The 57,671-nt window shown below is 30.2% G+C and carries 49 protein-coding genes, 1 riboswitch and 1 other annotated feature (2 of these 51 running past the window's edge); of the genes, 39 read left to right on the top strand and 10 right to left on the bottom strand.

From position 1 onward, the window contains the following. From CM240_RS13115 to CM240_RS17860, 12 genes are all read left to right on the top strand, one after another. On the top strand, positions 1–1,109 hold the 3' portion of the coding sequence (locus CM240_RS13115) for a competence/damage-inducible protein A (RefSeq protein ID WP_044039566.1). 124 nt of this gene lie to the left of the window's left edge; 1,109 of the gene's 1,233 nt are visible here — the last part of the coding sequence; its start codon lies beyond the left edge, outside the window; the stop codon is at positions 1,107–1,109. Between the two features lie 202 nt (positions 1,110–1,311). Further along, positions 1,312–1,785: a MarR family winged helix-turn-helix transcriptional regulator gene (locus tag CM240_RS13110; protein WP_044039565.1), complete on the top strand. Its 474-nt coding sequence runs from the start codon at positions 1,312–1,314 to the stop codon at positions 1,783–1,785. A 4-nt stretch (positions 1,786–1,789) separates the two neighbouring features. Next, positions 1,790–2,761 (top strand): beta-ketoacyl-ACP synthase III, encoded by a 972-nt coding sequence (locus tag CM240_RS13105; RefSeq protein WP_044039564.1) that lies wholly within the window; start codon positions 1,790–1,792, stop codon positions 2,759–2,761. A 13-nt stretch (positions 2,762–2,774) separates the two neighbouring features. Then, positions 2,775–3,710 (top strand): enoyl-[acyl-carrier-protein] reductase FabK, encoded by a 936-nt coding sequence (gene fabK, locus CM240_RS13100; RefSeq protein ID WP_044039563.1) that lies wholly within the window; start codon positions 2,775–2,777, stop codon positions 3,708–3,710. A 2-nt stretch (positions 3,711–3,712) separates the two neighbouring features. Next, positions 3,713–4,642, top strand: coding sequence for an ACP S-malonyltransferase (gene fabD, locus CM240_RS13095; protein WP_044039562.1), 930 nt, complete (start codon positions 3,713–3,715; stop codon positions 4,640–4,642). Positions 4,643–4,652: 10 nt separating this feature from the next. Then, positions 4,653–5,396, top strand: a complete 744-nt coding sequence (gene fabG, locus CM240_RS13090; RefSeq protein WP_044039561.1) for a 3-oxoacyl-[acyl-carrier-protein] reductase — start codon at positions 4,653–4,655, stop codon at positions 5,394–5,396. Between the two features lie 19 nt (positions 5,397–5,415). Then, positions 5,416–6,657 (top strand): beta-ketoacyl-ACP synthase II, encoded by a 1,242-nt coding sequence (fabF, locus tag CM240_RS13085; RefSeq protein WP_044039560.1) that lies wholly within the window; start codon positions 5,416–5,418, stop codon positions 6,655–6,657. A 5-nt stretch (positions 6,658–6,662) separates the two neighbouring features. Further along, complete coding sequence (gene accB / locus CM240_RS13080; RefSeq protein WP_044039559.1) at positions 6,663–7,094, top strand: acetyl-CoA carboxylase biotin carboxyl carrier protein; 432 nt, start codon at positions 6,663–6,665, stop codon at positions 7,092–7,094. A 10-nt stretch (positions 7,095–7,104) separates the two neighbouring features. Then, positions 7,105–7,530 (top strand): 3-hydroxyacyl-ACP dehydratase FabZ, encoded by a 426-nt coding sequence (gene fabZ / locus CM240_RS13075; protein WP_044039558.1) that lies wholly within the window; start codon positions 7,105–7,107, stop codon positions 7,528–7,530. A gap of 12 nt (positions 7,531–7,542) precedes the next feature. Further along, a complete protein-coding gene (locus CM240_RS13070) occupies positions 7,543–8,886 on the top strand; it encodes an acetyl-CoA carboxylase biotin carboxylase subunit (protein ID WP_044039557.1) in 1,344 nt (447 codons plus the stop codon). 12 nt (positions 8,887–8,898) lie between these two features. Continuing rightward, positions 8,899–9,774: an acetyl-CoA carboxylase, carboxyltransferase subunit beta gene (gene accD, locus CM240_RS17865; RefSeq protein ID WP_044039556.1), complete on the top strand. Its 876-nt coding sequence runs from the start codon at positions 8,899–8,901 to the stop codon at positions 9,772–9,774. Further along, positions 9,775–10,581: an acetyl-CoA carboxylase carboxyltransferase subunit alpha gene (locus tag CM240_RS17860; protein WP_044039555.1), complete on the top strand. Its 807-nt coding sequence runs from the start codon at positions 9,775–9,777 to the stop codon at positions 10,579–10,581. Positions 10,582–10,647: 66 nt separating this feature from the next. Here the strand turns inward: CM240_RS17860 and CM240_RS13055 are convergent, their stop codons facing one another. Further along, entirely contained in the window at positions 10,648–11,625 is a 978-nt protein-coding gene (locus CM240_RS13055) for a biotin--[acetyl-CoA-carboxylase] ligase (protein ID WP_044039554.1), read from the bottom strand. Between the two features lie 83 nt (positions 11,626–11,708). Between CM240_RS13055 and CM240_RS13050 the strand changes: the two genes are divergently transcribed. Then, positions 11,709–13,949, top strand: a complete 2,241-nt coding sequence (locus tag CM240_RS13050; protein WP_044039552.1) for a type IA DNA topoisomerase — start codon at positions 11,709–11,711, stop codon at positions 13,947–13,949. Positions 13,950–13,963: 14 nt separating this feature from the next. After that, positions 13,964–14,776: a splicing factor U2AF large subunit gene (locus CM240_RS13045; RefSeq protein ID WP_044039550.1), complete on the top strand. Its 813-nt coding sequence runs from the start codon at positions 13,964–13,966 to the stop codon at positions 14,774–14,776. 54 nt (positions 14,777–14,830) lie between these two features. On the opposite strand, the gene CM240_RS13040 is transcribed toward CM240_RS13045, so the two are convergent. The 4 genes from CM240_RS13040 to CM240_RS13025 all read right to left on the bottom strand — a co-directional run bounded on the left by CM240_RS13040 (position 14,831) and on the right by CM240_RS13025 (position 17,749). Continuing rightward, complete coding sequence (locus CM240_RS13040; RefSeq protein WP_051483836.1) at positions 14,831–16,066, bottom strand: S8 family serine peptidase; 1,236 nt, start codon at positions 16,064–16,066, stop codon at positions 14,831–14,833. Between the two features lie 48 nt (positions 16,067–16,114). Next, positions 16,115–16,546, bottom strand: coding sequence for a DMT family transporter (locus CM240_RS13035; protein WP_044039549.1), 432 nt, complete (start codon positions 16,544–16,546; stop codon positions 16,115–16,117). 107 nt (positions 16,547–16,653) lie between these two features. Next, positions 16,654–17,121 (bottom strand): dUTP diphosphatase, encoded by a 468-nt coding sequence (locus tag CM240_RS13030; RefSeq protein WP_044039548.1) that lies wholly within the window; start codon positions 17,119–17,121, stop codon positions 16,654–16,656. 106 nt (positions 17,122–17,227) lie between these two features. Beyond that, positions 17,228–17,749: a hypothetical protein gene (locus CM240_RS13025; RefSeq protein WP_044039547.1), complete on the bottom strand. Its 522-nt coding sequence runs from the start codon at positions 17,747–17,749 to the stop codon at positions 17,228–17,230. Between the two features lie 318 nt (positions 17,750–18,067). Between CM240_RS13025 and CM240_RS13020 the strand changes: the two genes are divergently transcribed. The 9 genes from CM240_RS13020 to CM240_RS12980 all read left to right on the top strand — a co-directional run bounded on the left by CM240_RS13020 (position 18,068) and on the right by CM240_RS12980 (position 26,527). After that, the gene (locus tag CM240_RS13020; RefSeq protein WP_044039546.1) at positions 18,068–19,324 is read left to right on the top strand and encodes a UDP-N-acetylglucosamine 1-carboxyvinyltransferase; all 1,257 of its coding nucleotides are present in this window, start codon (positions 18,068–18,070) and stop codon (positions 19,322–19,324) included. Positions 19,325–19,333: 9 nt separating this feature from the next. Beyond that, positions 19,334–20,119 carry an MBL fold metallo-hydrolase gene (locus tag CM240_RS13015; RefSeq protein ID WP_044039545.1) on the top strand — a complete coding sequence of 262 codons (786 nt, stop codon included), beginning with the start codon at positions 19,334–19,336 and terminating at the stop codon, positions 20,117–20,119. Between the two features lie 17 nt (positions 20,120–20,136). Further along, entirely contained in the window at positions 20,137–20,676 is a 540-nt protein-coding gene (locus CM240_RS13010; RefSeq protein ID WP_044039544.1) for a GerMN domain-containing protein, read from the top strand. Between the two features lie 52 nt (positions 20,677–20,728). Continuing rightward, positions 20,729–21,226 (top strand): SEC-C metal-binding domain-containing protein, encoded by a 498-nt coding sequence (locus CM240_RS13005; protein ID WP_044039543.1) that lies wholly within the window; start codon positions 20,729–20,731, stop codon positions 21,224–21,226. 149 nt (positions 21,227–21,375) lie between these two features. After that, on the top strand, positions 21,376–22,389 hold the full coding sequence (locus CM240_RS13000) for an ABC transporter substrate-binding protein (RefSeq protein WP_044039542.1): 1,014 nt from the start codon (positions 21,376–21,378) through the stop codon (positions 22,387–22,389). A 98-nt stretch (positions 22,390–22,487) separates the two neighbouring features. Beyond that, positions 22,488–23,252 (top strand): ABC transporter ATP-binding protein, encoded by a 765-nt coding sequence (locus CM240_RS12995; protein ID WP_044039541.1) that lies wholly within the window; start codon positions 22,488–22,490, stop codon positions 23,250–23,252. Next, entirely contained in the window at positions 23,242–24,048 is an 807-nt protein-coding gene (locus CM240_RS12990) for an ABC transporter permease (RefSeq protein ID WP_044039540.1), read from the top strand. Before CM240_RS12995 ends, CM240_RS12990 begins: the two co-directional genes overlap by 11 nt. Before the next feature lie 76 nt (positions 24,049–24,124). Then, positions 24,125–25,681, top strand: a complete 1,557-nt coding sequence (locus CM240_RS12985) for a ClC family H(+)/Cl(-) exchange transporter (RefSeq protein WP_044039539.1) — start codon at positions 24,125–24,127, stop codon at positions 25,679–25,681. 81 nt (positions 25,682–25,762) lie between these two features. Continuing rightward, entirely contained in the window at positions 25,763–26,527 is a 765-nt protein-coding gene (locus CM240_RS12980; protein ID WP_044039538.1) for a tRNA threonylcarbamoyladenosine dehydratase, read from the top strand. 184 nt (positions 26,528–26,711) lie between these two features. Here CM240_RS12980 and CM240_RS12975 read toward each other — a convergent pair whose 3' ends face one another. Together CM240_RS12975 and CM240_RS12970 are read right to left on the bottom strand one after the other, a co-directional pair. Next, complete coding sequence (locus CM240_RS12975) at positions 26,712–26,960, bottom strand: DUF1653 domain-containing protein (RefSeq protein ID WP_423219477.1); 249 nt, start codon at positions 26,958–26,960, stop codon at positions 26,712–26,714. Positions 26,961–26,972: 12 nt separating this feature from the next. After that, positions 26,973–28,265: an APC family permease gene (locus CM240_RS12970; RefSeq protein WP_044039536.1), complete on the bottom strand. Its 1,293-nt coding sequence runs from the start codon at positions 28,263–28,265 to the stop codon at positions 26,973–26,975. 175 nt (positions 28,266–28,440) lie between these two features. Here CM240_RS12970 and metH point away from each other — a divergent pair, with 175 nt between their 5' ends. The 3 genes from metH (at position 28,441) to CM240_RS12955 (ending at position 35,366) form a co-directional block, all read left to right on the top strand. After that, positions 28,441–32,094 carry a methionine synthase gene (gene metH / locus CM240_RS12965; RefSeq protein ID WP_044039535.1) on the top strand — a complete coding sequence of 1,218 codons (3,654 nt, stop codon included), beginning with the start codon at positions 28,441–28,443 and terminating at the stop codon, positions 32,092–32,094. Between the two features lie 279 nt (positions 32,095–32,373). Beyond that, positions 32,374–33,165, top strand: a complete 792-nt coding sequence (locus tag CM240_RS12960) for a Cof-type HAD-IIB family hydrolase (RefSeq protein ID WP_044039533.1) — start codon at positions 32,374–32,376, stop codon at positions 33,163–33,165. A 107-nt stretch (positions 33,166–33,272) separates the two neighbouring features. Continuing rightward, complete coding sequence (locus CM240_RS12955) at positions 33,273–35,366, top strand: LTA synthase family protein (RefSeq protein ID WP_044039532.1); 2,094 nt, start codon at positions 33,273–33,275, stop codon at positions 35,364–35,366. Positions 35,367–35,395: 29 nt separating this feature from the next. Here the strand turns inward: CM240_RS12955 and CM240_RS12950 are convergent, their stop codons facing one another. Then, complete coding sequence (locus CM240_RS12950; protein ID WP_044039530.1) at positions 35,396–35,620, bottom strand: hypothetical protein; 225 nt, start codon at positions 35,618–35,620, stop codon at positions 35,396–35,398. A 105-nt stretch (positions 35,621–35,725) separates the two neighbouring features. On the opposite strand from CM240_RS12950, the gene CM240_RS12945 reads away from it, so the two are divergent. The 6 genes from CM240_RS12945 (at position 35,726) to proS (ending at position 47,190) form a co-directional block, all read left to right on the top strand. Further along, complete coding sequence (locus CM240_RS12945; RefSeq protein ID WP_044039529.1) at positions 35,726–36,028, top strand: Dabb family protein; 303 nt, start codon at positions 35,726–35,728, stop codon at positions 36,026–36,028. A gap of 58 nt (positions 36,029–36,086) precedes the next feature. Beyond that, a riboswitch (Lysine riboswitch) is annotated at positions 36,087–36,261 on the top strand. Positions 36,262–36,349: 88 nt separating this feature from the next. Next, positions 36,350–38,077, top strand: coding sequence for a Na+/H+ antiporter NhaC family protein (locus tag CM240_RS12940; protein WP_044039528.1), 1,728 nt, complete (start codon positions 36,350–36,352; stop codon positions 38,075–38,077). 548 nt (positions 38,078–38,625) lie between these two features. Continuing rightward, entirely contained in the window at positions 38,626–41,871 is a 3,246-nt protein-coding gene (pulA, locus tag CM240_RS17260) for a type I pullulanase (RefSeq protein ID WP_242838482.1), read from the top strand. Between the two features lie 266 nt (positions 41,872–42,137). Next, positions 42,138–44,159 carry a type I pullulanase gene (gene pulA, locus CM240_RS12930; RefSeq protein ID WP_084485450.1) on the top strand — a complete coding sequence of 674 codons (2,022 nt, stop codon included), beginning with the start codon at positions 42,138–42,140 and terminating at the stop codon, positions 44,157–44,159. Between the two features lie 85 nt (positions 44,160–44,244). Further along, complete coding sequence (locus tag CM240_RS12925) at positions 44,245–45,426, top strand: aminotransferase-like domain-containing protein (protein ID WP_044039527.1); 1,182 nt, start codon at positions 44,245–44,247, stop codon at positions 45,424–45,426. 50 nt (positions 45,427–45,476) lie between these two features. Continuing rightward, positions 45,477–45,696, top strand: a binding site (T-box leader). A 51-nt stretch (positions 45,697–45,747) separates the two neighbouring features. Further along, positions 45,748–47,190, top strand: a complete 1,443-nt coding sequence (gene proS / locus CM240_RS12920) for a proline--tRNA ligase (RefSeq protein ID WP_044039526.1) — start codon at positions 45,748–45,750, stop codon at positions 47,188–47,190. 297 nt (positions 47,191–47,487) lie between these two features. Here the strand turns inward: proS and CM240_RS12915 are convergent, their stop codons facing one another. After that, positions 47,488–47,751 (bottom strand): MerR family transcriptional regulator, encoded by a 264-nt coding sequence (locus tag CM240_RS12915; RefSeq protein WP_242838481.1) that lies wholly within the window; start codon positions 47,749–47,751, stop codon positions 47,488–47,490. 241 nt (positions 47,752–47,992) lie between these two features. Here CM240_RS12915 and CM240_RS12910 point away from each other — a divergent pair, with 241 nt between their 5' ends. After that, a complete protein-coding gene (locus tag CM240_RS12910) occupies positions 47,993–48,913 on the top strand; it encodes an alpha/beta hydrolase (protein ID WP_051483835.1) in 921 nt (306 codons plus the stop codon). Positions 48,914–49,001: 88 nt separating this feature from the next. On the opposite strand, the gene CM240_RS12905 is transcribed toward CM240_RS12910, so the two are convergent. Further along, the gene (locus CM240_RS12905) at positions 49,002–49,445 is read right to left on the bottom strand and encodes a MarR family winged helix-turn-helix transcriptional regulator (protein ID WP_044039525.1); all 444 of its coding nucleotides are present in this window, start codon (positions 49,443–49,445) and stop codon (positions 49,002–49,004) included. A 181-nt stretch (positions 49,446–49,626) separates the two neighbouring features. Here CM240_RS12905 and CM240_RS12900 point away from each other — a divergent pair, with 181 nt between their 5' ends. The 6 genes from CM240_RS12900 to CM240_RS12875 form a co-directional block, all read left to right on the top strand. Beyond that, on the top strand, positions 49,627–51,864 hold the full coding sequence (locus CM240_RS12900; protein ID WP_044039524.1) for an ABC transporter ATP-binding protein: 2,238 nt from the start codon (positions 49,627–49,629) through the stop codon (positions 51,862–51,864). Continuing rightward, the gene (locus tag CM240_RS12895) at positions 51,857–53,698 is read left to right on the top strand and encodes an ABC transporter ATP-binding protein (protein ID WP_044039523.1); all 1,842 of its coding nucleotides are present in this window, start codon (positions 51,857–51,859) and stop codon (positions 53,696–53,698) included. The genes CM240_RS12900 and CM240_RS12895 overlap by 8 nt, the downstream gene beginning before the upstream one ends. Before the next feature lie 491 nt (positions 53,699–54,189). Then, positions 54,190–54,459, top strand: coding sequence for an ACT domain-containing protein (locus CM240_RS12890; RefSeq protein ID WP_044039522.1), 270 nt, complete (start codon positions 54,190–54,192; stop codon positions 54,457–54,459). A 17-nt stretch (positions 54,460–54,476) separates the two neighbouring features. Next, positions 54,477–55,829, top strand: coding sequence for a PFL family protein (locus tag CM240_RS12885; protein ID WP_044039521.1), 1,353 nt, complete (start codon positions 54,477–54,479; stop codon positions 55,827–55,829). Between the two features lie 139 nt (positions 55,830–55,968). Next, positions 55,969–56,784 carry a hypothetical protein gene (locus CM240_RS12880; protein WP_044039520.1) on the top strand — a complete coding sequence of 272 codons (816 nt, stop codon included), beginning with the start codon at positions 55,969–55,971 and terminating at the stop codon, positions 56,782–56,784. A 196-nt stretch (positions 56,785–56,980) separates the two neighbouring features. Further along, positions 56,981–57,671 carry the 5' portion of a hypothetical protein gene (locus CM240_RS12875; protein ID WP_044039519.1) on the top strand. The gene runs 101 nt beyond the window's last position, so 691 of the gene's 792 nt are visible here — the first part of the coding sequence; the start codon lies at positions 56,981–56,983; the stop codon falls past the right edge of the window.

Here is a 57,671-nt window from a genome sequence, read left to right as displayed (position 1 = left end):
TAGGAGATAATGCAGATAGATTAATGGATGCTTTGAATATAGCATTTTCTAGATCAAATATAGTATTTACTTCTGGGGGACTTGGTCCTACAAAAGATGATTTAACAAAAGAAACTATAGCTAAATTTTTCGACAGAAAGTTAGTTTATGATGAAATAGCATATAAAAATATAGAAAAAATAATGAAAAAGAAAAATATGGAGGTAAGTGAATCTAATAAAAAACAAGCTTATATTCCAGAAGGAGCAATACCTTTATATAATGATAATGGTACAGCTCCAGGCGTTATCGTTAGCTCAGAGGATAAAACTATTGTTATGTTACCAGGACCACCTAAGGAATTAATACCTATGTTTAAAAGTAAGGTAGTACCATATATAAAAAATAAGGTTAAAAACGTATTAGTATCAAAAGAAATAAAAATATATGGTATAGGAGAATCATTGGCAGCAGATAAGATATGTAACTTATTAAGTGGAGATAACCCTACAGTAGCTCCTTATGCAAAAGAAGATGGAGTATTATTAAGAATAACTGCTAGTGGGAAAGATGAAGGTCATTGCAAAAATTTAATAAGTCCAGTAGAGAGTGAAATAAAAAATATTTTTAAAGAATATGTGTATGGTGAAGATGATGATACTTTAGAAAAAGTAGTAGTAGAAAGGTTAATAGATCTTAAGAAGACTATAGCCACTGCTGAATCTTGTACTGGAGGACTTGTGGCAGCAACGCTAGTTAATTATCCAGGTGTATCTGAAGTATTTATGCAAGGAGTAGTTAGTTATTCAAATGAAGCAAAAATGCAAAGATTAGGAGTAAATAAAGAAACATTAGATAAGTTTGGGGCTGTAAGTAAAGAAGTTGCAATGGAAATGGCAGAGGGAATCGCAAAGACAGCTGGTACTAATGTTGGAGTGTCATCTACAGGTATAGCTGGACCAGGTGGAGGAAGTGAAGATAAACCAGTAGGATTAGTATATATAGGATTTTATATAGATGGAGATATATCATATAAAGAATTAAATTTATCAGGTAATAGAGAAAATATAAGACATAAGGCTGTTTTAGAGATATTAAATGAACTTAGATTAAAATTAAGAAAATGTTAACAAAATTAAAGTCAAGCAATGGTAAAATACTGTTGGTTGGCTTTTTTAATAAGAATATCATATTTTTAACATAAACAGAAATTTTTATTTTTAGTTGACTAAATAGTGAATGTTAAATATACTTTGATTATTGGAATAATATTTTGATATTCAAAACAAACTGTAACTAAATGAAAAAAATATAATTATATAGGTGGTAACAATGGATAAATCATTATCAATGATAAATGAGATTTTAGTAGATATATTTAAAAATATTTTATCTATTCAACATGAATATGTAGTGACTAGAGGAGAGATAAATGTAAAAAATTTATCATATACAGAGATGCACACAATATCAGCGATAGGCGAGGATAGTAGTAAATCTATGTCAGAGGTAGCAAAAGAATTAGGTGTAACAGTAGGAACTCTTACTATTGCTATTAACAACTTGGTTAAAAAAGGATATGTAAGTAGAACGAAAGATCAGTTAGATAGAAGAGTAGTTTTAATTACATTGACAGATAAGGGTAAAAAGGTTTGTAGAATTCATGATGAGTTCCATGAAAAAATGGTTAAGGCCACTATAGACGGATTAACTAAAGAGGAAGAAGAATTTTTAACTAAAGCCCTATGGAAGTTAGATTGTTTTATAAAAGATAAGGGCGAAGAAGTGGTAAGTAGAAAGGGGTAAATAAATGGGGAATATTAAGATAACAGGTACAGGTAGGTGTCTAGGAGAGAAAGTAGTAAGTAACGATGATATAGCTACAATTGTAGAAACATCTGATGAGTGGATATCTAGTAGAACTGGGATTAAAGAGAGATGTATATCAGTTGATAAAAATACATCAGATTTAGCAGCTGAAGCTGCAACAAAAGCAATAAAAAATTCTGGAATAGATGTTTTGGATTTAGATTTAATAATTGTTGCGACAACTACACCGGATTCGTTCACGCCATCTACTGCATGTTTAGTTCAAGCAAAACTTGGGGCTAAAAATGCTGTTGCCTTTGATATTTCTGCAGCATGTTCTGGTTTTATATATGCATTAAATTGTGCTAGTAAATTTTTAGATGGTATTAAATTTAAAAAAGCATTAGTTGTAGGGTCAGAAGTGTTATCTAGAATATTAGATTGGGAAGATAGAAGTACTTGCGTCTTATTTGGTGATGGAGCAGGGGCTGCGGTGCTAGAATATACAGAAGAAAATGGTATTATGGATATATATATAGGATCTGATGGTTCTAAAGGAAAATGCTTAAGTACAGGAGAATTTGGTATAGATAACCCATTTTCAGTAAAAGAAAGATGTAGTGAATCTAAATTAGATATGGCTGGAAAGGATGTATTTAAATTTGCTGTAAATATAATACCGTATAGTGTAAATAAGGTGCTTGAAGATAATTCAATATCTTTAGATGAAATTAAATACATAGTGCCACATCAAGCTAATTACAGAATTGTAGAAAGTGCATCTAAGAGATTAAAGTTACCTATGGAGCGATTTTATATAAATTTAGATAAATATGGAAATACCTCTGCTGCAAGTATACCAATAGCATTAGATGAAATGAATGAAAAAGGTATGTTAAATAAAGGTGACAAAATAGTTTTAGTTGGATTTGGTGGAGGTTTGACTTGGGGAGCAATCTTATTACAGTGGTAAGGGAGAAGAAGAAATGAGAAAAAATATTTGTGAAATTATAGATATAAAATATCCCATTTTTCAAGGCGCGATGGCATGGATAGCAAATGCATCATTAGCTTCGGCTGTCTCAAATGCTGGTGGTTTGGGAATAATTGCTGGTGGTAATGCTCCAGTAGATATGATTAGAAATGAAATTAGAAAAGCTAAGGAATTAACAGATAAACCATTTGGCGTAAATATAATGCTTTTAAGTGATAATGCAGAGGAGTTAGCTAAGATAGTAGTAGAAGAAGGCGTTAAAGTGGTTACAACAGGTGCTGGAAACCCAGGAAAATATATGGATATGTGGAAAGAAGCTGGCATTGTTGTAATTCCAGTTGTAGCATCATGTGGATTAGCAAAGAGAATGGAAAAGGCAGGTGCAGATGCTGTAATTGCAGAAGGCTGTGAATCAGGAGGTCATGTAGGAAAATTAACAACAATGGCATTATTACCACAAGTAATTGATGCTGTAAATATACCTGTTATAGGAGCTGGTGGTATAGGTGATGGAAGAGGTGTAGCGGCAGCTTTTGCATTAGGATGTGATGGAATACAGGTAGGAACAAGATTTTTAGCTGCAGAAGAATGTACAATACATGAAAATTATAAAGATTTAGTTTTAAATGCAAAAGATATAGATGTTGTTGTCACAGGTAGGAGTACAGGGCATCCTGTACAGGTAATAAAAAATAAATTAGCTAGAAGGTTTGATATGTTAGAGAAAAGTGGTGCAAGTAAAGAAGAAATAGAAAAACTTGGAACAGGGGCATTACCAAAGGCAGTAATAGAAGGTAATTTAGATGAAGGATCTTTTATGGCAGGTCAAATTGCAGGACTTATAAGTAAAAAACAAACATGTAAAGAAATAATAACAGAGATGTTTGAAGAATATAACAATATAATAAGTGGGCTTAAGGAGATTTAGATATGAAGATAGCATTTTTATTTTCAGGCCAAGGGGCACAATATAAAAATATGGGTAGAGAACTTTATGATAATTATGAAGAAGCAAGAAATGTATTTAATAAGGCAAATGAAGTATTAGGAATAGATTTAAAAGAAATAATTTTTAATAAGGAAGATGAGCTAAATAGAACAGAAAATACACAACCAGCTATATTAACAATGTCTATAGCTGCATTAGAGGTACTAAGGAGTAAAGGAATAGAAGCAGAAGCTGTGGCAGGGCTATCATTAGGTGAGTATTCAGCACTTATTGCATCAGGGTCACTTACTTTTGAAGAAGGAGTAGCTTTAGTAAGAAAAAGAGGAAAGTTCATGCAAGAAGCTGTTCCAGCAGGAAAAGGTAGTATGGTTGCTGTTATGGGTCTTAGCAAAGAAAAATTACAAGAAGCTTGTGAATATGGAAGCGAATTTGGAGTTGTTGAGATAGCTAATTACAATACCAAAGAGCAAATGGTTATTGGTGGAGAGATAGAAGCTGTTGAAAAAGCGTCAGAAAAAGCTAAAGAACTAGGAGCTAGAAGAGCTGTTCCATTAGTAGTTTCAGGGCCATTTCATACATCTTTGTTAAAACCAGCAGCTGAGAAGCTAAGAAAAGAATTGGAAAATGTAAATTTTTCTGAAACAAAGGTGCCATTATTAACTAATGTAACAGGAAACTATGTAAAATGTATAAGTGAGATAAAAGATTTATTGGAAGCTCAAGTTATGAGTTCAGTAAAATGGGTAAATATAATAGAAAAACTTGTTGACGATGGATTTGACACATTTATAGAGTTAGGTCCAGGAAAAGTATTAAGTGGTTTTGTTAAAAAAGTTGATAGAAAACTGATTACTTTAAATGTAGAAGACATAGCATCTTTGGAAAAGACAATTTCAACTATTAATGGATAGGAGGCGCAATATGTTAAAAGGGAAGGTTGCATTAATAACAGGAGCTACTAGAGGAATAGGGAAGGCAATAGCTTTAAAGTTTGCTGAAAATGGTGCTGATATAGCTCTAAATTATAGACGTGATAATGAAGACTTAAAAAATCTTGTGAGAGAATTAGAGTGTAAAGGTGTAAAAGTATTACCGGTTCAAGGAGATGTAGCTATATTAGAAGATGCAAATAGAATAGTAAAAGAAACAGTAGAAGGATTAGGTAAACTTGATATATTAGTTAATAATGCAGGAATAACTAAAGATGGACTTATTATAAGAATGAAAGAAGAAGATTTTGATTCTGTTATCAATACAAATCTTAAAGGAACATTTAATACAGTAAAAGCTGCTACATCTATCATGATGAAGCAAAGAAGTGGAAAAATAATAAATATTTCTTCTGTTGTTGGATTGGTAGGAAATGCAGGACAATCAAATTATTCAGCATCAAAGGCTGGAATAATAGGTCTTACTAAATCTATAGCTAGAGAGCTTGGTGGAAGAGGTATAAATGTAAATGCTATTGCACCAGGATTTATACAAACAGATATGACAGAAGTGTTACCAGATAAGCTTAAAGAATCTATGGAAACATCTATACCACTTAAAAAATTAGGTAATCCTGAGGATGTAGCTAATTTAGCATTATTCTTAGGAAGTAACTTATCAGATTATATTACAGGTCAAGTCATCGCAGTAGATGGCGGAATGACTATGAATTAAAAACTGGAGGGTTATTAATATGGAAAGAAGAGTAGTTGTTACAGGATTAGGTGCGTTAACACCGCTAGGATTAAATGTTGAAGAAAGTTGGAATGGAGTTAAAGAAGGTAAGGTAGGTATAGATAAGATTACATTAATAGATGCTTCAGAGCATAAAGCGAAAGTTGCAGGAGAATTAAAAAATTTTAATGCGGAAGAGTATTTAGGAAAAAAAGAAGCTAAGAGAATGGATAGATTTACTCAACTTGCAGTAATAGCGGCAAGAGAGGCAATAAAAGATTCAGGAATAGATCTAGAAAGAGTTAACAGAGAAAGATTTGGCGTTATTGTAAGTTCTGGAATCGGTGGACTTGGAACAATAGAAGAGCAAGTAATAAATAAGCATGAAAAGGGTGTGGGAAGAGTATCACCTTTCTTTGTACCTATGTCCATTATAAATTTAGTAGCTGGAACTATAGCTATAGAATTTGGAGCTAAAGGAATATGTAGTAGTGTGGTAACTGCATGTGCTACAGGAACACAATGTATAGGTGAAGCATTTAGAAATATAAAACATGGATATTCAGATATAATAATTGCTGGTTCTAGTGAAGCACCAATAACACCTATGGGGGTAGCTGGATTTGCATCTATGAAAGCATTAAGTAAGAGCGAAGATCCACTTAGAGCATCTATACCATTTGATAAAGAGAGAAATGGATTCGTTATGGGTGAAGGTGCTGGTATGCTTATTTTAGAAGATATGGAATCAGCACTTAAAAGAGGGGCTAAAATATATGCAGAAGTTGTAGGCTATGGTTCAACTTGTGATGCTCACCACATTACAGCACCAGATCCATCAGCAGAGATGTCTGGAAGAGCTTTAGAATTAGCTATGGAAGAAGGACATATCAAGCCAGAAGAGGTTAGTTATATAAATGCTCATGGTACATCTACAGAATTGAATGACAAAACAGAAACAAGAGCTATTAAAAGAGCATTAGGAGATTATGCATACAAGGTTGCAGTAAGTTCTACTAAATCAATGACAGGACACTTATTGGGTGCAGCAGGATCAGTAGAAGGTATATTTGCAGTAAAAGCAATTGAAGATAGTTTTATACCACCTACAGTGGGATATAAAGTGCCAGATGAAGAGTGTGATTTAGATTATACACCTAATGAAGGTAGAAATTCTGATGTACAGGTTGCATTATCAAGTTCATTAGGATTTGGAGGACATAATGCAGTGATTGCTTTTAGAAAGTGGGATGGGAGGTAATTAATGTGGATAAACAGTTAATTAATGACCTAATAACACTAATAGATAAATCATCTATAACATCATTTGAGTATGAAGAAAATGGAATTGCTGTTAGAATAAAAAGAGAAAATAATGTAGTAAATACTGAAACTAAATCATCGGTACCAAGTAAGATGATAATTGAAGATAGTGAAGAAGCTACAACTAAGAGCGATGATGAATATAAAATAGTTAAATCTCCAATAGTAGGTACATTTTATGATAAAGCATCACCAGAAAAAGATAATTTTGTTAAAGTTGGTCAGAAGGTATCCAAAGGAGATACTCTTTGTATAATTGAAGCTATGAAGATAATGAATGAGATAAATTCTGATTTTGATGGAGAGATAGTAGAAATACTTTGTAATAATGAAGATATGGTTGAGTTCGGTCAGCCATTATTTAAGATAAGGTAGGGAAGTATATATGATAATGGATGTTAAACAAATACAAGAAATATTACCACATAGATATCCTTTTTTATTAGTAGATAGGGTTTTAGAGATGGAAGAAGGTAAAAGGATAGTTGCATCAAAAGCTGTAACAATGAATGAGTATTTTTTTCAAGGCCATTTTCCACAAGAACCAGTAATGCCTGGAGTACTTATAATGGAGGCATTAGCACAAACCGGTGCAATTGCAGTATTATCTATGGAACAAAATAGAGGGAAAATAGCATACTTTGGTGGTATGAATAAGGTTAAGTTTAGAAACAAGGTTGTACCAGGGGATGTATTAACATTAGAGATGGAAATAATAAACTTAAAGAGTAGAGCTGGTGTCGGAAAAGGCACTGCTTATGTAGATGGTAAAAAGGTGGCAGAGGGAGAATTAACATTTATGATTGGGTAAGGAGAGGCTATTATGATAAAGAAAGTCTTAATTGCAAATCGTGGAGAAATTGCTGTTAGAGTTATACGAGCATGTAGAGAAATGGGAATAAAAACTGTAGCAGTTTATTCAGAAGCTGATAAAGATGCATTGCATACACAATTAGCAGATGAAGCAATTTGTATTGGACCTGCTAGATCTAAAGATTCATATTTAAATATGAGTAATATTATAAGTGCGGCAGTTCTTACAGGGGCTCAGGCTATACATCCTGGATTTGGATTTTTATCAGAGAATGCAATGTTTGCATCTATGTGTGAAGAATGTAATATTAAATTTATAGGACCAGATGCAGAAACTATAGATATGATGGGAAATAAGGCAAAAGCGAGAGAAGTTATGAAAAATGCTGATGTTCCAATAGTACCAGGATGTGAAGGAACTATAGATAGTTTAGAAGAAGCTATAAATGAGAGCAAGAAAATAGGATATCCTCTTATGATAAAAGCAGCAGCTGGAGGTGGAGGAAAAGGAATCAGAATAGTATATTCTGAAAATGACTTGGAAATGGCATATAATTCAGCTAAAAGTGAAGCAAAGGCCAATTTTAATGACGATACAATTTATATGGAAAAATTTATAGAAGAGCCTAAACATATAGAAATACAAATTTTAGCTGATAATTATGGAAATGTAGTTCATTTAGGGGAAAGAGATTGTTCGCTTCAAAGAAGAAATCAAAAGGTGTTAGAGGAAGCTCCATCATTAATTCTTACAGAGGATTTAAGAAAAACAATGGGAGAAACTGCTGTTAGAGCAGCAAAAGCGGTTAATTATAAAGGTGTCGGGACAATAGAATTCTTAGTTGATAAGCATAGAAATTTTTACTTTATGGAGATGAACACGAGAATACAAGTTGAGCATCCAATAACAGAATTAGTGACAGGAATTGATTTAGTCAAAGAACAAATACAAGTAGCAAATGGAGAAGAACTTTCTATAAATCAAGAGGATATAAAGATTGAAGGTCATGCTATTGAATGTAGAATAAATGCAGAAAATCCCGATATGAATTTTGCACCGTCTCCAGGAAAGGTAGAGATACTTATTGTACCTGGTGGAAATGGAGTAAGAGTGGACTCAGCTGTATATCAAGGATATAACATACCTCCATATTATGATTCTATGATAAGTAAGCTTATAGTACATGGAAATACTAGAGAAGAAGCAATCTCAAAGATGAAAAGAGCATTGTGTGAATATGAAATTAGAGGAATTGATACTAATATAGATTTTCAACTAAAAATTCTTAATAACGAAAATTATATTAAAGGAAATTTTGATACTGGTTTTATTCAAAAGGAGATATTGAAATAGTAGGTGGTAACTATGAATCTATTTAAGAGAACTAAATACCTTACTGTTGGTAATGAGGAAAGTAAAGATATAAATGCCAATGCTGAAGAAATTCCAACAATACCGGATGGTATGTGGATTAAATGTGATAAATGCAACAAAATATTATATAACAAAGAAGTAGAAGAAAATTTAAAAGTTTGTCCTAATTGTGGTGGATATTTCAGACTCAATGCAAGAGAAAGAATAAGTTTAATAGTTGATGATGGAACTTTTAAAGAATTTAATGAGAACATGACACCTAAAAATCCTTTAAATTATCCGGGTTATGAAGGTAAGATAAAAAAGATACAAGAAAAAACTGGTTTATCTGAAGGGGTAGTTACAGGATATGGAGAGATAGAAAAAAAGCCATGTATAATAGCAGTTATGGATAGTAACTTTATGATGGGAAGTATGGGTAGCGTAGTTGGAGAAAAGATTACTCTTGCAGTAGAAAAGGCTACTAAGGAAAGATTGCCTATAATCATATTTACTTGTTCAGGCGGAGCTAGAATGCAAGAAGGTATGGTATCGTTAATGCAAATGGCAAAGGTTAGTGCAGCTTTAGGAAAACATAGCGATAAAGGATTATTATATATAACAGTGTTAACAGATCCAACTACTGGAGGTGTAACAGCATCATTTGCTATGTTAGGAGATATAATATTATCTGAACCGAAAGCCTTAATAGGATTTGCAGGAAGAAGAGTAATAGAGCAAACTATTAAGCAGGAATTACCAGAAGATTTTCAAACAGCTGAATTTTTACTAGAACATGGATTTGTTGATAAAATAGTAGAAAGAAAGAATTTAAAGTCTATCTTAGCAACTATATTAAAAATACACAATGTAAGGGATGTGAAATAAATGAGTAAATTAAATGCATGGGATAAAGTAGTATTATCTAGAATGGTTGAGAGACCAACAACATTGGATTTGATAGAAAGAATATTCACTGACTTTATAGAACTAAAAGGAGATAGAAACTTTAGAGATGATAAAGCTGTAGTTGGAGGAATTGGTTTTTTAGAAGAGATTCCTGTTACAGTAATAGGTATACAAAAGGGAAAAGATTTAAAAGAAAATATAGAAAGAAATTTTGGAGCGCCTTATCCAGAAGGATATAGGAAAGCTTTAAGGCTTATGAAAAATGCAGAAAAATTTAATAGGCCTGTAATAAATTTTATAAATACAGCTGGAGCATTTTGTGGGGTTGGAGCAGAAGAAAGAGGGCAAGGTGAAGCAATAGCTAGAAATTTATTTGAAATGAGTAAGCTAAGGACACCTGTAATATCAATTATAATAGGTGAAGGCGGTAGTGGTGGAGCATTGGCATTAGCCGTTGCTGATAGAGTATGGATGCTAGAAAATTCTGTATACTCAATATTATCACCGGAAGGATTTGCTTCAATACTATGGAAAGATGGGGCTAGAGCAAAAGAAGCTGCAGAATTAATGAAAATGACTGCAGATAGTTTATTTAATTTAGGAATTATAGATAAAATTATAAAAGAACCAAATGGAGGCGCTCATAATGATGTAGATTTAGTGGCGCAAAGAATAAAAGATGAATTATATAAAGAGTTAAAAGAATTGATAGAAGTAGATAAGAGTAATCTTATTAGAGATAGATATGCAAAGTTTAGAAGCTTTGGAGAGTTCGATATATTATAAGTTTTTTAGAAGCTATCGTAAAACGAGTGAAAATTCGTGAACGATAGCTTTTTTCAGTGCACTGAATTAACTGTGCACTGCCCTAACGGATATTTCACCTGAGTAAATAATTTTTTCTTCATTTTTGTCATCAATAACTAATAAACTACCGTCATCGTTTAAATTTTTAACAAAGACTTTTTCAGAAGAATTTTTATTTAATAAGTAAACTTCTTTATTTATAACATTAGAATAATTTCTACAGATTGAAAGAGCCTCTGTGATATCATTATTTTTATATTTTTCATAAAATATTTCAAAGTTATTAAGGATAGATGCAAGTAATGTCTGTCTTGATATATCTTGACCACAGTGTATTTTTAATGATGTAGCTATGTTTTGGATATCACTAGGATAGTCTTCTAATGTTAAGTTTACATTTAAGCCGATACCTAGAACAACATAGTTAACAGAGGAAAGTTCACAATTTAATTCTGTTAATATACCGCATACTTTTTTATTGTCCAAGTATATATCATTAGGCCATTTTATAGTAGTGTTTATATTAAAAGATTCTAAAGATTTATGAATTGCAGCTGCAGCTACAAATGTTAGTATTCCTACACTATAAGGATCAACATTAGGTCTAAGAATTATAGAAAAAGATAGCCCTTTGCCATAAGGAGAAATCCAATGTCTACCCATTCTACCACGACCACCAGTTTGAATTTCAGATATAACAATAGTTCCTTCAGGAGAGTTTTTGCTGGCTAAATCTTTTGCTTTTGTTGATGTAGAATCTATAGTAGAAAAATAATTATAGTTACGACCTATGTATTTAGTAGTTAGTGAATTGTAAACTTCACCATAAGTAATTACGTCGGGGCCAGATACTAAAAGATATCCCTTATTTGTAACAGAGTCTATTATATAGCCATCTTCTTTAAGTGACTTCATGTATTTCCAAATAGCTGATCGAGTTATATTTAATTCTTTAGATATAACTTCACCAGATACGTAGTCAAAGTTATTTTTTTTTAGTAGTGATAATATCTTATCTTTCATTAACTTATTCCCCCAAAATAAAATGTGTTATAAAAACATTATATAATAAAAAGTAGTTATGATATAATCAAAATGGTGATTTTATGAAAAAGGCTTTATTTATAACAGAGAAACCATCAGTAGCAATGGATTACGTAAAACTATTAAATGTAAAATCTACTCGAAGAGATGGATATATCGAAGGAGAAAATTCTGTATTTACATGGTGTGTTGGACATTTAGTTACAATGTGTTATCCAGAAGCTTATGATGCAAAACTAAAAACTTGGAGTTTAAATACACTACCATTTATACCGGATACATATAAGTATGAAGTAATACCGGCAGTTAAAAAGCAATTTGATATAGTGGCATCACTATTAAAACGTGATGATATAGATACAATATATGTATGTACCGACTCAGGACGAGAAGGAGAATACATATATAGATTAGTAGACGATATGGTAGGCGTAGAAGGTAAGAAAAAGAAAAGAGTTTGGATTGATTCACAAACTGAAGAAGAAATAAAAAGAGGAATAAAAGAAGCTAAGGATTTAGAGGAATATGATGCATTGTCAGATTCGGCTTATTTGAGGGCAAAAGAAGATTATCTGCAAGGAATTAACTTTTCTAGATTGCTTACATTAATATATGGAGATGCATTAGCACAAGTATTAAATGAAGATTTTACTGTAATAGCAGTAGGACGAGTAATGAGTTGTGTTTTAGGAATGATAGTTGATAGAGAAAGGGATATAAAAAACTTCGTAAAAGATTACTTTTATAAAATACAAGGTAGTTTCACATTAAATGAAGAAGTTTTAAGTACTGAATGGAAAGTAACAGATGAATCTAGAGTTAAAGATTCGCCAAAGTTATATAGTGATTCTGGTTTTAAGAAAAAAGAAGATGCAGAGGAGTTTATAGATTCAGTAGATGGAAAATTTGCTGTGGTTAAATCAATAACTAAACATACAGAGAAGAAAAATGCACCGTTATTATTTAATTTAGCAGAAATTCAAAATCTTTGTTCGAAGAGACTTAAGATACCACCAGAAGAAACATTAAGCATAGTTCAAGAACTTTATGAAAAAAAACTAGTGACATATCCTAGAACTGATGCCAGAGTTTTATCTACAGCAGTAGGAAAAGAAATAGGTAAGACGATAAGTAAGTTGAAAAACTATCAAAATAAAGATATATCAGATGCTGTAAATATGATATTAGAAAATAAATCATATCAGAATATAAATAAGACTAAATATGTAGACGATAAAAAAATTACAGACCACTATGCCATAATACCTACAGGAGAAGGATTGAATAACTTAAATGGATTAAAAGATAAGTCATTTAAAGTATATGAATATATACTTAGAAGATTCTTAGCAATATTTTTAGATCCAGCTAAGTTTTCAAAGGTTGCTGTGGAAGTAGTATTAGATGGAGAAAGCTTTTTTGCTTCTTCTAAGACTTTAGTAGATGAAGGATATATGAAGATTTATACTGAAGATAAGACTAAGGAAAGAGAAGATAAGATATCGAAAGAATTAGTTGATAAGTTAAAAAAAGGAGCATTATTGAATTTGAATGAATTGACAATAAAGGAGGGTGAAACATCACCGCCTAAAAGATATTCTTCAGGGTCAATAATATTAGCTATGGAGAATGCTGGAAAGCTTATAGAAGATGAAGAACTTAGGGAACATATAATCAATACAGGAATAGGTACTTCAGCTACTAGAGGAGAAATTATAAAAAAACTTAATAACATAGGATATATATCGACTAATAATAAGACACAAATTATATCACCTACAACAAAGGGTGAACTTATATATGAAGTTATTAAAGATTCAGTGCCATCATTACTAAATCCTATATTAACTGCATCTTGGGAAAAAGGATTGAAGCAGGTATGCGATAAGGAGATAGAAAGTAATGTTTTTATGGAAAAACTGGAGAAGTATATAAAGTCTAATATAGCTAAAGCCATGAGGCGAGGTAGGCTTGTAGATGGTAAAAGTCTTTTTAAAAAAGTGATTGAAGACAAAAAATTGAAAGAACCAACAGAAAGTAAAGTATTGGGTATATGTCCAATTTGCAACAGGGGACTTGTTAGAAGAAACTCAAAAGGGTATAATTGTACTAATTTTAATAATGGATGTAGTTTTTTTGTAGGAGAAATTTGTGGAGTAAAAATAGGGGATAAAGAAATATATTCTTTAATAAAAAATAAAAGAACAGATGTCATTTCAGGGTTTAAATCGAAGAATGGAAATGAGTTTAAAGCAATGTTAATTATTAAAGATAATAAAATATCATTACAATTTTGTAATTAGAAGGGGGTAATAGGATGAGTGAGAAATATAGGATGGATAGAATTCGTGAGCAGGATAGAATGCGTCAACAACAGGCTAGAAATGATCAAAGAAGAAGTAGATCATATGATAGAGAACTTGATCAAAGAAGATATGAGCAAGAAAGAGTAAGTAAAGATTATGATAGAGAATATAATAGAGATAGAGTTAATACTAGGGATAGAGTTGATAATAGAAGATATAGTCAGGAAACAATAAATAATACATATTCAAGAGATAGAATGAATAGAGAACCTCAAAGAAGAAGTGACGATTATCGATATCAAGAAAGATCAAACATAGATCAAAATAGAAATTATGATAGAGAAAGAGAATATAGGATAGCAGAACGGGAAAGACTAGAGAGAGAAAAAGAAAGAGAACGAATAGAAAGAATCAGACAACAAGATAGAAACTATAATTTGAATCAAAAAGAGAGACAAGAAAGAGTACAACAGTTAGAGCAAATGAATGTAGCAAATGAAGAAAAAGAGATTGAGAGTAAGGATATGATGAATGTAGCAAAAAAGAAAAAAGATAAGGGAAAAGTACTTATAACAATATTAAATATATTGTTAGGATTAGTGGCTATAGGTATAGCAGCAGCTGGATATATGTACGGAACAGGCGCGAAAGCAAGGGTCCAAGTATATCTAATATCAGAAGCTATAATAGTGTTCCTATTTATAATTAATGGATTGAGAGCTATTATAAAAAATAAAAGAATTGTAGAAGGCATATTTTTATTACTAGGAGTATGTATAATGGTAACATTTATGGTGTTAACAATAAAAAGAGTATTTATATAAAGAAAGAGAGTGTATATTTTTAGCGATAAAAGTCTAATAATATACACTTTTATTTTAATATTTTTTTCGTTTACTCTCTTTATTAATACGGTCTAATTTATCATGTAATTTTGAAATGGATACTTGACCATATCCTTGCAAATGTTTAGGTAGACCAATGTTTTCAGAACAAAATTTTAGAATTGCATGTACATCTACAGGTTTTAGTTCAGGAATTATTTCTAGAATTATAGCACATATTCCAGCTATATATGCAGCAGAGATAGAGGTTCCGGAATAAGTAGTATACTGTTCTTGTAATTTTCTAGGGTAAACTTTTGAACCATTTCTTATAGATATATATGATGAATCACAGTTAAGTGATACTATATTTGATGCTGCAGCAACAAAGTTTGGTTTTATTATTTTTGTTACAATTCCACCAGACGAATATTTATATGGCTTTTTTTCATATCTAGAGTCTATTATACCCCCTACTGTTATACAATTATTTAATAAAGCAAAACCAGAAATTTTGCCTTCCACATTACCATTATGTCCTGCAGAAACAATAATAGGTATATTTATATCATTAAAAAATTGAAAATATTTATCAAATAGAGATAATAGGAATTTATCATAAGAATTTAACTCACAAGGTAAAAGGACAATATTTATTTCTAACTCAGGATTATTTTTAATGTAGTCGAGTCCTTGAAGAAGATCAGAACAATAAGATTTACCTAATGAATCAAATGCTTTTATCATTACTATAGAACTGTCTATAGCTATGCCTTTATACATGCCACTTTTTGTAATACCACTGCCACATATGACACCTGATATAAATGTTCCATGTCCATTATTATCATAAGGTTCTGTAATTTCTGAATATAAATCTATAAAATTTTTAATTTTATTAGTTGGTTTTTTTAAATCAGTATGAGGATAAACACCACTATCTATTATTCCTATGGTAACACCTTTTCCTGTTCCAGGAAGCTTAGTGGAAGAAGATACACCATTAGATGATAATATATTTGAACCACATAGATAACAATGCTTATCTAAAGAAATATATTTAATATAAGGCAATTCTATCAAACGGTTTATGTTTTTGGGAGAAACCTCGGCAGAAATTACTTTTATGAAGTCATTACGATAGAATATAGTACAGCCCATTGATCGAAGCTTTTTTTCTGCAGTTTCTCCTAAATTAGAAAATTCAATTAGTACTCTTAGATTTTTAAGATAAGTTTCATTTATAGTATTTTTTAGTTCCCATGACAGCTTATTTTTAAGAAAAATCATTTAGACCTCCTAAAGGTAGTGCTATATTATGTATATTCCATAGTAGGTCTAAAATTTCATAAATTTAAATACTAAAATTCCAATTATCATAAGAGCTACACCAGTAATGGTATGGAGAGAAAATGGTATTTTTTCAGTACCAAACCATCCGAACCATTCCATAATAGCTGCACTAAGTAATTGAGCTATCAAAATTGTTGAGATGGCAAAGGTTGTACCTATAGATGAAATTGAACCCATGACAGTATATGTAATTATTACTCCTATAACACCACCTAAAAGATAGATTTTATTAATATCTTTTGCTTCACGAATGTTTCCTTTACCTAAAAAGAATAGTAATATTATAGCTAAAATAAATGCAGTACCTTGAACAATAGCATTAGCTTCAAAAGATCCAACTTTTTCTTGAAGCCTAGTATTGAAAACTCCTTGAAAAGTCATAGCTAAACCTGCTATTATACTTAAAATTATACCCATTAAATCACCTCGATAATATATTTCCCTAAAATTATCGAAATAATCAAAAAATATATGAAAAAGGGCTGTGCATTTATAGTTATGCAGTAGCCCCTTTTAAGTATTTTTTAAGATATATTATTTTTTAGTTGCGGATTATAGATTTCATAAATGTCACTATTAGATATACCAAGTGATTTTCCAATAGTTAAGAAACTTTCTAGTAGTGTAGAGAATTGATCTTCAGTTCTAAAGTTTATAAAGTCGTTTATATCTACATAAAGATTAAGAAATTGATCATATATTGGAGCATTTGTATCGCTTGGATTGAAGTTGAAATTTTCTATTCCCATATCTAATCCAATGCTAAAAATAAAATTTAAGCAAGACAAATATTCATTTAGAATAGACGTTTTCTCTACAGATTCATCATTTTTGATGAACTCGCAACAGTTACTAAGTGTAGCCAAATTGCCTAAGGTTATTTGAAGTGCTAATACTTTTTTAGGAATATTCTTTTCAGAAATTTTAAATGTATCATCTACAGGATTAACTGTAGAATTTTTGTATAATGTAAAAATTTCATTTAGTTCCATGGAAATAAGTTCCTTTCTTCGCATTTGTGTATTAATTATTATTTTAACAAATAAAAATAATTATGAAAGTGCTGAAAAGGCTTACACTAAAAATTTTTATTATAAGTTAAAATTCTCTTAAATTATAAGTATGGACTACAGAATGCTTCTTGTTTCCAATTATTTTCCAAAGCTCTATTTTTTCTATTTTTGCAAACGAATCGATAGAGGTTTGTGAAAGATTAGATTTAGAATTAAGGTTTTTTGGTGAGTTTTGTGATAAAGATACAAATAAGTTTTCATTATTATCTAAATCTCTTACTTTAAAACCAGATAATTTTAAATCTTCATTTAAGTTTCTTACTAAACCATTTATATAACCTTTTTCTTCTACACTTAGATATTGGTTTTTATTATTAGAAGAAAGTGTAGATAATGTATTAAAGTGAATTTTAAATCGTTTATAAGGTTTTAAGATTTTTAATATTAAATCATTTAATTTAATAATATCTGGATCATCTATAGTCTCTAATACAATATGAAATGGAATATGATGGATAATTTTATTTCGTTTTGAATCATGTTTATAATTAAAATCAATAAATCTATTAGAATCATTATCGAATAAAGCAACTAAATTATATTTCATAAGTTTCACCCTTATTTTCAAAATTTTATTAATTATATAATATCAGATAAAACATAACTAATGTATAGTTTTTAAAGATTTAATTTTGTAGATAAAAATATAAAAAGTAACAAAAAAGACTTATATAACACAAAAAAATTGAAAAATGTCAATATTTTGATATAATTATTATATGTAATTAACGATAATAAGTGGAATTATATAACACAAAAAATATAGTTAACTTTTAATAGAATAAATGATAGAATAAAAGGTGGTTATAAAAAAAGGTTAAATGAAGAGAGTTAATATATAAACTATTTAAGGATGGATGAAGGGATGGAAAGATTACTCGTTAAAGGTGGAAATAAATTATTTGGTTCTGTAGAAATAACTGGAGCGAAGAATGCAGCTGTAGCGATATTGCCGGCGGCTATATTAGCAAGTGAAGGTGTTTGTGTAATAGATAATATTCCAGATATTGAAGATGTACAATGTATGGAAAAAATAATGAGAAGTTTAGGTTGTGAAATACAAAGAAATAAAAATGAATTTGTTATAGATAGTAAGTCAATTTCTAGTACTGATGCAATGATTGAAGAAGTTAAAAATATGAGAGCATCATATTACTTAATAGGGGCATTACTAGGGAGATTTAAGAAAGCTAGAGTTGCACTTCCAGGTGGATGTCATATTGGAGTAAGACCAATTGATCAACATATAAAAGGTTTTGAAGCATTAGGGGCTACTGTAGAAATAAATCATGGTTCAGTATCTATACAAGCCGAGAAATTAGTAGGAACTAATATATTTTTTGATGTAGTTTCTGTAGGGGCTACTATAAACGTTATGATAGCAGCAGCTGTAGCAGAAGGTACTACTATATTAGAAAATGTAGCAAGAGAGCCTCATGTAGTTGATGTAGCTAATTTCTTAAATACTATGGGTGCCAATATAAAAGGTGCAGGTACAGATGTAATTATTATAAAAGGGGTGCCTACTTTAAAAGGGTGTAATTACTCAGTTATTCCAGATCAAATTGAAGCTGCGACTTTTATGATAGCATCTGCAGCATGTGGTGGGGAAGTAACTATAAAGAATGTAATACCTAAACACCTTGAATCTATAACAGCTAAGTTAGTAGAAATGGGTGTTGAGGTAGAAGAAGGTGATGATTCTGTTACTGTTAAAAGAGAAGGAAATTTAAGAGGAACAAATGTAAAAACATCACCATATCCAGGTTTCCCAACTGATGTACAACAGCCAATGACTGTACTTATGTGTTTAGCAGAAGGAAGAAGCTTAGTAAATGAATCTATCTGGGAATCAAGATTTAAGCATGTAGATGAACTTAAAAAGCTAGGAGCAAATATAAAAGTTGATGGCAGAAGTGCTATAATTGAAGGTGTAAAGGAATTTACAGGTACAGTAGTTAAGGCTACAGATCTTAGAGCTGGTGCTGCGATGGTTATAGCAGGGTTAGTAGCTAAAGGAGAAACAGAAATATACTCTATTGAACATATAGATAGGGGATATCCTCACATAGAAGATAAATTCAGAAGTCTTGGTGGAGATGTAACTAGAATTTATAAATAGGTGATTAGAATGAAATTTTGTTCGTTATATAGTGGTAGTTCAGGAAATAGTATATTTATATCAGGAGATCAAGGGAAGATATTAATTGATGCAGGGATGCCTGGAAAATACATAGAGGCGGCTCTGAAAGATATATCAGAAGATCCAAGACTTATAAATGGGATTTTCATTACTCATGAACATAGTGATCATATAAAAGGTGTAGGTGTACTAAGTAGAAAATATAATATACCAATATATGCAACTGAAAGAACATGGCTTGAGATGGAAAGTAAAGTAGGAAATATAAAAGATGAAAATATAAAAGTATTTAACGGCAGTTGCATAGAAATAAAAGATATAATAGTGAATAGGTTTTCGACACCTCATGATGCTATAGATTCTAGTGGATATACTGTACAACATAAAAACAAAAAATGTGGTGTAGTTACTGATATAGGACATTTTTCTTATGAAGTAAAAGATGCAGTAAAAGATTGTGATGTTATGTTACTAGAAAGCAATCATGATGTTGAAATGGTAAAGTTTGGGCCATATCCATATAATCTAAAAAGAAGAATTTTAAGTAGTGTAGGGCACTTATCAAATGAAGATTGTGGCAAGGGGATAATTGATATCTTAGATGGTAAAGAAAAAACTATATTTTTAGGACATTTAAGTAATAATAATAATTATCCAGATTTAGCATACGAGACTGTAAAATCTATATTGTTAGAAGCTAAAGTTGATTTAGAGAAAGAAGTAAAGTTATCTTTAGCGAGAAGAGAAGGTCCAAGCAAAGTTATTGAAATTTAGTAAGAGGGTTTTATTAAATGAGTATACTAAAGAAAAGTGCTACGGCAATATGTTTAATGATAATGGTAGCTATCGTGACAGCATGCACAAAAGAACAAAGTAGGATGGATACAGATATAAGTATCATAAAAGAATCTACTGAAGCTGGTATTATAGATGTTAAGTTAAAATTTAGAGATGAGAATAATAATTTAGTAGATGAAAAAAGAATTATAAATGAAGATGAAGTTTTGGTACGAAATATTTTGGATGAATTGATAAAAGGACCAGAAAGAACATCTAAGTTAAAGCCAGTTTTTCCTACAGATACTAGGATTTCTGCAGTATCTATAAAGGATAAAATTGCATATGTAACTTTTGATTTTGCTAATTTTAAGCCTACTTTTACAGAAGAGGAAGAAGAAAAAGCTGTAGAATCTATAGTTTTAACATTGACGGAATTAGAATTTATTGATAAAGTGAAAATTAATGTAAATCCTATAAGTGATAAATTTATTTCATTTATAGATATCACTAAACCATTATCAGATAATGATTATATATCTGAAAATAATTAATATCGTAGAAAGCGTTGAGCTTGAATAAAAGATATAAAAGGAGAAGAAAAATATGAGTTTATACAAGCAATGGACAGATATGGTAGTAGATTATGTAAAAGTAAATGGAGAAGCTAAGTTCTGGAAAGAATATAGTTCAGTAGAAGAAAAAATTTATGCTAAAATTTTAGGTGATAAAAGAACAAACTTAGCTGGAAAAGTAGAAGATTTAGCAAAAGAATATAATACAGATATATTATTCTTTATGGGATTCTTAGACGGATTAAGTGAATCTGTAGATGTAGATATGGATATAGAAAATATTGAATCAGATACAGAATTAAATCTTAATATTGACTTAGAAAAATTATATTTCAATATGCTAGATGCAAAAGCAGATTATTTATATAACTTACCACAATGGGAAAGTATTTTTTCACCTGAAAAGAGAAAAGAAATACATACAGAGTGGAAGAATGGAAAAACTGTAGTTAATGAAGTTAAAATTGGTAGAAATGACCCTTGTCCATGTGGAAGTGGTAAAAAGTACAAAAAGTGTTGTGGAAAATAACATAAATAGTAGAATTAAGAGGACTGTTGCGCAATAAGTTAATCAACTTTGCGCTTCAGTCCTCTTTTTTTATAGTTATAAACTCAAATATGCACTGAATTAATAAACCTTCATAATATAGTAATAAGTAAAGGAAATTAGGAGGGCTTATGAGAAGTCGTATAGCAAGGAGTGGGGTATTTCTATTAGCATTAGTAATGTCAATATCACTTTTTGGATGTAGCTCTAAAGACAAGGAAAAGCTTAAAAAAGTAAGATTAAATGAAGTTGCTAGATCTGTATTTTATGCACCAATGTATGCTGCTATAAGTGAAGGATATTTTGAAGAGGAAGGAATAGATCTTGAAATAAGTACAGGACAGGGAGCAGATAAAACAATGCAACAAGTTCTTAGCGGCAGTGTAGATATAGGGTTTAGTGGACCAGAACAAGTAATTTACATTTATAATCAAGGAAGAGAGGATTATCCTAAAGTATTCGCACAATTGACTCAAAAGGATGGTTCTTTTCTTATAAGTAGAGAAAATGAGAAAGATTTTAAATATGAATCTCTTAAAGGAAAAACTATAGTTGGAGGTAGACCTGGCGGGATGCCAGAAATGTCGCTGGAGTATGTGTTAAAGAAACATGGTTTAACTCCAGGGAAGGATGTAAATATAGTAACTAATATAGCCTTTAATGCCACAGCAGGTGCTTTTACTGGAGGCACAGGAGATTATGTAGCATTATTTGAGCCTACAGGAAGTATGTTAGAAAAAGAGAAAAAAGGATATATAGTTTCATCAATAGGTAAGGAAGCTGGAGACATATCATATACTACTTTTTATGCTAATCAATCATATATAAAAAAGAATCCAGAAATTATTGAATCATTTACTAGAGCTATTTATAAAGGACAACAATTTGTAGAAGCATCTAGTGATGAAGAAGTGGCTAAAGCAATAATTGATTTCTTTCCTGGCAGTGATTTAGATGTGTTAACAAATGTAGTTAAGAATTATAGAAATGTTGAAGCATTTTCTAAGACACCGTCTGTTTCAGAAGAAAATGTAGATCACTTAATGGATATAATACAAGACTATGATTCTACATTAATACCTACGAGACCTAATTTTAAAGATATTGTAGATACCTCTTTTACAGATAAAGTAGTTCAAAAATGATGTACAGTAAGCTATAAGGCGGTTGCAGGATGCTAATATAAGGTTAGTATGCAATTAGCCTTATGAAACCTTACATAATGAGAGGAGGTAAGTTTAAGGTGACTAGGCTTAAAGTAGAAAAACTAACAAAAAATTATCATACTTTAAGTGGAGAAACAGAGGCACTAAAGGATATATCATTTGAAGTAAATGAAGGAGAGTTTATTTCTATAGTTGGGCCATCAGGATGTGGGAAATCTACTATTTTAAATATAATAGCTAAGCTTATTGATAAATCTTCAGGAAATATAACTTTAAATGGAGAAGAAATAAAAAAAGGAACAGATAAAATAGGATATATGTTTCAAAAGGATAATCTTTTTGATTGGTTAACAGTATGGGAAAATGTAACATTGGGGTTAAAAATAAAGAAATCTATAAACAGGGTAAACTTAATTAAAGTAGAAAATCTTCTTAGAAGCTATGAATTATATGATTTTAAAGACAGTTATCCAAGGGAATTATCAGGAGGTATGAGGCAAAGAGTGGCACTTATAAGAACCCTCGCTTTGTCTCCAGAATTATTAATACTAGATGAACCATTTTCAGCATTAGATTATGTTACTCGTATTAGTGTATCTGATGAAATTTACTCTATAATACGAAAAGAAAATAAGACAGCACTTATGGTAACTCATGATATTGGCGAAGCTATTACAACGTCAGATAGAGTTATTATTTTAAGTTCAAGGCCATCTAAAATAAAAAAAGTATTAGATATATATTATGATGAAGAATATGATACACCATTTAAGAGGAGAGAAGCAGTGCAGTATAAGGATTATTTTAATACTGTGTGGAAGGAGCTCGATAATGGTGAATAAAAGTCAATTGACAGAACATCAACAGTACTTAAGAAAAGTAAAGAAAGATAAAAGGACAATAGGAATAACAAGAGTTTTGATATTAATAATATTTATTATCTTGTGGGAAGTTGCAGCGGAATTAAAATGGATAGATCCATTTTTAGTATCATCGCCATCTAGGGTAGTAGAATCAGTAGTTAAATATTTTAAAGAAGGGGATCTATTTAGACATATTTGGATAACTTGTTATGAAACAATAATAGGATTTGTTGTAGGAACTATAATGGGTGCAGCAATAGCAGTAGTTTTATGGTGGAATGATTTTATAGGTAAAGTGTTAGATCCTTATTTAGTAGTTTTAAATGCCATACCTAAAGTAGCATTAGCACCAATTATAATTTTTTGGGTTGGAAATGGAATAACTGCCATAATTGTTATAGCCTTATTAATTTCGATTATAGTAACAATAATATCTGTATATGCAGGATTCATGGAAGTTGATGGTGAAAGGATTAAGTTAATGGAGACCTTTGGGGCTACTAAGCTTCAAATTCTAAAACATTTAGTTTTACCAGCCTCAATACCGCTTTTGATGTCTGCATTAAAAATTAATGTAGGTTTATCTTGGGTAGGGGTAATAATGGGAGAGTATTTAGTGGCTAAAGAAGGACTAGGATTCCTTATTGTATATGGTGGTCAAATAGCAGATTTAAACTCTGTAATGATGGCTATTATAATTCTTTCTATATTAGCGTATATTATGTATAAAGCTGTTGCTATTTTTGAAAATAAAGTAATCAAAAAATATAGATAGAAAAAGTCACATCGTGGCTTTTTTTATTTGTGCCATAAATGGGAGGGTAGTATAATTTATTATGGGGTGGTAAATAATGAAAAATGACTATAAAGCGGTGGTTAATAGGGGAGATAGAAAGTTATATATATTGATACATGGAATACTAGTGGGAATACTAGCTTCTGTTGTAGTTGTATTATACAGATTAGCATTAGGATATGCAGAGAATTTTGCATTTTGGATATATAATATAGAAAGAAAACAATTATGGCTAGTACCTGTATCTATTATAATTTTAGGTATAGTAGGATATATCGTAGGTAAAATAGTAGAAAAAAATCCTATGGTAAGTGGTAGTGGGATACCACAAACAAAGGGAGTATTATTAGGATATTTAAAGAATAATTGGGTTACTACTATTATTTATAAATTTATAGGTGGAGTTTTATCTATAGGTTCAGGATTATCTTTAGGAAGAGAAGGTCCATCAATACAATTAGGGGCATCTGTGGGAGAAGGAATAAGTAAGAAACTAAAATGTACAAGAGTAGAAAAAAAGATACTTATATCAAGTGGAGGTGCGGCAGGTCTTGCAGCAGCATTTAATGCACCATTAGCCGGTGTTATGTTTGCATTAGAGGAGATATATAAGTATTTTTCACCTTTAGTATTATTATCAACAATGGCAGCTGCTGTATCAGCAGATTTTGTTTCAAAGCAAGTATTTGGTATTAAGCCTGTGTTTAATTTTGGAGAAGCAAAATCTATTCCATTAGATCATTACTGGGTTTTAATAATTCTAGGTATAGTCTTAGGGTTATTAGGAGCTTTTTATAATAAAATTTTATTACTTAGTCAACAATTATATAAGAAGATAAAGTTTGTATCTATGCCTGTTAAAAATATAATACCATTTGTAACAGCAGGAATTTTAGGAATCGTATTTCCATATGTTTTATGTGGCGGACATAGAGTTATTGAAGAATTGCATTTAGAAACAACAATTCCATTTTTACTTTTACTTTTAATAATGAAATTTTTATTTTCCATGATAAGTTTCGGATCTGGATCACCAGGAGGAATATTCTTTCCACTTTTAATAATTGGAGCAACTATAGGTGCCATCTTTGGAAATATATCTATTAACTACTTAGGGATCGATAGTGTATTTTTTAATAATTTCATAATACTAGCTATGGCAGGATACTTTACGGCTATAGTAAGAGCGCCAATAACAGGCGTTATACTTATAACAGAAATGACAGGATCATTTTCGCATTTATTATCATTAACAATAGTATCTATAATTGCGTATATAGTGGCGGATTTAACAAAGAGTAAACCTGTATATGATTCATTACTTGAAAATCAACTTAAAGGGAAAAATATAGAGGGATATAGTGGTGATGATAGTGAGAAGATTGTTATAAATGCAGTAGTGCATTATGGATCTGATATAGCGGGAAAAAAGGTTAGAGATATATCATGGCCATCAAACACATTAGTACTATCAATAAAAAGGGGAGAAGAAGAAATATTACCTAGGGGTAATACAGAAATTAAATCAGGAGATTATTTAGTTATAATTGCGGATTTAAATAAAGAAGCAATTATAAGAAAACAAATATTAGAACTTACTACTTATGAATAAAAGGGTGACAATATGATAATCTTGTAGTATTATAATTATCACTTTAAAGTATTAATGAAATGTTATTAAGGAGGATAAGGTATGGCTCAACATTCATTATCAAGAACAGAACTTCTTATAGGAAAAGAAGGTTTAGATACATTAGCAAATAGTAAGGTAGTTGTATTTGGAGTCGGAGGAGTAGGAAGTTTCACTGTTGAAGCATTAGCAAGAGCTGGTGTTGGGACAATAGTTTTAATAGATGATGATTCAGTTTGTTTAACAAATTTAAATAGACAAATACATGCTACATATAAGACTATTAGTCAAAGCAAAGTTGAAGTTATGAAAGAAAGAATTTTAACTATAAATAGAAAATGTAATGTAATAACTCATCAAGTATTTGTTACTGTAGATAATATTGGAGATATTATAACAGATGATGTTGATTATGTTGTAGATGCTATAGATACTGTATCTGCAAAAATTGGTCTTGCAGTATATTGTGAAAAGAATAAAATAAAGCTTATTAGTTCAATGGGAACAGGAAATAAGCTAGATCCGACACAATTTAAAGTTACTGATATTTATAAGACTAAGGTGTGTCCATTAGCAAAAGTTATGAGATATGAACTTAAAAGAAGAGGCGTTAAAAAGCTTAAGGTAGTATATTCAGAAGAAATACCAATGAAACCAAGAGCAGAAGATGTTGTAACATGTAAAACTGGATGTGTTTGTACTGGTGAAAGTACTAAAAAGTGTGCAGAAAAAAGACAAATACCAGGATCAATTTCTTTTGTACCACCAGTAGCAGGAATGATTATTGCGTCTGTTGTAGTAAGAGAACTATTAGGATATAAAGCATAGTCAGTGCACAGTGCATAGTATGGCAGTGCACAGTAATTGATGAAATCCCTTAGGGATTTCTTTGGTTTTAAGACTAAAAAATAAGGGACTTTGTTACAATAGGTTTATTTTGAAAATCATGTGACAAGTCCCTTATCTTTATATAGAGTTTTAATAAATGTATTATATTGAAATGATTTTGTATCTATTTTATACTTTCAACGTAGTATTCTTCGAATCTATATTTTTGTCCTGTTGGATTTGGCTTATCTAATGGCACTTCTTCAATAAACATATCATATGGCCTAACAAATAGTCCACAATCTTTATAAAGAGCTCTATATAATACCATTGTCTCTTGTGTTTCTGAGTGAGTTACAAAATCAATTAGAAGATACAAATCTCCTTTAAAGTGTCTAAAAATTTTCCCCTTACTATTATTTAGATCTCTCATCATCAGCGCTCCTTATTTTTTCTTTAAAAAGACATATACAGGGTAACCTATAAGAGTTATAAGTATTCCTATAGCTGCATTTCTAAAGTCTGAGAATAATGTATCTATTATAACATAACTACCACCAAGTATTCCTATTATAGGTACTACAGGATAAAGTGGAGTTTTATATTTAGAGGTTATTTTTCTCTTTCTTAATATAAATACTCCTGTTACACCTAATAAGAAAAAGAAAAGGGCTGAAAATAAACAAATATTAGTTATGCTTTCATAAGTTCCAGTAAATACATAAATAATTCCAAGACCGCTAGTAAGTATTATAGAATAAATAGGTGTATTAAACTTGGACACTTTTGATAATGATTTTGAAAACGGAAGTAATTTATCATTTGCCATAGTATATGAAATTCTTGAACCAGAGATAAGATTACCATTAAAAGCTCCGATAACAGATACAAGAATTCCAATAGTTATTAATGTAGCTCCTACTTTACCAAAGATAATTAGTGATACATCAGAAGCTATTTTATTTGAAGTGATGGCATCATTAAATCCAAGAACTTTTAAAAATACAAAGGATATTGATACATATACAACCATTATTAATGATAAACCTAATATAATAGCTTTAGGTAAATCTTTCGCTGGATTCTTCATTTCCCCGGTAATATTGCCAACAGAAATCCAACCATCATAAGCCCAAAGACAAGCAAGTAATGCGCTACCAAAGCCTAATGAATTAGAGGGATTTGAGTATTCTGAAAATATTATTCCAGTATTATTGCCATTATAAAATATACCTATAATAATTATGACGAAAAGAGGTATAAGTTTACCAGCAGTAAAAATTATCTGTAACTTTCCTGCTGTTTTAGTAGATAAAATATGAATAGCTGATAAAAATAATATTAAACTAATAGATAATAATTTTTGTTCAGTTTCAGTAAGTTGAATAAAGTAAGTAGCTTGTCTAGAAAAAACTATTGATGTAGAAGCTACTAATGCAGGGTAATATATTATATTTTGCATCCATCCATAAAGATAAGCTATTTTTTCGTTATATAATTCTTTTAAGTAGCCATATAAACCTCCGTTTCTAGGAATAGATGAACTTACTTCTGCTATAGATAGACCACAACAGATTGTTATTATTCCTGCAATGATCCAAGCTAATATTCCAAGAGTTGGGGATCCAGCATTGTTAAATACAGAAGAAGCTTTAAAAAAGATACCTTCACCTATAACTACTCCAATTGTAATTGATAAGGCTTCTTTAAAGCCTAGTTGCTTTTCTAAATTAGTCATAATTCACCTCGTTAATGATTTAGCGTACTAAAGTGATAAAATATATATTGATTATAATGTAATAACTATGTAAAAGCAATAAGAAATATGTTTTAATTATTTTAAATTAATGATATATTTAGAAATATATATATGAGAGAAACAATAATATTTGCTATTTAGGGGGGCTATAAGAATGAATAGTGAGTTTTTGAAATTGTTAAAAAATAAAATAGTGATATTAGATGGGGCTATGGGTACTTGTATTCAACAATATAAGCTTAAAGAGGAAGATTATAGAGGAACACGATTTAAAGATTCCACTTTTGAGCAAAAAGGTAATAATGATATATTATCACTAACAAAACCAGAGGTTATTGAAGAGATTCATAGAGAATATTATAAAGCCGGTAGTGACATTGTAGAAACAAACACTTTTAATGCAAATCGAATATCTCAAATAGATTATGGCATGGAAGATATAGTATATGAAATAAATAAAACTTCAGCTGAAATAGCTAAAAAAGTTGCAAAAGAGTTTATGTTAGAAAATCCAGATAGATTAAGATTTGTGGCAGGGTCTGTGGGACCAACTAATAAAACATTATCATTATCACCGGATGTAGAGAATCCAGGGTTTAGAAGCATAACTTTTGATCAACTAAAGGATGCTTATAAGGAACAAGTTGAAGGATTAATAGATGGTGGCATAGATGTCATATTAATAGAAACTATTTTTGATACTCTAAATGCTAGAGCTGCAATTTGCGCTACAAATGAGGTGTGCAATAAAAAAGGCATTAGTATTCCTATAATGATATCTATAACTATAAATGATAAAAGTGGAAGAACTTTAAGTGGTCAAACTTTAAAGGGTGTTGTTGAATCATTAAAAGATCCATTAGTTATTTCAATAGGTCTTAACTGTTCATTTGGTGCTAAGGACTTAATTCCTATAATTAAGGATTTAGGAGAGATGACAGATTTAAATATATCTATATATCCTAATGCAGGATTACCGAATGCTTTTGGTGAGTATGATGAAACACCTGAAGTTACATCATCATTATTAAAGGTTCTTATTGATGATGGTAATGTTAATATAGTCGGTGGTTGTTGTGGAACGACACCTAAACATATTGAAGCTATTGCAAAGGTAGCAAAAGGAAAGGCACCAAGAATAGCTAAAAAGATGGATGTGATAAGTAAGTTTGCAGGTCTTGAAGTAGTAGAGATTACAAAAGAATCAAATTTTATTAATGTTGGAGAAAGAACTAATGTTGCAGGTTCTAGAAAGTTCTTACGTCTTATCAATGAAAAGAAGTATGAAGAAGCACTATCTATTGCTAGAGAGCAAGTAGAAAATGGAGCTCAAATAATAGATGTTAACTTTGATGACGGATTACTAGATTCAGCTAAAGAGATGGAAACTTTCTTAAAGCTAATAGCATCAGAACCAGAAATATCAAAGGTACCGATAATGATTGACTCTTCAAAGTGGGAAGTAGTAAGAGCTGGGCTTAAATCCATTCAAGGTAAATGTATAGTAAATTCTATTTCTTTAAAGAATGGAGAAGAAGAATTTATAAGTCACGCTAAAGAAATAATGGCTTTTGGAGCTGGTGCAGTAGTTATGGCGTTTGATGAAAATGGTCAAGCTGATGTCTATGAAAGAAAGATAGCGGTATGTAAGAGAGCATATGATATCTTAGTTAATAAGGTAGGATTTCCACCAGAGAACATAATCTTTGATCCTAATATTCTTGCTATAGCAACAGGAATTGATGAACATGATAATTATGCCGTTGATTTTATCAATGCTACAAAGTGGATTAAAGAAAATTTACCATATGCAAAAGTTAGTGGTGGTGTAAGTAACTTATCATTTTCATTTAGAGGTAATAATAAGATAAGAGAAGCTATGCATTCAGTATTTTTATACCATGCTATAAATAATGGTATGGATATGGGTATTGTAAATCCAGGTATGATTCAAATTTATGATGAAATAGAGCCAGAGTTAGTTAAGGTAGTGGAAGATGTTGTCCTTAATAAATATCATGGAGCAGCAGAAAAATTAATAGAAGTAGCAGAAAAATATAAAGGAACAGCTGTAGTTTCTAATGAACATAAATTAGCATGGAGAGAATTAGAGGTTAAAGAAAGATTAATACATTCATTAATAAAAGGTGTTAGTGATTATATAGAAGAAGATATAGAAGAGATACGACCTCAGTATGAAAAAGCATTAGAGATAATTGAAGGACCTTTGATGGAAGGTATGGGAAAGGTTGGAGAGCTTTTTGGTGAAGGAAAGATGTTCTTACCTCAAGTAGTTAAAAGTGCTAGAGTTATGAAAAAGGCGGTGTCAGTATTACTGCCATATATAGAAGCAGAAAAGAGTGGAGATTCAAGTACTAGTGCAGGTAAAATACTTTTAGCTACAGTAAAAGGTGATGTACATGATATTGGAAAGAATATTGTTTCTGTAGTATTAGCATGCAACAACTTTGAAGTTATTGATATGGGAATAATGGTACCATGTGAAGATATAATTGCTAAGGCAAAAGAAGAAAATGTAGATATCATTGGGTTAAGTGGACTTATAACACCATCTCTTGATGAAATGTGTCATGTAGCAAAGGCGTTAGAAGAAGAAGGATTAAATATTCCATTAACATTAGGTGGAGCAACAACATCAAAAACACATACGGCAGTAAAGATTGATCCTATATATTCTGGAGCTGTAGTACATTGCTTTGATGCTTCAAAATCAGTAGAAGTATGCAAAAAATTAATGAATGAAAAAGTAAAAGATAGTTTTATAAAAGAAACAAAGAATCAGTATAAAAATATTAGAGATAATTATAATACTAAAAAATCACCGTTATTATCTTTAAAAAAAGCTAGAGAGAATAAAGTGGATATACAGTGGAATATATTTAAGCCTAATAAATTAGGTGTATATAAAGTAAATGATATTTCTATAAGAATATTAAGAGAATATATAGACTGGAGTTTATTCTTTTATGGATGGGGATTGAAAGGAAAGTATCCAACAATCCTTGAAGATAGCAAATACGGCAATGAGGCTAAAAAACTTTTTGAAGATGGAAATAAGATGATAGATCTATTGATTGAAAAAGGAATTAAGCCAAAAGGAGTTTATGGAATATTTCCAGCAAATTCAGTAGGTGAAGATATAGAAGTATATAAGAATGATGAAAGAGTCGATATACTAACAGTATTCAATACATTAAGACAACAAAAAATCAATAAAGATGAGACAACTTTGGCTTTAGGAGATTTTATAGCACCAAAAGAAAGTAATATAGAAGACTATATTGGTGGATTTATTGTAACAGCAGGAAGTGAAATTGATAAACTATCTAAAGAATTTAAAGAAGCAGGCGATGAATATTCAGCTATAATGGTTAAGCTTATTGGAGATAGACTTGCGGAGGCTTTTGCAGAATATCTTCACTATAAAGTGAGAACAGAATTTTGGGGGTATTCAAAGGGCGAAGTATTAGATTTTACATCATTATTTGATGCTAAGTATAAAGGAATAAGACCAGCAATAGGATATCCATCTCTTCCGGATCATTCAGAAAAAAGAAAGTTATTTGATATATTAAAGGGAGAGACAAATATAGGAGTAGAACTTACAGAAAATTATTTAATGACTCCAGTATGTTCTGTTTGTGGATTATACTTTGCAAATGAAGAAAGTAGATATTTTAGTATAGATAAGATATCAGAAGAACAAATGCAGGACTATTGTAAGAGAAAAGGTACGTCTATAGAATCAATAGAGCGAATGATGGTTAATAATTTAAGTTATAAATAAGATTTAGGGGCTGTGCAATAACGATTCTATTTCGTGAGCAGAGCCTCTATACTTATCTATGTAAAGTAACTATAAAGGAGTTTATTTAGTTTAAAGTTTCTTAGTAAGACTAATTTTATAAATTTAATGAATAAGTTATAATTCTTGTCTAATTTGCTGTCAGTAAGACTATAGTGTTTTTCACGTAGGGAAAATTAACATAGGAAATACATAAAGAGTTATGATATACTATTAAAAGTAAGATTTAATAAAAAGATTTAATAGAAAGGTTCAAGAGATATGAAGACATTTGAAGGGGTTATGCTTATATCAGATATGGATGGAACACTTCTAAATAAAGATGGAAATATATCAGAAAAAAACATAGAAGCTATACGAGAATTTGTATCATTAGGTGGCAGATTTACTGTTGCGACAGGAAGAATGAAAAAGGGTGTAGAAAAATTTTTAGATAGATTGCCTATAAATGCGCCAGCAATTATTTTTAATGGATCGAGTATATATGATTTCAGCAAGAAAAAAGAAATATATGCAAAAACGTTAGAAAAAAATGTAAAGGGTTACTTAGAGAAAATAAAGTCGATAGATCCTTCTATTGGAATAGAAATTTATTGTAGTGATGAAATTTATGTATACAATAACCATAAGCGAACGGAACGATTTAAGAAAAAGGGATATAAGGTTCACTATGAATTAGATGATACTATATATGATATGCAATGGAGAAAAGTATTGATAGTAGGAGATAAGTGTAAATTAGATAATTTGCAATCTATTTTTAAAGAAAAAGTTGGACAAGCTAATATTGTTAGAAGTGATGATATATATTTAGAAGTGATGCCAATGAATACATCAAAAGCAATGGCAGTAAAAATATTATGTGATTTGCTAAATTATAAGTTAGAGGATGTATTTGCCGTTGGAGATAACATGAATGATTTTGATATGTTAAAAGAAGTTGGTCATGGATTTGTAGTAGAGAATGGTGATGAAAAGTTGAAAAAAGTAATTAAAGGTAGGACTACAGATAATGATAATGACGCTATCTATAATTTGTTAAGATCAATTTAATGTTAACAAAACGTTAAATAGTAAAAAAGTTTATAATATTGAATATTATAACAAGAAAACATATAATGATTTATAATATGACAAATTGAATATTGAGGAGTATTTTGATGAATAGAATTAAGAATTGGTTATTAAAAAATAATCATATACGTAAATTGAATGAAGCTATATCAAAAAATAATTATATACGTAAATTGAATGAAGTTATATCAAGAAATAGATTTGCTACTTGGATAAAAAAACAATTAGAAAAAAATAATTATAGTATGTTAGTATTGTGGTTAGTAGGTTCATTTGCAATATTCTTTCTTATTGAGTTAATGCAAAGAGGAAATTTTAAAGATGTATTGGATTTTATTAACAATAATAGTACCATTGTTGGAATAAATATAGGAATTATTTTAATTATTACTGCAATAAGTTATTTATTTAAAAAAAAGTATTTTGCATATTCAATAATTACAATTATTTTATTAATAATGGGCTTTGCTAATAAGGCAATGTTAAATATGAAAGGGGAACCTTTAACCTATTATGATATGTTTTTGCTGAAAGAAGGAATAGCTGTAGCTAGTAAGTATATTGGAATGAAACAATTGATACTATATGTATTGATGGGATTAATAGGATTAACTATAGTTGGATTTATTATGACATTAATATGGAGAAAAGATGTCGCTAAAAATCGATTAAGTAACTCTATAGCCTGGGTATTAATAGTTATAGTTACGATTACAACTCCAATTTCAATAAGTAATTCTAGAAAAAATGAAACTATATCAGATATATTTTGGGATTTAGTCTTAAATTACAAATCTAATGGATTCAGCTATTCATTTTTAGAAACAGTGGAGAAAAGTAAGAGAAGTAAGCCAGAAAATTATACAAAAGAAAATATAAATGATATAAAAGATACAATTGAAATGAATAAAGCAGAAGATAATAATGATTACATTAATGCAAATGTAATAATGGTTCAGTTGGAGTCGTTTTTTGATCCATTGAAAATAGAAGGTATAACGTATAACATGGATCCAATACCAACATTCAGAGAAATTAGCAATAATTATACTTCTGGAGAAGCGCATGTATATACGTTCGGCGGAGGAACTGTAAAATCAGAATTTGAGTTTTTAACAGGTATGGCAGTAAAGAATTTTTCTACAGGAGAAGTGCCATACAATACAATTTTAAGAAAACAACCTGTAGAGTCTATTCCGAGAATCTTAAAAGAATATGGGTTGACATCTCATGTAGTTCATAATTATGAGGCAACATTTTATGCAAGAGATGAAGTATATAAGAATATAGGTTTTGATACATTTACGCCAATAGAATCTATGACAAACTATGATACAACACCAATAGGATGGCCTAAAGATAATATACTTGGTAAATATATAGATGAGGCTATGGATTCTACAGAAGGAAATGATTTTGTATATGTAGTTACTGTACAAGATCATGGAGGTTATGATTATGGTGAAGAATATGAGAAGACAATTACAGTAGATGAAGGAGATATAGATGATTGGGATAAAAAGCAACTTGAGTATTATTGTAATCAATTATATGAAACAGATCAATTTATAAAAAGTTTAATAGAAAATTTAGAAAATAGAGGTGAACCAGTTATCCTTTCACTAGTGTCAGATCATTTACCAACATTAAATGTAATAACGAATGAAAATGCAAGTTATATAGACAAGTATAAAGTTGACTATGTAATATGGGACAATATAGGGTTGGAGAAAAATGATGAAAATATAGAATCATATCAGTTATCAACTAAAATATTAAATTCATTAAATATAACGGAAGGTATTATTCCTAATATTCATAATACATTAAAAAATGAAGATGATTATGATGAAAAGTTAGCTCTTATACAGTATGATATGTTATTTGGGAAGAACTACTATATGGGCAATGAGAAGTTGGAGAAAATTGAAACTAGTATAGGAGTAAAAAATGTTTGTATTGATCAGACATATATCGAAAATGGAGCTCTTGTAGTGAAAGGTGAAAATTTTACTGAATTCTCAAAGATATATGTTGGTAAAAAGGCATATGATACACAACTTATTGATGGAACGGAACTTAGAGTAGATAATTTTACTGGTGATTTGGACAAGGTATCGGTGAATCAAGTTGCTAGACAAGCGGGTAGGAGCAACAAGATTTTAGCTGGTAGCAACTAAAAGAAAAGTAGTATGGAAAAGTATCCATACTACTTTTCTTTTAGTGAAAATTCATTGCAATATCTAAGAAAATCCTTTTTTAATTTATCAATTTCTTTATCTATATAAGATGGTTTTAAGCCATCTTTTTTTAAGGCTGATCTAATAGTAGCTTCATCGCCTTGATATTTATCTAATAAAAATTCATTAAATGTCATTTCTGTTATAGGGACTATTTTAGTAACACCGTCAATTAATACAGATTTTAAAAGCATAGTTACCTCCTTATTATGTAATATTAAATAAGTATTCTTTATTATATAATTATAATGATATACTATATAAATACAATAATATTATAATTTTAGGAGGAAGTAATTATGGTAAAGCACATAGTTATGTGGAAGTTAAAAGAAGAAGCAGAAGGTAAAACAAAAAAGGAAAATGCGGAGATAATTAAGAACTCATTAGAAAGTTTAAAGAATAAAATTTCCGAAATTGTTGAGATAGAAGTAGGTATAAATTGGAATGATTCAGACGCAGCTTATGATGTTGTTCTATATTCTGTATTTAATACAAGAGAAGATTTAGATTCATATCAAGTAAATCCTCATCATGTAGAAGCGGCGGGATATATAAAAAAGGTTGTAGAATCTAGAATCGTAGCAGATTATGACAAGTAAACAACAATTTACATTGACAATAATATATTAGCCATGATATAAATTATATAATTGAATATTCCGTGATAGAGGCGCGATAATTAAGAGTATTTAGATGGACTTAAGCAGGATGAAGTTTAACGAAAGGAATTGTCGCCGAAGTTTAGTATTAATGCTTTAATATACTATGCTGGTTTTGCAGATAATATCTTTAAGACTGTCATAAAGGAATTTTATGGAGAGCTATCACTCGCGACTTATGATTATTAATGTTAATTTTAAGCTTAGAGTGTATGCTCTAGGCTTTTTTTACATTTAATAGAAAAAATAGGAGGAGAGAAAGTGAAGAACAAAAGAAGAGTATTACGTACTTTTATGCTGATATTGTTAATAACAATATCAATGACAACAATAGCATTAGGTAGTGATGGAACAGAAATAAAAAATGTTGATAGATATGGGGTGCTAACTTTATTACCGCCATTAATTGCAATTATTTTAGCGTTTATAACAAAGAATGTAATAGTATCACTATTTATAGGTCTGATTTCGGGAGCATTTTTAATTTCCCTAGTAGATTCTACAGTTATAAATGCTATATTTATAACAATAACAGAAATTGTACAGAGGATGATAAATGCATTAGCAGATCCTTGGAATGCAGGTATAGTACTTCAGGTTTTAGTTATCGGTGGAATAATAGCATTAGTAGCAAAGATGGGTGGAGCAAAAGCTATTGCAGAGGCTTTGGCGAAAAAAGCCAAAGGACCAATAAGTGCACAAATAATAACATGGATATTAGGACTTTTAGTGTTTTTTGATGATTATGCTAATTCACTTATAGTAGGTCCTATAATGAGGCCGGTTACAGATAAAATGAAAATTTCTAGAGAAAAATTAGCATTTATAATAGATGCAACAGCGGCACCTATTTCAGGAATTGCAATAATATCTACCTGGGTAGGTTATGAATTAACTTTAATTAAGGATGCATTTGCAGCAATAGGTCAAGAGGTTGATGGATTCAGTGTATTTTTACAGACGATACCATATAGGTTTTATAATATACTTATTCTTTGTTTTATAGTATATACAATACTAATGAAAAGAGAATTTGGATCTATGTATAAAGCTGAAGTTAGAGCGAGAACCACAGGTAAAGTATTAAGTAATGGAAATATAGAAAGTACAGAGGAACATGCTGAATTAGAGCCAAAAGCTAATGTAAAATTATCAATATGGAATGCCATAATTCCTATAGGTGTTTTAATAGTTGGGGCAGTAATTGGATTTTATTTAAATGGTAAGTCTATAGTTATGTCTGGAGATGATACTGCTGCTATAGATATTATAAGAAATTCACCTATGTCATTGAGATCTATACAAACTTGTTTTGGAAAAGCAGATGCATCTATAGTATTATTCCAATCAGCACTTTTAGCATCTATAGTGGCAATAGTAATGGCAGCAAGTAAAAAGATATTCACAGTTGGAGAAGCTATTGAAACTTGGATAGAAGGAATGAAACCATTAATTATTACAGCTGTGATACTTGTTTTAGCATGGGCTTTAACAGGAGTTATTAAAGATTTAGGTACAGGAGATTATTTAGTATCTATTTTATCTGATAAAATACCAGCATTTATATTACCATCAATTATTTTCATACTAGGAGCAATTATATCATTTGCTACAGGAACAGCTTATGGAACTATGGGTATTTTAATGCCACTTGCAATTCCGCTAGCATTTTCAGTAGGTTCAGGGAGTATGAATTTAGTTATAATAAGTGCTAGTGCAGTACTTACAGGAGCTGTATTTGGAGATCATTGTTCACCAATATCTGATACAACAATACTTTCATCTACAGGTGCTGGATGTAACCATATAGAACATGTAAGAACACAAATGCCATATGCATTATCAGTAGCGGCAATATCCATTCTAGCTGGGTATATACCAGCGGCGCTAGGTATAAGTATATGGATTGTATTGCCAGTATCAATATTATTAGTAGGAGCAACAGTATATATAGTTGGTAAACCAATACCAAAGGCTAAAGACATGTAGAAGTTCATTAATTCTTTATATATAAACTATTAAAGTTTTCTTAACAATATTGAATTCATTTAGCAAATTTATTATCATTATTAGTGAAAGTTAGTAATAAAGTGATATAGTTTTGATATTTAAAAAATTATTTTCACTTAATAAGGGGGAAGAGTAAATGAGCGGAATTCAAGTATTGTTTATAGTATTAGCTGTAGTATTAGTTTTTCTAGGAAGCTTATTACCTAAATTTATAAAATCATTACGATAAAATACTAAGGAAGTAAGAGTGTTACAACTACAGTAATATTGATAGTACTAGTATTAAGGAAAATAGGAACTTTTTATTAGTAAATAATAAAATTGAATATAGAATAATTAGAGTAAAGTGGCTTAATAAAAGTCACTTTATTTTTTATTAGTATAAGGAATTACTTACTATTGTAAATGTATACAAAGGAAGTCCGGGTTAACTTTGTATACATTTACAAATCTATATTTATACATTTATATAAAATTAAAACTGTATTATAATTAATTTGAGAAAACGTTTTAAAGGAGTGGGGTTTGTGAAAAAGATAAAACATTGGTCAGCTTTAATCGTAGCAGTTATTCTTATGTTTACTATGATGCAGATACCTTTATTTACAGCATCAGCAGCAAGTGATGCTACTGTATATGTAAAGATTAGGTACAATAGGCCTGATGGGGATTATAGTAATTGGAATTTATGGGTTTGGGAAACTGGTAAAGATGGAAAACAAGTAGATTTTATGGGAAAAGATGATGATGGTGTATTTGCCGTTGTAGAATCTACAGAAGAAGCAGGTGAAATAAACTTTATAGTACGTAAAGGTGATTGGGAAGCTAAAGCTACATCTGATGAAAAGGTATCGTTATCTAATGGAGATCAAGAAGTAGTAGTTACTCAAGGGGATGCAAGCGTTACTGTTTCAGAACCAAAGGCAATTAATAGGGATTTTGATAATGTTAAGTTAAATATTCATTACTATAGATTTGGACAAGACTATGATGAATGGGATGTATGGTCTTGGATAGATGATGGTAAGGGAGTTGCGTTTACAGATGAAGATGATTATGGAAAGATAGCAACAGCATCTTTTGATAATGTTAAGGATGCAGAAAGTATAGGGGTTATAATAAGGAAACCAGATTGGTCAGCTAAAGATTGTGATATTGATAGATTTGTAAATCTTGCATATGCTAATAATAATGGAGAAATTAATGCATATTTTTTACAAGGCGATGAAAATATATATTATTATCCAGATGAACCAATTAAACAACCAGCAATTAGCTCATTTAAGATAGATTCATTAAATGATTTTAGTTTTAAAGTTAATGCAAAACTAGCAGATGATACAAAAGTAGTTTTAAAGGAAGATAATAAGGTTATAGACGAAAGTAAGTATAAATTAACAATCAATGATAATAAACTTAGTGGAAAGATAAAGACAGATTCAAAGATTGATATAAATAAGACTTACACATTAGAAATAAAGGGATATACTTCAGCAATATCTAGTTTTGGTAAGATATATGAAACAGAAGATTTTGCAAAGTTATATACATATGATGGTGATTTAGGAGCTTTATACTCAAAAGATAAAACAAAGTTTGTATTGTGGGCACCAACAGCAAGCAAGGTCCAAGTAGCTTTTTACGGAACTAATGGTAAAGATTATACATGTGCCGCTAAAAAGACTGTAGATATGGTACAAGGTGATAATGGAACTTGGTCATTAGAACAATCAGGTGATTTAAATGGAACCTATTACAACTATTTAGTTACTATCAATGGAAAGACTAATGAAGTTACTGATCCATATGCAAAAGCAGTAGGAGTAAATGGTAACAGAGGGATGGTAGTAGATTTAGATTCAACAGATCCAGAAGGTTGGGACACAGATACTAAGCCTGAGCTTAAAGATGCAACAGATTCTGTAATATATGAAATTCATATAAGAGATTTTTCTATTAGTGAAGATTCTGGAGTATCTGTAGAATATAGAGGTAAATATAATGGATTCTGGGAAGAAGGGACTAAAGTTCCTGGAACTGATATAAAAACTGGTATAGATCACTTAAAAGAATTAGGGGTAACAACAGTTCATTTATTACCAACATTTGATCAAAGATCAATAGATGAAACAAAGTTAGATAAAGCACAATTTAACTGGGGATATGACCCACAAAATTATAATGCAGTAGAAGGATCATATTCTTCAGATCCATACACAGCAGAAGTTAGAATAACTGAATTTAAAGAAATGGTACAAGCACTTCATAAAGCTGGAATAAGAGTTGTTATGGATGTTGTTTACAATCATACAGGATCTACTGCGGATTCATTATTTAATTTAGCAGTACCAGATTATTATTATCGTCAAGATGCCGAAGGAAACTTTTCAAATGGGTCAGGTTGTGGAAATGAATTAGCATCTGAACGTTCTATGGTTAGAAAAATGATAGTAGAATCAGTTGTATACTGGGCTGAAGAATATCATATTGATGGATTTAGATTTGACCTTATGGGGCTTCATGATATTACTACTATGAAGGAAATTAGAACTGAGTTAGATAAGATAGATAAGACTATAATAATGTATGGTGAAGGATGGACAGGTGGAACTTCTTCATTATCAAGTAGTGAGGCTGCGTTAAAAGCTAACGTTCCTTTATTTGGGGAAATGCAAATAGCAGCATTTAGTGATGATATTAGAGATGGTATAAAAGGACATGTATTTACAAATACAGAACCAGCTTTTGTTAATGGTGGAGATGATTTCGAGGAAACTATAAAGTTCGGTATTGTTGGTTCTACTAAGCATGATGGTATAGATTATAGCAATATCGGTAGAGATCATACACAAGTTGATCCATGGGCAAATGAACCATATCAAACAGTTAATTATGCTTCTGCTCATGATAACTTAACATTATGGGATAGATTACAAACAACTAATCCAGATGCAACTGATGAGGAGTTACAAGCTATGAATAAGATGTCAGCTGCAATAGTATATACTTCTCAAGGTATACCATTTATGCAAGCAGGAGAAGAGTTTGCTAGAACAAAGGTTAAAGAAGATGGAACTTTTGATGAAAATAGTTATAGTTCTCCTGATAGTGTAAATCAATTAGATTGGTCAAGAAAAGGAGAGTATTCAGATTTATTTAATTACTATAAAGGATTAATTGAACTTAGAAAATCTCATAAGGCATTTAGAATGAATTCTACTGAAGACATTCAAAATAACTTAACTTTCTTAACAGAAGGTACAGATTTTACTGGTAAAAATGTTGTTGCTTATACATTAAAGGGAACTTCAGTAGGAGATAGTTGGGAAAATATAGCTGTAGTATTTAATGCTAATGAAGAAGATGTAGAAGTGACTCTTCCAACAGATGATTGGACAGTAGTAGTAGATGGAGCAAAAGCCGGTGTAGAAGAATTAGCTAAGATTACTGGAAATAAAGTAACAGTACCAGCAGGAACTTCATATGTTCTTGTAGATACAAAGAGCTATGAAGCTAGTAATGTAGTAGTACCACCAGCAGATAATGAAGAGGGTAATGATGATAATAATGGTGGAACTAAGACAGATACAAATACTGAAGAAACAACAAATAGCAATACTGAAGAAGTAACAAATAGCAATATAAATAATAAGAAACCATCAAATACAATTCTTACAAAGACAGGTTCAGTAGGAACAACTGCTGTAATAGCTGTAGGAATGGGATTAGTTTTAGTTGGAACATTGGTTATTAGAAAGAGACAAAGAAATTAGAATATGATTAATAGTTAGCAGCTAACAGCTTGCAGTTAGTAGTTGATAATGATTTATATATCAATTATTAAGATACTCTGTTAGCTGCTATTTTTTTACATGATAATTATATATTATATACTGAAAATTGCTTATTAAATTGTATAATCTATACAAATAAGTAGTTGTAATTTGAAATATGTTGAATATATAAAGAGGAATAAAGTAAGATTTAAAGTATGAGTGTATGAAATGATAGAGAAACATGTTAAAGGGGAGTAAATAGAATGGGAGATAAAAAATTTTTTGAAGTAAGTACAGAATCAGGATATAAATCTATTAGTTATGATGAATTTGAAGATACATATTATTATGAAGGTGAATTGGGAGCTTTATATACAAAAATGGAGACAAAATTTGTGTTGTGGGCACCTACTGCAGAGGATGTAAAGGTTATATTTTATGGAACTGATGGAAAAGAATATAGAAGTTCCTATAGAAGTAAAATAGATATGATTAAAGGTGAAAAAGGTATTTGGGAAGTAAAAGTAGATGGAGATTTAAATGGTGAGTATTACAACTATTTAGTGAAGAATAAAGGTATCGTAAATGAGGTTGTAGACCCATATGCTAAGGCTCTTGGTGTTAATGGTGATAGAGGAATGGTAACTAATTTATTAAGTACAAATCCTGAAGGATGGGAAAATGACAGAAAGCCAAAGCAGATATCGCCAGTAGATGCTGTTATATATGAAATGCACGTTAGAGATTTTTCTATAGATGAAAATTCTGGTGTTAGTAATGAGAAAAAAGGAAAGTTTTTAGGTGTTTGTGAAAGCGGTACGACAACTAATAGGAAAACTAAAACTTGCTTAGATCATTTAGAAGAATTAGGAGTAACACATATTCATTTATTACCAAGCTTTGATTATAGTACAGTAGATGAATCTAATTTAGACATACCTCAATATAATTGGGGATATGACCCTAAAAATTATAATGCGCCAGAGGGATCTTATTCAACGGATCCTTTTAATGGAGAAGTTAGAATAAAAGAGTTTAAGGAAATGGTTAAAAAGGTACATGAAAAAGGAATAAGAGTCGTAATGGATATGGTTTATAATCATACAATGAAAAGTTTTGATTCTAATTTAAACTTAGCAGTACCAAATTATTATTATAGACAAGATTCAAAAGGTAATTTTGCTGATGGATCTGCTTGTGGAAATGAAACTGCTTCAGAAAGAAAGATGGTAAGAAAGTTTATAGTTGATTCAGTGATTTATTGGGCAAAAGAATATCATATTGATGGATTTAGATTTGATTTAATGGGACTTCATGATATAGAGACTATGAAAGAGATTAGAAAAGGGTTAGATAAAATAGATAAAACTATAATAATGTATGGTGAAGGATGGAATGGTGGACCATCACCATTACCAGAAGAAAAAGCAGCATTGAAGAAAAATACTGTGAAGTATGGAAATCTACAAATTGCAGCTTTTAGTGATGATGTAAGAGATGGCGTTAAGGGTCATGTTTTTTATGAAGATGAGCCCGGATTTGTTAATGGAGCAAAAGATATGGAAGAAACAATAAAGTTTGCAGTAGTGGCTTCAACAAAACATCCTGAAGTAGACTATAGTAAGATTAATTATTCAGATCATCCATGGGCCAATGAGCCATATCAAACAGTAACTTATGCATCAGCCCATGATAACTATACTTTATTTGATAAGTTACAAGTAGTAAATAAGGAGGCTACCATTAGTGAATTAAAGAGAATGAATAAGTTAATAGCATCAATAATATTGACGTCACAAGGGATAGCTTTTATTCATGCCGGGGAGGAATTTGCAAGAACAAAGGTCAAAGAAGATGGAACTTTAGATGAAAATAGCCATAAATCACCAGATAGTGTAAATAAGCTTGATTGGAAAAGAAAAGAAGAATTTATTGATATATTTAATTATTATAAGGGACTTATAAAACTTAGAAGAACTCATAAAGGGTTTAGAATGGACAGAACTATTGATATAGTTAATAATATTAAATTCTTAAGTAAAGGGAAATCTTTTAGTAAGGATAATATAGTAGCGTATACTATAAATAGTGCGGCGGTAGGAGATACATGGAATGAAATAGCTGTAATATTTAATGGTAACGATGAAGATGTACAAGTGAAGTTACCAAGTAAAGGCTGGAGTTTAGTAGTAGATAATAATGTGGCAGGAGTTGAAGAAATTAAATTTATTGATGATACTAAAATAATAGTGCCTAAGGTTTCAGCATACATTCTTTATAAGTAATAAGAATTTTTGATATAAAAATAATTCTTTTATTAAAGGAGAGAAAGTGGTATCATTATTGGTAAAACGGACAGGGGGCTAAAATATGACTGAATTATATTCTAAAAGAATTAAAAACGTACCTAAATCATTTGTGAGAGAAATATTAAAGGTTACAGAAGATAGTTCAATAATATCTTTTGCTGGTGGATTACCTAATCCTAAATTCTTTCCTAGTGAAGAAATAGAAAAAGCTACAGCGTTGGCACTAAATGAAGATAAGGACCATACATTACAATATAGTACAACAGAAGGGTATAAGCCACTTAGAGAATTTATTGCTAATAGATATAAAAAGAAAGGCATGGATATAAGTGCTGATGAAATACTTATAGTAAGTGGTTCACAACAGGCTATGGACCTTGTAGGAAAGGTTTTTATAGATGAAGGTGATGGTATTATATTAGAAAAACCAGCTTATCTTGGAGCAATTCAGTCATTTTCTATGTATCAACCTAAATTTACAGCTGTTGATATGGAGGATGACGGTATAAGCATTGAAGGTTTAAAAGAAGCATTAAAAGATAAGAATAATAAAATGATTTATACAGTAACTAACTTTCAAAATCCATCAGGAATTACATATTCTAAAGAAAAAAGAGAAGCTATGGCTGCTGTAATTAATGATAGTAATGTTATTTATATAGAAGATGACCCATATGGAGAACTTAGATTTATAGGTGAAGAACAAAAACCAGTAGCATCACTTATTAAAAAGAATAGATTGTTATTTGGAAGTTTTTCAAAGATTGTTGCTCCAGCTATGAGACTTGGATGGGTTGCTGGAGATAAAGAAATTATAGAGAAGTTAACAATAGCAAAACAAGCGGCAGATTTGCAAACAAATTCTTTCTCACAAAGAGTAGTATATAAATATTTGGAAAACAATGATTTAGATGAACATATTGCATTAATAAGAAAGCATTATAAAGACCAAAGAAATGCTATGGTAGAAGCTATGAAGAAGTATTTCCCAGAGGGTGTTTCTTTTACAGAAACAGAAGGTGGAATGTTTATATGGGTTACTTTACCTAATGAATTTTATACTGAGGATTTAATAGATGAAGCTTTGAAAAATAAGGTAGCTTTTGTTCCAGGATCTTGTTTCTATGTAGATTCTGATAAATCTAATACTATGAGATTGAACTATACAAATTGTGATGCTGAAACTATTGATAGAGGAATAAAGATATTAGGAGAACTTATTAATAAGTTTCTAAATCGATAGTACTATAATCATTGACATAAAAAACTTTGTAATTTATCATATAGGTATATAAAAAGGCTTTGAAGAGGAATAGTAAAAATATGATTCTTTATAGAGAGGAAACGGTAGGTGGAAGTTTCTAAGATAGTGTTTTGAACCAGCCTTGGAGTTCTGTACTGAAAAGATTTTAGTAGGATACAGCGGTTTTCCACGTTATAGGAAATTAGAGAGAATATAAGACATTATTGTTTTATATTAATTAGGGTGGTAACGCCGAGAATGGTCCCTTTTGGATATTCTCGGTGTTTTTATTTTTGTAAATTAAATTTAGGAGGAATATATATGAGTAAGAAAAATAATAAAAAGTTTGTTTCTGAAATAACATCAATGGATGAAGACTTTGCACAGTGGTATACAGATATAGTTAAAAAAGCAGAACTTGTTGACTATTCAAGTGTTAAAGGTTGTATGATAATAAGACCTTATGGATATGCGTTATGGGAAAATATTCAAAAATATTTAGATGGAAAGTTTAAAGAAACTGGTCATGAAAATGTATATATGCCAATGTTTGTACCAGAATCATTATTACAAAAGGAAAAAGATCACGTAGAAGGTTTTGCTCCAGAAGTTGCATGGGTAACTAAAGGTGGAGACAATGAATTAACTGAAAGATTAGCAGTAAGACCAACATCAGAAACTCTTTTCTGTGATCATTATTCAAAAATCATAGAAAGCCATAAAGACCTTCCAAAGTTATATAATCAATGGTGTTCTGTTGTTAGATGGGAAAAAACTACAAGACCATTTTTAAGAACTACAGAATTCTTATGGCAAGAAGGTCATACTGCACATGCTACAGCAGAGGAAGCTCAAGCAGAAACAATTAAGATGTTAAATGTTTATGCGGAAATGATGGAAAACTTCTTAGCTATACCAGTAGTTAAAGGTCAAAAGACTGAAAAAGAAAAATTTGCAGGAGCTGAAGCAACTTATACTATAGAAAGTTTAATGCATGATGGTAAAGCACTACAAAGTGGTACATCTCACAACTTTGGAGATGGATTTGCAAAGAGCTTTGGTATTCAATATAGCGATAAGAATTCACAAAAGCAATATGTTCATCAAACTTCATGGGGTGTAACAACTAGACTTATCGGAGCTATAATTATGGTTCATGGAGATGATAGTGGTTTAGTACTTCCACCAAGAGTTGCACCAACACAAGTTATAATAGTACCAATAGCACAACATAAAGAAGGTGTTCTAGAAAAAGCTGAAGAATTAAGAGAAAGAATCTCAAAAGTAGCTAGAGTTAAAGCAGATACTTCAGATAAGATGCCAGGTTGGAAGTTTAATGAGTGGGAAATGAAAGGTGTTCCAGTAAGAGTTGAAATTGGACCAAAAGATATAGAAAATAATGTAGCAGTTCTAGTAAGAAGAGATACAAGAGAAAAAGAAGTAGTATCTTTAGATAACTTAGAAACTAGAATTACAGAATTATTAAATGAAATTCATGATAATCTTTATGCTAAAGCACTACAAAATAGAGAAGAAAAGACTTTTGTAGCTAAGACTATGGAAGAGCTTAAGGAAATAGCTGATACAAAGCCAGGATTTATAAAAGCTATGTGGTGTGGAGATTTAGCTTGTGAAGAAGCTATAAAAGAAAAAGCTGGATTGACTTCAAGATGTATGCCATTTGAACAAGAAGAAATTACAGATACTTGTGTATGTTGTGGTAAAAAAGCAAAATCAATGGTTTACTGGGGTAAAGCATATTAATTTATTAACTAAAGGACTGATGCATAACTTTATGTTTCAGTCCTTTATAATTTTAAAGAGGTAAGTTGTAATTCACAATTCGCAATTATGGATGAAATTCCTACGGAATTTCTGAGATTATAAGTATTATGTTATTAGTTTACAATAAAGATTTATTTTATAATTAGAATGGGGAGTATAGCACAGTTTTACATGAGGATAATGAAAGTTGCACTTTCATATAGCTTAGTGTATATCTGTGGTATGACAAGGTATAATTAAAGTTCATAAATTGCGAATTGTGCTTTGTGAATTATTTTATACTGTTTCTTCTTCTTTATTTAGGAATTTCATAGACAGTTCTTCACGTAATCCAGGGACACTTGTAGTTCCTTTTTCTTTTGCTATCCTGTAAAACTCGCATTTGTAATTGATACGATCTAATGCATTTTGTAATATTTTAATTTGTTTTTCAGTCTTTTCTTTTTGTTGAATAAATAGTTGAGCACATTTAGCAGTAGCTGTTCCAAAAGAAGGTGCTTCTAGTGAATGGTGCGAACCAGTAACAGATGAAGAATACAAAAAATTATAAATGAAATTGATATAAAGTTTGATAAAGATGGGATGAGATTAACAGAGGAAAAACTCAATAAGTGGATTAATAGCCTATGAAACTTATTAATAAAATCCCTCAATATATAGTTTTATTATAATGATTTAGATTTAATCACCGATAATTGATGGGTAATATAAAAATGTTAAAAATTTGTACTGGTCAGTATAAAATAATTGATAATAAATAATTATAATGAGGGATGGAAATATGACAAATAGAATTAACTTTTCGATAGTAGATGATGAAGGTGTCAAAATTAATTGTTATAAGTGGATACCAAAGGGAGAGATAAAGGGTATCGTTCAAATATCTCATGGTATGTTAGAAACAATATTAAGATATGATGATTTTGCTAAATATTTAAATAAAAATGGTTATGTTGTATATGGACATGATCATAGGGGGCATGGAAAAACAGCTGAGTCAAAAGAGAAATTAGGCCATTTAGATAAAGATGATTTTAATTGGTTGGTTGAGGATGTTCATTTAATAACTGATAAAATAAAAAGAGAATATAAAGATAAAAAAGTGATTTTATTAGGTCATTCTATGGGATCTTTTGTATCACAGAGATATATACAACTTTATAGTAAGGATATACATGCATTGATATTGAGTGGAAGTAATGGGAAACCTCCTAAGGTTACTAGATTTGCTGCATGGATAACTAATATAGCTAGGAATGTGTTTAAAGTAGATAAAAGAGCCAATATTATAAATAAACTTACCTTTGGAAGCTATAATAGAGGTTTAGAAGGAAGAACAGAAGTAGATTGGTTATGTTCTGATAGTAAAGAAGTGGACAAGTACATAAAAGATAGTTATTGTGGAGGGGTTCCAACAGTTTCTTTCTTTAACGAATTATTTACAGGACTTTTAACAATAAATACAAGAGGCAACTTTGATACAGTAAGAAAAGATTTACCTATATACATATTTGCCGGAGATAAAGATCCAGTAGGAATGAGAGGAAAAGGTATAATAAATTTATACAATAAATTTAAAGAAATAGGCATTAAAGATGTAACATATAAATTATATAAAGATGGACGCCATGAGATGTTAAATGAAGTTAATAAGAAAGATGTTTATCTAGATATAGTTAGTTGGATAGAAAGTAAAATATAAATAGAAATTTACAAGGGATTGAAGTGCAATGATTTAAATAATCAAGGCCCTCTCTCCCTTATTTTATAATAATAAATTTTGTATAAAGTTAACTTAATTTAGATAATATATTTTTTATAGTATCTGCTGAATTTGACAATTCCATTAATTCAGATTCATCGAGAACAGAAAGTTTTGAGACAAATTGTTTAGTTATATTTTCTTTTACTTCATCTAAAAAAATTATAGATTTTTCGGAGAGTTTTACTCTTAGAACTCTTCTATCGTTAGGATCTTCATATCTAGTAACAAAACCTTCATTTACTAACTTATCAATAATAGGAGTCATATTAGGTTTAGATATATATAATTTCTTCCCAATTTCAGATACTGATGCAGAATCATGGCCATGTAAGTAGAAAATAACTTTTATATGAGAAGGAGGTATACAATGACCTTTTGCAAATTCATTAGGATTAAAAGCTTTTCCATGTATAGACATCAATAAGCTAAATAATTTTTTTGAAATATCGATTAAATTTATATCAGACATAAATATTCGCTCCTTGGTAAAGATATTATTAATATATTGTTAATACTTTAATTATAAACCATTACAAAAGATTATACAACTATAATAGTTATTGACATATAATAGTTATGAAATTATAATTGTTGTTATGTAAAATAATAAATGAACAAACAAAGTTTAACTGGAGAGGGGAATAAATATAATGTTAAAGCTGACAAAATATTTAAAGCCGTTTATAGGGTCTATTTTAGCTATTGTCATGCTTCTGATTATTCAAGCAACTTGTGATTTAGCATTACCAGAGTATATGTCTAATATAGTTAATGTAGGTATCCAGCAAAATGGTATTGATGAAGCAGTTCCATTAGCTATTAGTGAAACGGAATTAAATAAAATAATGCTTTTTATTGATGAAGATGATAAGAAGGTATTATTAGATAATTATGAAGTTGCCAATAAAAGTAATCTTAGTGGAAGTATAGTAGATAAAGGTGTAAAGGAATATATAAGTAATCATGATGAGAAAATATATAGATTATCTACTAAAAATAAAGATGAAAAAGATAAGTTAGCAAAAATATTAAAGAAGCCTATAGTTACAGTGGCAGCATTAGAAAGTGAAAATTTAGCTGATATGTCAGCAGAAGAATCTCCTATGATGCAATTACCAGAAGGTGTAGATATATTTACAGCTATGAGTAGTATGCCGAAAGAGCAGGTTGAATCAATGAAAACTTCAATAGATGAAAAGTTCAGTGATTTACCAGATATGATGATAGATCAAATGGCTGTATCTTATGTTGGTGATCAATATAAGAATATGGGAGTTGATACTGATACACTTCGATTAAGATATATATTATTTGAAGGAGCATTAATGTTAGGAATAGCACTAGCCAGTATGGTAGCTACAGTATTAGTAGGATTAATAGGAGCAAGAGTTGCAGCGGCACTTGGAAGAAACTTACGTGGAAAAGTATTTAATAAAGTTATTGGATTTTCTAATGCGGAGTTTGATTCTTACTCAACTTCATCATTAATAACACGTACAACTAATGATATTCAACAAATTCAATTACTTATGGTAATGCTTTTAAGAATAGTGTTTTATGCACCTATCTTAGGAGTAGGTGGAGCAATTAAAGTTATTAATACTCATACATCTATGGGATGGATAGTAGTTGTTGCTTTAGTAGCTATTTCTCTTTTGGTTATGGTGTTATTTGGATTTGCTATGCCGAAGTTTAAATTAGTGCAAAAACTTGTAGATAAACTTAACTTAGTATCAAGAGAATCTCTTACTGGAATGCTAGTAATTCGTGCATTTAGTAATCAAAAACATGAAGAAGAAAGATTTGAGGATGTAAATAAGGAACTTACAGGTACAAATTTATTTGTAAGTCGTATAATGGTAACCATGATGCCACTTATGATGTTAATAATGAATCTTGTAACAATTTTAATTGTATGGGTAGGTGCACATAAGATAAATGATGGTATTATGCAAGTTGGTGATATGACTGCCTTTATGCAATACACTATGCAAGTTATAATGGCATTTTTAATGATTTCTATGATATCAATAATGTTACCTCGTGCATCTGTATCAGCTCAACGTGTATGTGAAGTGTTAGATACAGAAGAGTCTATAAAAGATAGTAAAAATGCAAAAACTTTCTCAGATTCTGTTAAAGGTGTTGTAGAATATAAAAATGTTAGTTTTAAGTATCCAGGAGCAGAAGAATATGTATTAAAAGATATAAGTTTTACTGCAAAACCAGGTGAAACTACGGCCTTTATTGGAAGTACAGGAAGTGGTAAGTCAACAGTTATAAATCTTCTTCCACGTTTTTATGATGTTACAGAAGGTGAAATATTAGTTGATGGAATTAATATAAAAGATGTAACGCAACATGACTTAAGAGAAAAAATAGGATATGTTCCTCAAAAAGGTATATTATTTTCAGGAGATATCGAAAGTAACTTAAAGTATGGATATAAGAATGCTACAGAAGAAGATTTAAAAGAAGCAACAGAAATAGCACAAGCTACAGAATTTATATCAAGTAAGCCAGATGGATTTAAGACAGAAATATCTCAAGGTGGAACAAACGTATCTGGAGGACAAAAACAAAGACTTTCTATAGCTCGTGCTCTTATAAAGAAACCAGAAATATATATATTTGATGATAGTTTTTCAGCATTAGATCTTAAGACTGATGCGGCATTACGAAAAGCATTAAATAAGAAAACAAAAAATAGCACTATATTATTAGTGGCACAAAGAGTAAGTACTATAATAAATGCAGATCAAATAGTAGTAATGGATGAAGGAAAAGTAGCAGGAATAGGTACTCACAATGAACTTATGAAGAATTGTGAAGTATACAAGCAAATAGCTTTATCACAACTTTCAAAGGAGGAATTAGCCAATGAGTAAGAAAAAACATGGCGGCCCTATGGGTGGAGGTCCAATGGTAGTTACAGAAAAAGCTAAAGACTTTAAAGGTACAATGAAAAAGCTTATGGAGTATTTAAAACCCTATAGAATTGCTATGATTTTAGTTTTTATATTAGCAATAGGGAGTACTGCTTTTTCAATAGTCGGACCGAAGTTACTAGGTAAGGCTACAACGGAGATATTTAATGGATTAATGAGCAAGGTTTCTAGTTCAGGTAATGGTTCTATTGATTTTGGATATATAGGGAAGATTGCCATAGGATTAGTTGCATTATATATAGTTAGTACAATATTATCGTTTATACAAGGCTTTGTTATGTCAGGAATAGCTCAAAAAGTATCATATAATTTGAGAAAAGAGATTTCTAAAAAGATAAATCGTATGCCTTTAAAATATTTTGATAAAACTACTCATGGAGAAGTTCTATCAAGAATAACTAATGATGTAGATACTGTTAATACAACATTAAATCAAAGTTTATCTCAAATAATAACATCTGTAACTATGCTTATTGGTGTAATAGTTATGATGTTATCTATAAGCTGGGAAATGACTTTAGGATCAGTATTGATATTACCAATTGCTATGGGATTAATAATGTTAGTAGTAAAGAAATCTCAAAAGTATTTTATGGATCAACAAGAGTATCTTGGACATGTAAATGGTAACGTAGAGGAAACTTTTAGTGGACACAATATAATGAAGGCATTTAATAGAGAAGAAGAAACAATAGAAGAGTTTAATAAATTAAATGAAACATTATATAAGTCAGCGTGGAAGTCACAATTTTTATCAGGAATGATGATGCCTATAATGACTTTTATAGGTAACTTAGGATATGTATTAGTAACAATACTTGGTGGATGGCTTGCGGTATTAGGAAAAATAACAGTTGGAGATATTGTAGCATTTACACAATATATACGTACATTTATGCAACCAATATCACAAGCAGGTCAAATAGCAAATGTTCTTCAATCTACGGCGGCTGCTGCTGAAAGAGTATTTGAGTTCTTAGATGAGGAAGAAGAAGTTGATGATGTTACAGAAGGTGTAAATCCTAAAGATGTTGAAGGCGCTGTTGAATTTAAAGATGTTCATTTTGGATATAATGAAGATAAAATAATCATAAATGATTTCTCAGCTAAGATTAAGCCAGGACAAAGAGTTGCAATAGTTGGACCTACAGGAGCAGGTAAAACTACTATAGTTAAACTTCTTATGAGATTTTATGAACTTAATGGTGGTTCTATAGAGATAGATGGTCATAATATTAAAGACTTTACTCGTGATAATTTAAGAGAATTATTTGGTATGGTTCTTCAAGATACATGGTTATATAATGGAAGTATTAAAGAAAATATAAGATATGGTAGATTAGATGCTACTGATGAAGAAATAATAGAAGCTGCTAAATTAGCACATGTAGATCATTTTGTACGTGCATTGCCGCATGGATATGATATGGAACTAAATGAAGAAGCAAGTAATATATCTCAAGGTCAAAAGCAATTACTTACTATTGCCAGGGCAATACTTGCTGATCCTAAGATATTAATTTTAGATGAAGCAACTAGTTCAGTAGATACTCGTACAGAAGTTCTTATTCAAAAAGCTATGGATAATTTAATGAAAGGTAGAACAAGTTTTGTTATCGCTCATAGATTATCTACTATTAGAGATGCAGACTTAATTTTAGTAATGAAAGATGGAGATATAATTGAGCAAGGAAATCATGAAGAATTATTAAAGGCTAATGGTTTCTATGCAGATCTTTATAATAGTCAATTTGAAAAAGAAGAAGTGTCATAACAGGCACAAGATACAAAAAAGCTGTTACACGGAGAGTGTAGCAGCTTTTTTCAATCAGTGCACAAAGTAGGGCACAAGTATGAGGGCACATGGCACAGGTGTGGATGAAATTCTTACAGAATTTCTTAGAATTTAGGTGTATAAGTTTGAGGTATAGAATAGATTATTTTTTCTTAAGAGAGTTAAATTTGATATAGAAGTCATTACAGGGGGGTAATGAAGGTTGAACCTTCATATAGCTTAGATTAAAGTTTTTGGATTTATAGTAAATATGAAAACACTTTGCTGTTTGTAGAATTACTTAAATTTAGAATTATGAAATGCTAAATGCGAAATTATGTTTTATAATTTCTCGTATGCGGAAATTTGTTACAATATTAGATTTTAATAAAAAACTATTAATAAATATTATAAATTTGTAATTTACTCCTATTATAATTGTAGGTTTATGGTATAATTTTAAGATAGTATATATTTAGGAGGGGCTAAAAATGAAAGCTGTTGTTACAGTTGTAGGGAAAGATAGAGTAGGTATTATTTTTGATGTTACTAAAGTACTTGCAGAGAATTCTGTAAATGTACTTAATATTTCACAAACTATATTAGATGGATATTTTACAATGATAATGATAACAGATATTTCCAAGAGCAACAAATCAATTGCAGAGTTAAGAGAAACTTTTTCTAGTTTAGAATCAAAACTTGGGGTGGATATAAGAATCCAACATGAAGACATATTTAATTCAATGCATAATATTTAAGGGTTGGTGATTAGAAGATGTTGAATTCAAATGAAATTTTAGAAACAATAGGCATGATTAAAGATCAAAATCTTGATGTAAGAACAATTACATTAGGTCTTAGCCTTTTAGATTGTGCATCAGATGATATAAATGTGTTATGTGATAGGATTTATGATAAAATTACAAAAACTGCAGAAAATCTTGTAAAAACAGGAGAAGATATAGAAAGACAATATGGTATCCCAATTGTTAATAAGAGAATATCAGTAACTCCAATTTCAATGGTAGCAGCGGCTACTAAAGCAAACTCATATGTACAAATAGCTAAGACTTTAGATAGAGCGGCAAAAAATGTTGGAGTTAATTTTATAGGTGGATTCTCAGCACTTATTCAAAAAGGATTTACAGACTCAGATAGAGTGCTTATAAACTCAATACCAGAAGCATTGGCGACAACAGATATTGTATGTTCATCAGTTAACATAGGTTCTACTAAAAATGGTATTAATATGGATGGTGTAAAGCTTTTAGGACAAACAATAAAGAAGACAGCGGAAATAACACCAGATGGATTTGGATGTGCAAAACTTGTTGTATTCTGTAATGCTGTTGAAGATAACCCATTTATGGCAGGAGCTTTTCATGGGGTAGGAGAAGCGGAAAAAGTAATAAATGTAGGGGTAAGTGGACCTGGAGTAGTTAAGAGAGCTTTAGAAGATGTTAAGGGAGAATCTTTTGAGATTGTAGCAGAAACTATAAAGAAAACTGCCTTTAAAGTTACTAGAGTGGGACAATTGGTAGCTAGAGAAGCATCTGAAAGACTTGGAATTCCATTTGGAATTGTAGATTTATCTTTAGCACCAACACCAGCAGTAGGTGACTCTGTTGGAAGAATACTTGAAGAGATTGGTGTAGGTCATTGTGGAGGTCCTGGTACAACTGCAGCTCTTGCTATGTTAAATGATGCAGTTAAAAAAGGTGGACTTATGGCATCTTCTTTTGTTGGTGGTTTAAGTGGTGCATTTATACCGGTATCAGAAGATGAGGGTATGATAGAAGTTGCAAGTAATGGTTTCTTAACACTAGAAAAATTAGAGGCTATGACTTGTGTATGTTCAGTAGGTCTTGATATGATAGCTGTACCAGGAGATACAACAGCAGAAACTTTATCAGGAATCATTGCTGATGAAGCTGCTATTGGTATGATTAATCAAAAGACTACTGCTGTTAGATTAATACCAGTTCCAAATAAGAAAGTTGGAGACTTTGTTGAATTTGGAGGGCTACTTGGAAGAGCTCCAATTATGCCAGTAAATAGCTCAGATTGTTCTAATTTTGTTAATAGAGGTGGAAGAATACCAGCACCAGTACATTCAATGAAAAATTAGTATTAAAAATGTTGCAAAATGTAAAATATTTTGCAACATTTTTTGTTTAATATGGAATGAAATAATGAACAACAATAAGTAAATTTATGGTAAAATCATAATATATAAAGAGACACATGTATTTTAGGAGGTTTTATGTATGAAATTTAGAAAGATGATATCGGTATTTACAGTTGGATTTATTTTAGCATCATTTACGGGATGTGCTGACAAAGAAACATATAATATAAAATTTAATCCTTCTGTAGGAGATGAGTATAGCGTAACTAGTAGTATAAAAATTGATGCTACTCAGGGGACAAAAAAAATAACTTTAGATGGTGATGTTAAAGGAAATGTAAAGTATATAAATGTATCAGAAGATGAAATTACCGAAGAAGTTGGGTATGATGATTTTTCTATGAATATGGATATGGGTGGAATATCTATGCAAGTTAATGAAGATAATGAGATGTTTAAGGAGTTAATATCTCAATTAAAAGCTAGTAAAATTCTAATTACAGCAGATAGAGATGGAAATATATTAACTTATAATGTTGAAGGAGAAGAGGAAGCAGAGTTAAATAAGTATGGTGTAGATTTAAGTAGTAAGGGAAATATTTTAGGTGGAAATAATTTTTGTATTCTAGAGAATATGGAGATAAAAGATGGTGAAGAAATATCAATATCATTAGATAAATTATTAGGAAAAGATGCAGAGAATACATTAGGAGTAAACGTCGATGGATCTACATTAATAGGAAAGGTAAAATCAATTAAAGACAATGTAGCGGAAATCACTTTTGATATAGATAGTATAAAATTAGATACAAATAATAGTACATTAAAAAATTTTAATGCAAATATTAAGATAAATGTAGATACAGGAATTACAGAAAGTATGGAAATAGATACAGATATGGATGGATCAGTACAAGGAAACATTATATTAAAATCTACAATGAAAAAGAAATAAGCTTAATAATGAAAAAAATAAAGTTGTAACATTATATTACGTATGTAATTATTATGTAGCAACTTTTTTTTATAAAGTTTTATAGTATTTGCATGAAAAATATGTCAAAAAACATAGAAAAATATGTTTTTCGTATATTAAGTGTGGTATAATATCGCCATGATGAAATAAATTACTGAAAGGGGAAAATAAGTATATGAATATAAGAAAAAAGATATGTATGGTAGTATCGATATTTCTTGTTATATCACTAATAACTGGATGTAATAAAAATTCTTATACAATTAAGTTTGCCCCTGAGAAAGGAAGGGAATATAGAGTTGAATATAATGTAAAACTACAATCAGAGGATGAAAATGTTAGTATTAAAAATAATTTTGATATAAATTTAAGGTGTACAGATATTAAAAAGAAGAATACATATATTGATCTGAAGTATAATGATTATGTAATAGATACAAAGGAAGATGGCATATCAATAAAAGCTGATGAAAATAGTGAAATATTCGGAGAAAATATACGTAAATTAAAGTCAGGCAAGTTTAAAGGATGTATATATGCAGAATCAAATCTTTTGAAGTATAATTTAATAAGTGGAGATGAAGAGGTGCTAGGAGATAGTACTTTAAGCATTGAAAAACAACAAGAGAAAATTATTGAAATTATTACATGCTTTATCGGTGAAAATGTTAAGAAGAATGGCCGGGTAAATGTAAATTTAGAAAAAATAATAGGAAAAGAAATATGTAAGTATATAAATTTTAAAGATACTAGTATTAATGGTCAAGTAGAGGCTATTAAAAATAATATTGCATTGATTGAAGTATGTATTGATGAAAGTAAGAATAATAATATTAAAATAAAATTATCTTCACAGCTAAATATTG

It is taken from the genome of Clostridium bornimense (assembly GCF_000577895.1).
GTDB lineage: Bacteria > Bacillota > Clostridia > Clostridiales > Clostridiaceae > Clostridium_AN > Clostridium_AN bornimense.
This window is presented reverse-complemented; position numbering and strand designations above follow the sequence as displayed.

Excerpts from the sequence above, each read along its gene's own strand:
- fabD (WP_044039562.1), top strand. The coding sequence starts at position 3,713 with ATGAAGATAGCATTTTTATTTTCAGGCCAAGGGGCACAATATAAAAAT.
- CM240_RS12910 (WP_051483835.1), top strand. The coding sequence starts at position 47,993 with ATGACAAATAGAATTAACTTTTCGATAGTAGATGATGAAGGTGTCAAA.
- metH (WP_044039535.1), top strand. The coding sequence starts at position 28,441 with ATGAATAGTGAGTTTTTGAAATTGTTAAAAAATAAAATAGTGATATTA.
- CM240_RS12880 (WP_044039520.1), top strand. The coding sequence starts at position 55,969 with ATGAAATTTAGAAAGATGATATCGGTATTTACAGTTGGATTTATTTTA.
- CM240_RS12960 (WP_044039533.1), top strand. The coding sequence starts at position 32,374 with ATGAAGACATTTGAAGGGGTTATGCTTATATCAGATATGGATGGAACA.
- CM240_RS12985 (WP_044039539.1), top strand. The coding sequence starts at position 24,125 with ATGAAAAATGACTATAAAGCGGTGGTTAATAGGGGAGATAGAAAGTTA.
- CM240_RS13105 (WP_044039564.1), top strand. The coding sequence starts at position 1,790 with ATGGGGAATATTAAGATAACAGGTACAGGTAGGTGTCTAGGAGAGAAA.
- CM240_RS13025 (WP_044039547.1), bottom strand. The coding sequence starts at position 17,749 with ATGAAATATAATTTAGTTGCTTTATTCGATAATGATTCTAATAGATTT.
- CM240_RS13005 (WP_044039543.1), top strand. The coding sequence starts at position 20,729 with ATGAGTTTATACAAGCAATGGACAGATATGGTAGTAGATTATGTAAAA.
- CM240_RS13035 (WP_044039549.1), bottom strand. The coding sequence starts at position 16,546 with ATGGGTATAATTTTAAGTATAATAGCAGGTTTAGCTATGACTTTTCAA.
- CM240_RS12890 (WP_044039522.1), top strand. The coding sequence starts at position 54,190 with ATGAAAGCTGTTGTTACAGTTGTAGGGAAAGATAGAGTAGGTATTATT.
- fabZ (WP_044039558.1), top strand. The coding sequence starts at position 7,105 with ATGATAATGGATGTTAAACAAATACAAGAAATATTACCACATAGATAT.
- CM240_RS13000 (WP_044039542.1), top strand. The coding sequence starts at position 21,376 with ATGAGAAGTCGTATAGCAAGGAGTGGGGTATTTCTATTAGCATTAGTA.
- CM240_RS12955 (WP_044039532.1), top strand. The coding sequence starts at position 33,273 with ATGAATAGAATTAAGAATTGGTTATTAAAAAATAATCATATACGTAAA.
- CM240_RS17860 (WP_044039555.1), top strand. The coding sequence starts at position 9,775 with ATGAGTAAATTAAATGCATGGGATAAAGTAGTATTATCTAGAATGGTT.
- proS (WP_044039526.1), top strand. The coding sequence starts at position 45,748 with ATGAGTAAGAAAAATAATAAAAAGTTTGTTTCTGAAATAACATCAATG.
- CM240_RS12895 (WP_044039523.1), top strand. The coding sequence starts at position 51,857 with ATGAGTAAGAAAAAACATGGCGGCCCTATGGGTGGAGGTCCAATGGTA.
- CM240_RS13010 (WP_044039544.1), top strand. The coding sequence starts at position 20,137 with ATGAGTATACTAAAGAAAAGTGCTACGGCAATATGTTTAATGATAATG.
- CM240_RS12885 (WP_044039521.1), top strand. The coding sequence starts at position 54,477 with ATGTTGAATTCAAATGAAATTTTAGAAACAATAGGCATGATTAAAGAT.
- accD (WP_044039556.1), top strand. The coding sequence starts at position 8,899 with ATGAATCTATTTAAGAGAACTAAATACCTTACTGTTGGTAATGAGGAA.
- CM240_RS13070 (WP_044039557.1), top strand. The coding sequence starts at position 7,543 with ATGATAAAGAAAGTCTTAATTGCAAATCGTGGAGAAATTGCTGTTAGA.
- CM240_RS12980 (WP_044039538.1), top strand. The coding sequence starts at position 25,763 with ATGGCTCAACATTCATTATCAAGAACAGAACTTCTTATAGGAAAAGAA.
- CM240_RS12925 (WP_044039527.1), top strand. The coding sequence starts at position 44,245 with ATGACTGAATTATATTCTAAAAGAATTAAAAACGTACCTAAATCATTT.
- CM240_RS12950 (WP_044039530.1), bottom strand. The coding sequence starts at position 35,620 with ATGCTTTTAAAATCTGTATTAATTGACGGTGTTACTAAAATAGTCCCT.
- CM240_RS13110 (WP_044039565.1), top strand. The coding sequence starts at position 1,312 with ATGGATAAATCATTATCAATGATAAATGAGATTTTAGTAGATATATTT.
- CM240_RS12945 (WP_044039529.1), top strand. The coding sequence starts at position 35,726 with ATGGTAAAGCACATAGTTATGTGGAAGTTAAAAGAAGAAGCAGAAGGT.
- CM240_RS12990 (WP_044039540.1), top strand. The coding sequence starts at position 23,242 with ATGGTGAATAAAAGTCAATTGACAGAACATCAACAGTACTTAAGAAAA.
- CM240_RS13040 (WP_051483836.1), bottom strand. The coding sequence starts at position 16,066 with ATGATTTTTCTTAAAAATAAGCTGTCATGGGAACTAAAAAATACTATA.
- fabF (WP_044039560.1), top strand. The coding sequence starts at position 5,416 with ATGGAAAGAAGAGTAGTTGTTACAGGATTAGGTGCGTTAACACCGCTA.
- CM240_RS13030 (WP_044039548.1), bottom strand. The coding sequence starts at position 17,121 with ATGGAACTAAATGAAATTTTTACATTATACAAAAATTCTACAGTTAAT.
- CM240_RS12975 (WP_423219477.1), bottom strand. The coding sequence starts at position 26,960 with ATGAGAGATCTAAATAATAGTAAGGGGAAAATTTTTAGACACTTTAAA.
- CM240_RS13045 (WP_044039550.1), top strand. The coding sequence starts at position 13,964 with ATGAGTGAGAAATATAGGATGGATAGAATTCGTGAGCAGGATAGAATG.
- CM240_RS12905 (WP_044039525.1), bottom strand. The coding sequence starts at position 49,445 with ATGTCTGATATAAATTTAATCGATATTTCAAAAAAATTATTTAGCTTA.
- fabG (WP_044039561.1), top strand. The coding sequence starts at position 4,653 with ATGTTAAAAGGGAAGGTTGCATTAATAACAGGAGCTACTAGAGGAATA.
- fabK (WP_044039563.1), top strand. The coding sequence starts at position 2,775 with ATGAGAAAAAATATTTGTGAAATTATAGATATAAAATATCCCATTTTT.
- CM240_RS13015 (WP_044039545.1), top strand. The coding sequence starts at position 19,334 with ATGAAATTTTGTTCGTTATATAGTGGTAGTTCAGGAAATAGTATATTT.
- CM240_RS12900 (WP_044039524.1), top strand. The coding sequence starts at position 49,627 with ATGTTAAAGCTGACAAAATATTTAAAGCCGTTTATAGGGTCTATTTTA.
- CM240_RS12970 (WP_044039536.1), bottom strand. The coding sequence starts at position 28,265 with ATGACTAATTTAGAAAAGCAACTAGGCTTTAAAGAAGCCTTATCAATT.
- pulA (WP_084485450.1), top strand. The coding sequence starts at position 42,138 with ATGGGAGATAAAAAATTTTTTGAAGTAAGTACAGAATCAGGATATAAA.
- CM240_RS13020 (WP_044039546.1), top strand. The coding sequence starts at position 18,068 with ATGGAAAGATTACTCGTTAAAGGTGGAAATAAATTATTTGGTTCTGTA.
- CM240_RS13050 (WP_044039552.1), top strand. The coding sequence starts at position 11,709 with ATGAAAAAGGCTTTATTTATAACAGAGAAACCATCAGTAGCAATGGAT.
- CM240_RS13055 (WP_044039554.1), bottom strand. The coding sequence starts at position 11,625 with ATGAAAGATAAGATATTATCACTACTAAAAAAAAATAACTTTGACTAC.